The organism is Escherichia sp. HH26CH, assembly GCF_009820205.1.
In the GTDB taxonomy this organism is placed as follows: Bacteria; Pseudomonadota; Gammaproteobacteria; order Enterobacterales; family Enterobacteriaceae; genus Escherichia; species Escherichia coli_F.
This window is the reverse complement of sequence record NZ_VNXM01000049.1, coordinates 1-41267: the sequence shown is the minus strand read 5'-3', so window position 1 is coordinate 41267 and position 41267 is coordinate 1. Positions and strand designations below refer to the sequence as shown.

Genomic DNA, 41267 nt, shown 5'->3' with positions numbered 1-41267 from the left:
GAGATTCTCAGGAGAATCTCGCTGACCCGGCGGCGTGTTTGCCGTTGTTCCGTGTCAGTGGTGGCGCATTATAGGGATCCCAATTTTTTGCACAAGTACTTTTTTGATCTTTTTTTCTGTTTGTTGTTTTTTCACCCTTTTTGCTGCATTCGCACACAAAACGGTGCTTTTTTGCATACTAAAAGACTTGCACTAGGCCAATAATGCACCCAAAGTCATTAGGAAATCATTTATTGTTGAGGTGAGTATGTCTGATGTTTTACGCCCATACCGCGATCTTTTTCCACAAATCGGTCAGCGCGTAATGATCGACGATAGCAGCGTCGTGATTGGTGACGTTCGTCTGGCTGATGATGTGGGGATCTGGCCGCTCGTTGTGATTCGTGGAGATGTACATTATGTACAGATCGGAGCACGCACCAATATCCAGGATGGCAGTATGTTGCATGTCACTCATAAATCCTCGTACAACCCAGATGGCAACCCATTAACCATTGGCGAAGATGTCACTGTTGGTCACAAGGTGATGCTCCACGGCTGTACCATTGGCAATCGAGTGTTGGTTGGGATGGCATCAATTTTACTTGATGGTGCAATAGTAGAAGATGATGTGATGATTGGTGCGGGTAGCCTGGTCCCACAAAATAAACGGCTGGAGAGCGGATATCTGTATCTCGGTAGCCCCGTCAAACAGATCCGCCCGTTAAGTGATGAAGAGAAGGCCGGGTTACGCTATTCCGCGAATAACTACGTGAAATGGAAGGACGAGTATCTGGATCAGGGTAACCAAACCCAACCTTGATCATCTTCGCTTTGATCCTGAATCAAGCTTTCTGCTTCTTCTTCCAGGTCCCAGCGATGCTGGCGAAAACTCGCTAACCACTGTTCTGGCGTATCTCCTGCAAAGCGGTTCGCCAGACTCTCTCCAGTAATAGCGCAAGTGAGCTGCATACCATTTACAAGAGCGGGAAAACAAACGCATTTTTTACTCTCGTTCCACTCTTCCCTGTCCGGAAACTGGATGGCCTGATTCACGCGGACAACTCCTCCTGCAATTGCTTTATAACTGGTTCTATGTCAGGCAGAACACCGTGCCAGAGAAGAAAGGCATGAGCCGCCTGTGCCACCAGCATCCCCAATCCATCCGCATTACGCTTTGAACCTCGCAGCTCACACCATGCCAGAAAAGGTGTTTTTCCTTTCTGATAGAACATGTCATAGCAACAAATGCCTGAATGAATGAGCGATGCCGGGATCGCGGGAATATCACCACTGATGCCACTGGATGTTGCATTAATAATGAGATCGAACTCATGCCCCTCCAGTTCGTCCATACCCAACGCCTGAATACTGCCCGTGTGCGCAAACAATTTAGCCAACTCTTCCGCGCGGGGTAGCGTCCGATTAGTGATTGTCACCGCGCAGTCCAGAGAAAGGAGTGGAAGTAATACACCACGAGACGCCCCACCAGCGCCGATGAGTAGAATACGTAAACCAGGGCGGATAAAAGACAGACGTTCCAGATCGCTTAACAAGCCTACGCCATCGGTATTGTCACCCAGCAGGCGTCCATCTTCTAACCGCTTGAGGGTATTAACAGCACCAGCCAACGCTGCCCGTTCAGTAAGTTCATCAGCTCTGGCAAAGGCCTCTTCTTTAAAAGGCACCGTCACATTCGCTCCTTTACCACCAGCACTAAAGAAAGCGTTCAGTGTGTTAATGAAATCATTGATAGGTGCCAGCACGCGCCCATAGGGATGTTCAATATTCAATTGCTGAGCAAATTGCTGATGAATGAATGGCGATTTGCTGTGGGCTATTGGATTACCAAAAACAGCATAGTTTTCCATTATGTTACCCCTGTCGAAACAGTTCACCCGTCAGGGCATCGCGGATTTCTGAAGGATTTAAACGCCCTCCCGTTTCACCAGGCACAACCGGGAACGCTGCGCCAAATTGTGCGCGAACTTCGTCTACTGTTCGACAAGGCGGCAATCCACTCAAGTTGGCACTGGTAGAAACCAGCGGTTTACCATAAGCCTGGCACAAAGCAACCACCAACGGATGGTCGGTGACTCGTACAGCAAGCGAATCAAAGCGGCCTGTCAACCAGCGCGGTGTTGTCGCAGGCGCGGGAAAGACAAAGGTGACGGGACCTGGCCAGCGAGAAAAAATGGTTTCACGCTGCGCATCAGTCAGCATGCAGTCATCAATATAGGGTTTAAGCTGCTCGTAATTTGCCGCGATTAAAATCAGCCCCTTATCAACCGGACGCTGTTTTAGTTCCAACAGTCTCATCACTGCTGTTTCGCTATCAGGATCGCACCCGACACCGAAAACGGCTTCCGTGGGATAGGCGATGACACGTTCTTCATTGAGGACATCTATCGCAGCTGCGATAGCGTCTCCTTGCAGGTTATTATTCACGTTATTATTCCGCCGAAACCGGCTTTCCACATTGTTTACTGGCACAAAAGTGTTTTACACCCTGCGCGGTTTTCTTTTCGATGAGTAGCGGATAATGACACTCAGGGCATTCTCCGGCTATAGGTTTGAAGTTAATGGCAAATTGACACTCCGGGTAGCGATCACAGGAATGAAATGTTTTGCCATAACGGGAGCGGCGCTGGACCAGATGGCCCGTCCGACATTGGGGACAGGTAATTGCTGTTTCGTCCGGTTTATCGATAAGTTCGGTATGTTCGCATTCAGGATAGTTACTGCAACCAACAAACATACCAAAGCGCCCCTGGCGTAAGACCAGATTTGCGCCGCATGCAGGGCAAATCTGTCCCTCCAGAACTTTGACGATATGTCCATCCGCTGAAGATTTCAGAGGACGGACGTAGTCACACGCCGGATACTGTGAGCATCCAAGAAACGGACCGTGTTTCCCGGATCGAATAACCAGTTCAGCCCCGCACTTTGGGCAGGACTCATTATTACGCACCGTGAACAGTGCTGATTTCGCCATAACAACTTATGCTGAATTAAAGAAATGATTAATGCAGCATACCTTCATTCACTTCAAAGAGTAATTCTTCCATTTGCTGGTACGCATTTTCGCAGCCCGGAATATTGAACAACACCATCAGGATTACCCATTTCAGGTCTTCCAGGTCGAACTCAGCGGTATCCAGCGCGAGCACTCGCTCTATCACCATTTCACGGGTTTCAAGGTTAAGCACCTGAATTTGCTCAAGGAAAAGCAGAAAACCACGACAGCTGGCATCCAGTCTTTCACACTCTTCAGGGGTATAAATACGCATGGAGAGTGGATCAGAGGCCAGTTGCATCGGTTCTGCCAGTCCTTCCTGATAATCCGCAAGCTTTTCCAGCCAAAGCAGGGCATTGTAGATATCTTCTCGATCAAATCCTGCGTCGGTAAGATCCTGTTCAAGTTTGTCTTGATCCACACGCAACTCAGCTTCTGTGTGAATATAGGTTTCAAACAAATACATTAGTACGTCGAACATGGCATGCCCTCCTCAATCGGACATAGCCGCCGGGTACAGCTGCGATCCATCCTGCTAACTCCAGTTCGAGTAGTTGAGTAACTACCTCTGGCACAGGTTGGCCGGCACGTTCAGCGACGACGTCAACAGGTGTTACCTCATCTCCTACGTTAGCCAGGAGCTCAGGAAATGGCAATGCCACGTCTTCCTGATCTGGTGAATAAAATGAATTTTCAGGCGCGTCTGGCAACCAGTGCAATCCAAATTGCAAGTTTTCCAGAATTTCTTCCGGTTCCGTCACAAGAATCGCACCTTGTTTTATTAACCAGTGAGGCCCTTCGCTTCCCGGATTCCCTATTGGACCTGGCAAGGCAAAAACTTCTCGCCCCTGTTCAAGCGCACAACGCGCTGTCACCAGCGAACCACTGCGCAAAGCAGCTTCCACCACAAGTACACCTTTACTTAGACCACTGATAATGCGATTTCTTCGCGGGAAATTGTAAGCAAGAGGTGGAACATCGAGGGGAAATTCCGAGACGAGAGCTCCGCCATGTTCAAGCAGACTGGTAGCCAGCCGGGCATGGCGGCGGGGATGAATGGTATTAAGTCCATTCCCCAATACAGCAATGCTGACGCCATTCACCTGCAAGGCCGCTTTATGCGCCACACCATCGATTCCTCGCGCCAGTCCACTCGTAATTGTCACTCCACGCGTCGCCAGAGTTTCGCAAAATAATCGTCCCCAGCGTTCGCCATACCATGAATGCGCCCGACTCCCCACTACAGCAAGCTGAAATGAATGCAATGCGCGCAGTTCTCCAGCAACAAACAGCGCACCGGGGTAATCTGCTGTCGCCAGAAGTTGGGAAGGATAAAATTCACTATCCGCTGAGATTAAATGATGGTTTGGTTGATTCAACCAACAAAGTGAGCTCTCAATACTCTTTGGCGGAAATGAAAGAAAGCGTTGTGCCTGCCGCAATGTCAGCCCTGTTTGTTGCAATATAACCGCATCAATATGCGACTGTTTTGCCAGCCAGTGAGCTATACGGACCATATCATCGCCGTACAAGCTGCTGACGCTCATTAAACGCAGCCAAATTTCTGTATCGACCATCCTTATCTCCCTGCCATAAGCAGCCTTAGCAATCTTTGCGATTGGTCAGTGATGCTGTCAATCAGAGGGGGATTTGTCTAGAATAGAAGAAATAATCTTTCTAACTCCTGAACACATCTCTGGAGATTTATGTCAGTTTTGCAAGTGTTACATATTCCGGACGAGCGGCTTCGCAAAGTTGCTAAACCGGTAGAAGAAGTGAATGCAGAAATTCAGCGTATCGTCGATGATATGTTCGAGACGATGTACGCAGAAGAAGGTATTGGCCTGGCGGCAACCCAGGTTGATATCCATCAACGTATCATTGTTATTGATGTTTCGGAAAACCGTGACGAACGGCTGGTGTTAATCAATCCGGAGCTTTTAGAAAAAAGCGGCGAAACAGGCATTGAAGAAGGTTGCCTGTCGATCCCTGAACAACGTGCTTTAGTGCCACGCGCAGAGAAAGTTAAAATTCGCGCCCTGGACCGCGACGGTAAACCATTTGAACTGGAAGCAGACGGTCTGTTAGCCATCTGTATTCAGCATGAGATGGATCACCTGGTCGGCAAACTGTTTATGGATTATCTGTCACCGCTGAAACAACAACGTATTCGTCAGAAAGTTGAAAAACTGGATCGTCTGAAAGCCCGGGCTTAAGGATAAGAATTAACGTGTCAGAATCACTACGTATTATTTTTGCGGGTACACCTGACTTTGCAGCGCGTCATCTCGACGCGCTGTTGTCTTCTGGTCATAACGTCGTTGGCGTGTTCACCCAGCCAGACCGACCGGCAGGACGCGGTAAAAAACTGATGCCCAGCCCGGTTAAAGTTCTGGCTGAGGAAAAAGGTCTGCCCGTTTTTCAACCTGTTTCCCTGCGTCCTCAAGAAAACCAGCAACTGGTCGCCGACCTGCAGGCTGATGTTATGGTCGTCGTCGCCTATGGTTTAATTCTGCCGAAAGCTGTGCTGGAGATGCCGCGTCTTGGCTGTATCAACGTTCATGGTTCACTGCTGCCACGCTGGCGCGGTGCTGCACCAATCCAACGCTCACTATGGGCGGGTGATGCAGAAACTGGTGTGACCATTATGCAAATGGATGTTGGTTTAGACACCGGTGACATGCTCTATAAGCTCTCCTGCCCGATTACTGCAGAAGATACCAGTGGTACGCTGTACGACAAGCTGGCAGAGCTTGGCCCACAAGGGCTTATCACCACATTGAAACAACTGGCAGACGGCACGGCGAAACCAGAAGTTCAGGACGAAACTCTTGTCACTTACGCCGAAAAGTTGAGTAAAGAAGAAGCGTGTATTGACTGGTCACTCTCGGCAGCACAGCTTGAACGCTGCATTCGCGCTTTTAATCCGTGGCCGATGAGCTGGCTGGAAATTGAAGGACAGCCGGTTAAAGTCTGGAAAGCATCGGTCATTGATACGGCAACCAACGCTGCCCCAGGAACGATCCTTGAAGCCAACAAACAAGGCATTCAGGTTGCGACGGGTGATGGCATCCTGAACCTGCTCTCGTTACAACCTGCGGGTAAGAAAGCAATGAGCGCGCAAGACCTCCTGAATTCTCGTCGGGAATGGTTTGTTCCGGGCAACCGTCTGGCCTGATAGTCCACTCTTCTAAGCCCGGTCTTGCCGGGCATTTTTATTTTATATTTATGAAAAAACAACGTAATTTACGTAGTATGGCGGCACAGGCCGTTGAACAAGTCGTCGAGCAAGGGCAATCATTAAGCAACATTCTGCCACCGCTCCAGCAAAAAGTTTCCGATAAAGACAAAGCGCTTCTTCAGGAGTTGTGCTTTGGCGTACTGCGTACGCTCTCACAGTTAGACTGGCTGATTAATAAGTTAATGGCCCGTCCGATGACCGGCAAGCAGCGGACCGTGCATTACCTGATTATGGTTGGTTTGTATCAACTGCTTTATACCCGTATTCCACCTCATGCCACGCTGGCTGAAACGGTTGAAGGCGCTGTCGCAATTAAGCGCCCTCAACTTAAAGGGTTGATTAACGGTGTGTTACGCCAGTTCCAACGTCAGCAAGAAGAGTTATTAGCCGAGTTTAATGCCAGTGATGCACGTTATCTGCATCCTTCCTGGTTGCTGAAGCGTCTGCAAAAAGCGTATCCAGAGCAATGGCAATCCATCATTGAAGCCAATAACCAGCGTCCGCCAATGTGGCTGCGCGTTAATCGTACGCATCATTCCCGCGACAGCTGGCTTGCATTGCTGGATGAAGCAGGAATGAAAGGTTTCCCGCATGCGGATTACCCTGATGCTGTACGGCTGGAAACACCTGCACCTGTTCATGTGCTACCAGGTTTTGAAGAAGGATGGGTTACCGTTCAGGATGCATCTGCACAAGGTTGCATGGCCTGGCTTGCGCCACAAAACGGTGAACACATTCTGGATCTTTGCGCTGCCCCCGGCGGTAAAACAACGCATATCCTTGAGGTAGCACCAGAAGCGCAGGTTGTTGCGGTTGATATTGACGAACAGCGCCTCTCTCGCGTTTACGACAATTTAAAACGCCTTGGTATGAAGGCGACCGTGAAACAAGGTGATGGCCGCTACCCTTCCCAATGGTGTGGCGAGCAACAGTTTGATCGCATTTTATTAGATGCGCCTTGTTCAGCAACCGGTGTGATTCGTCGCCATCCGGATATTAAATGGTTACGTCGCGATCGCGATATCCCGGAACTCGCGCAATTGCAGTCTGAAATTCTCGACGCCATTTGGCCGCATTTAAAATCCGGTGGAACCCTGATCTATGCCACCTGTTCGGTGTTACCGGAAGAGAATAGCCTGCAGATTAAAGCCTTTTTGCAACGTACCGCTGATGCCGAACTTTGCGAAACAGGAACACCAGAGCAACCGGGTAAACAAAATCTGCCTGGTGCCGAAGAGGGCGACGGCTTCTTTTACGCTAAGCTAATCAAAAAGTGATGAGATAACGGGTCGCGACTGATGAAAATTATCATTCTGGGTGCCGGCCAGGTTGGCGGCACACTGGCGGAAAACCTGGTTGGCGAGAACAACGATATTACTGTTGTCGATACCAACGGTGAGCGTCTGCGGACCTTGCAGGATAAATTTGACCTGCGGGTCGTGCAGGGGCATGGCTCTCATCCACGCGTATTGCGGGAGGCAGGTGCCGACGACGCTGATATGCTGGTTGCTGTAACCAGTTCAGATGAAACCAATATGGTTGCCTGCCAGGTAGCCTACTCACTTTTCAACACCCCTAATCGCATCGCTCGTATCCGCTCACCAGACTACGTGCGCGATGCCGATAAGCTATTTCATTCAGATGCTGTGCCGATTGATCATCTGATCGCACCAGAGCAGTTGGTTATCGATAATATTTACCGACTGATTGAGTATCCCGGCGCATTGCAGGTGGTGAACTTCGCGGAGGGTAAAGTCAGCCTGGCTGTGGTTAAAGCCTATTATGGCGGCCCGCTGATTGGTAATGCACTTTCGACCATGCGCGAACATATGCCACATATCGATACTCGTGTGGCAGCAATTTTCCGCCACGATCGCCCCATTCGTCCGCAAGGTTCGACCATTGTTGAAGCGGGTGATGAAGTGTTCTTTATTGCCGCTTCACAGCATATCCGCGCGGTGATGAGTGAATTACAGCGACTGGAAAAACCGTATAAGCGGATCATGCTGGTTGGTGGTGGTAATATCGGTGCAGGGCTGGCGCGTCGTCTGGAAAAAGATTACAGCGTTAAACTCATCGAACGTAATCAGCAGCGCGCTGCCGAACTGGCGGAAAAGTTGCAGAATACGATCGTCTTTTTTGGTGATGCGTCGGATCAGGAACTGCTGGCCGAAGAACATATCGATCAAGTTGATCTGTTTATTGCCGTCACCAACGATGACGAAGCCAATATCATGTCCGCCATGCTCGCCAAACGCATGGGCGCGAAAAAGGTGATGGTATTGATCCAGCGTCGCGCTTATGTGGATCTGGTTCAGGGGAGCGTGATCGATATTGCGATTTCACCGCAACAAGCAACCATCTCTGCGTTGCTTAGTCACGTGCGAAAAGCCGATATTGTTGGTGTTTCCTCATTGCGCCGCGGTGTTGCAGAAGCTATTGAAGCCGTTGCTCACGGTGATGAAAGCACCTCACGCGTTGTCGGCAGAGTCATTGATGAAATCAAGCTACCGCCAGGAACGATTATTGGTGCTGTGGTGCGCGGCAATGATGTGATGATTGCTAATGACAATCTGCGCATTGAGCAAGGCGATCACGTAATTATGTTCCTCACAGATAAAAAGTTTATTACCGACGTCGAAAGACTCTTCCAGCCAAGTCCATTCTTTTTGTAATTAATAAGGCGTCTTATGACGCCTTATTATTTCCCTTTGATTCTCAAGGATTAATTAAATTCATTCCTGGCAGGAAAATGGCTTAACATTTGTTAGACTTATGGTTGTCGGCTTCATAGGGAGAATAACATGAGCATTATTAAAGAATTTCGCGAATTTGCGATGCGCGGAAACGTAGTGGATTTGGCGGTGGGTGTCATTATCGGAGCGGCATTCGGAAAGATTGTCTCTTCACTGGTTGCCGATATCATCATGCCACCGTTGGGCTTATTAATTGGCGGGATCGACTTTAAACAGTTTGCTGTCACGCTACGCGATGCGCAGGGGGATATCCCTGCTGTCGTTATGCATTACGGTGTCTTCATTCAAAACGTCTTTGATTTTCTGATTGTGGCCTTTGCCATCTTCATGGCAATTAAGCTAATCAACAAACTGAATCGTAAGAAAGAAGAACCGGCAGCCGCGCCAGCGCCAACTAAAGAAGAAGTATTACTGACAGAAATTCGTGATTTGCTGAAAGAGCAGAATAACCGCTCTTAAAAAGCCCCTGAAAGCAGAAGGCCAGTGGTAAAAAAGTGATTTACTTTCTTGCCACTGGCCTCCCAGTTTCCCCGATTGCCATGTTTTCCTTTCCGCATGTAACTACCTTTCCCCTTCTTATTTTTCTCTACACGCTGTCGGAATAAAGGATCATGTAGCAATGCTTCTATCGCATTATCTTTTATCTGTCCTTTAGTATGCTGATATCGGCTCATAAAAACTCCAGTTGGTTATTTAACGGCGCGAGTGTAATCCCGCCAGTGCAAAAAATCAACAACCACTCTTAACGCCACTCGCCCCTTGTTCAAGGGCTTCAAGAATCGAGCAATAAACACTGCTATGAGCGGTCCCACAACAGGCATCGTTAAGGCGTTGCAAGGAACGCTGCATACTCTGCAACTCGGCTATCCGTGCTTCGACTTCCTGCAATCTTTCCTGCACAATGCCTTTTGACTCCTGACAGGTATGGTGTTCAGGATCGATACGGATCGACAGCAACTCGCGGATCGACTCCAGACTGAAACCAAGTTGTCTGGCATGGCGGATAAATTTCAATCGCTGGAGATCGCTTTCAGTATACAGGCGAAACCCACCTTCGGTGCGTACTTCATGCTCCATCATCTGCTGCTTTTCGTAATAACGAATCGTGTCGGGTGTTACTTCCGCCATTTTTGCCAGCTCACCAATGCGATACATACATACTCCACTAGTTATCGTTGATTTTGTCCAACAACTTGTCAGCATAATCGCCGCGTAAAAAATCGGTACTCAATCCAGCTTGTCGCAGCTTCAATTCCAGTAATGACAATCGACGACTAACCTCTTGATATTGCGGATCATCATGACGGATACCTTTGAGGATATCTAGAAGCTGTATTGCTTCCCTCCGCTGCTCAAGTTCTGGCGGTAAGCAACCGGCATTCTTCAACAAGCGATACCCCGCACGTAATTCTGGTGGCACGTGGGAATCATCATCCAGGATTAATGGTTCGCCGCTATTAGGTAGGTTATCAAACTCACCTTTCGCTTGCGCTTCTGCTATATGGCGCTCTGCCCACTGGTCAAGTAACCACATAAATACTCCAGGGGATGAACAAAAAGAGTACAGCTATTGTAGATAAGTGGGGATACTACGGGTATAAAAAAACCCGCCGGGGCGGGTTTTTTTACGTTGCTTCAGATTACTCTGCAGCAGCTTCTGCTTTCTCTGAACGATCAACCAGCTCGATGTAAGCCATCGGCGCGTTGTCGCCTGCACGGAAGCCACACTTCAGAATACGAGTGTAACCACCGGCACGGCTCGCGAAACGCGGGCCCAGTTCGTTAAACAGTTTTGCCACGATCTCGTTATCACGAGTACGGGCGAATGCCAGACGACGATTAGCAACGCTATCAGTCTTGGCAAGAGTAATCAGCGGCTCAACTACGCGGCGCAGCTCTTTCGCTTTAGGCAGAGTCGTCTTGATGATTTCATGACGAACCAGTGAACCTGCCATATTGCGGAACATAGCCTGGCGATGGCTGCTGTTGCGGTTCAGTTGACGACCACTCTTACGATGGCGCATGACCTTATCCTTCTCAGTAAAACCTTAACCTGTGACCTGGTTACTCGTCAGCGATGCTTGCCGGTGGCCAGTTTTCCAGGCGCATGCCCAGAGACAGTCCACGGGAAGCCAGCACGTCTTTAATCTCAGTAAGAGATTTTTTACCAAGGTTAGGCGTTTTAAGGAGCTCAACCTCGGTACGCTGTACCAGATCACCGATATAGTGGATAGCTTCTGCTTTAAGGCAGTTAGCAGAGCGGACAGTCAATTCCAGATCGTCAACAGGGCGCAGCAGGATCGGATCGAACTCTGGTTTCTCTTCTTTCACTTCAGGCTGACGTACATCACGTAAGTCAACGAAAGCTTCCAGTTGTTCAGCCAGAATGGTTGCCGCACGACGAATCGCCTCTTCAGGATCGATTGTGCCGTTGGTTTCCATTTCGATGACCAGCTTGTCCAGGTCGGTACGCTGTTCTACACGCGCTGCTTCAACATTGTAGGCAATACGCTCCACAGGGCTGTAGCATGCGTCGACCAGCAGACGGCCGATTGGGCGCTCATCTTCTTCCGAATGAATTCGGGTAGAAGCCGGCACATAACCACGACCGCGCTGAACTTTGATACGCATGCTAATAGACGCGTTCTCATCGGTCAGGTGGCAGATCACGTGCTGCGGCTTGACGATTTCGACATCACCGTCGTGGGTGATATCGGCTGCAGTCACAGGGCCAATGCCAGATTTATTCAAGGTAAGAATAACTTCATCTTTGCCCTGAACTCTCACCGCCAGCCCTTTCAGGTTGAGCAGGATTTCCAGGATATCTTCCTGAACGCCTTCTTTGGTGCTGTACTCATGTAGTACACCATCAATCTCAACCTCGGTCACCGCGCAACCCGGCATCGATGAGAGCAGAATACGGCGCAGTGCGTTACCCAGAGTATGGCCAAAGCCACGCTCTAAAGGCTCAAGGGTCACCTTGGCGTGCGTCGAACTCACTTGCTCGATATCAACCAGGCGCGGTTTTAGAAACTCTGTCACAGAACCCTGCATTGTGTCCTCTCTTTGGTACTAAGCTTTACTTGGAGTAAAGCTCGACGATCAGGTGTTCGTTAATGTCCGCAGACAGATCAGAACGCTCCGGCTTACGCTTAAACGTACCTTCCATCTTGCCAGCATCAACTTCCAGCCAGGTTGGCTTTTCACGCTGCTCAGCCAGCTCCAGAGCGGCTTTCACGCGAGACTGCTTCTTCGCTTTCTCACGAATGCTTACAACGTCATTCGGACTAACCTGATAAGAAGCGATGTTAACAACACGACCGTTTACCATAATTGCTTTATGGCTAACCAGCTGACGTGCTTCTGCACGAGTGGCACCGAAGCCCATACGGTATACAACGTTGTCCAGACGACCTTCCAGCAGAGCCAACAGGTTTTCACCGGTGTTGCCTTTCAGACGTGCTGCTTCTTTGTAGTAGTTACGGAACTGACGCTCCAGCACACCATAGATACGGCGAACTTTTTGCTTTTCACGCAACTGCACACCATAGTCAGACAGACGCGGTTTACGCGCACCGTGCTGGCCAGGAGCTTGTTCAATTTTACACTTGGTATCGATCGCGCGAACGCCAGACTTAAGGAATAAGTCGGTGCCCTCACGACGGCTCAGCTTGAGCTTAGGACCCAAATATCTTGCCATTTTCTTTCTCCAACAAACCTGGAAAACGAGGCGTTATACGCGACGTTTTTTCGGCGGACGACAACCGTTATGAGGGATCGGAGTCACATCAGTAATATTAGTGATGCGGAAACCTGCGGCGTTCAGAGCACGAATAGTAGATTCGCGGCCTGGACCCGGACCTTTAACCATAACTTCCAGATTCTTGATGCCGTATTCTTTCACGGCGTCAGCGCAACGCTCTGCTGCAACCTGAGCTGCAAACGGAGTGGATTTGCGAGAACCACGGAAACCGGAACCACCGGCTGTTGCCCAACCCAACGCGTTACCCTGACGATCAGTGATAGTCACGATGGTGTTGTTGAAAGAAGCATGGATATGAGCCACGCCGTCAGAGACTTGTTTTCTTACACGTTTACGTGCACGAATTGGTGCCTTTGCCATTATTCAATCACCCCGATTATTTCTTGATCGGTTTGCGCGGACCCTTACGGGTACGTGCGTTGGTCTTGGTACGCTGACCGCGAACCGGGAGACCACGACGATGACGCAAACCGCGATAGCAACCAAGATCCATCAGGCGCTTGATGCTCATGCTGATTTCACGGCGCAGATCACCTTCAACGACAAATTTGGCAACTTCGTCACGCAGCGTGTCGATTTGTCCTTCAGACAGCTCACTGATCTTAACATCTTCAGCGATACCCGCTGCAGCCAGGATGGCTTTAGAACGGGTCTTGCCGACGCCATAAATCGAAGTTAATGCGATTACGGCATGCTTATGATCAGGAATGTTAATGCCTGCTATACGGGCCACTATGCACTCCTACTATTTAATATGTACGTTCCATGCTGAAAAGCCCGTTTTCAGGATACTCAAATGGAAACGCACAGACATACAAAAGATTGGCTGGCTAATCTAGCCAGCTCAACCCAACTTTGCAAGAAAAATATGCGAAAAAATCAGCCTTGGCGCTGTTTATGCTTCGGCTCGGCACTGCAAATCACACGGATGACACCATCACGCTTAACGATTTTGCAGTTACGGCATAATTTCTTGACGGAAGCACGAACTTTCATTTTTACTCTCCGTAACTTCTCGGGCGACCAATTATCGGCCGTAGCCTTTCAGGTTCGCCTTCTTCAATGCAGACTCATACTGACTGGACATCATCAGAGTTTGCACTTGAGCCATAAAGTCCATAATCACGACAACAACGATAAGCAGTGAGGTCCCACCGAAGTAGAACGGTACTTTCATTGCATCACGCATGAACTCCGGGATCAGGCAGATAAAGGTAATGTACAGCGCACCAACCAGGGTCAGGCGGGTCATTACTTTATCGATATACTTCGCCGTTTGCTCTCCCGGACGAATTCCTGGTACAAATGCACCGGACTTCTTCAGGTTATCTGCTGTTTCACGCGGGTTGAAAACCAACGCCGTGTAGAAGAAACAGAAGAAGATGATTGCAGACGCATAGAGTAACACATAAAGCGGTTGCCCAGGCTGCAAATACAGCGAAATTGTTGTCAGCCAGTTCCAACCAGTACCGCCCCCGAACCATGACGCGATGGTCGCCGGGAACAGAATAATACTGGAAGCGAAGATTGCCGGGATTACCCCCGCCATATTCACTTTCAGCGGTAAATGTGTGCTCTGTGCAGCATAGACACGACGACCTTGCTGACGTTTCGCGTAGTTTACCACAATGCGGCGTTGACCACGCTCAACAAATACAACAAAGAACGTCACTGCAAATACTAATACTGCAACCAACAGCAACACGAGGAAGTGCAGGTCGCCTTGACGCGCTTGCTCGATAGTATGGGCAATGGCTGGCGGGAGTCCCGCGACAATACCGGCGAAGATAATGATTGAAATACCGTTGCCGATACCTCGTTCAGTAATCTGTTCGCCCAACCACATCAGGAACATGGTTCCTGTGACCAGACTTACAACAGCGGTGAAGTAGAATGCAAAGCCCGGGTTAATGACCAGGCCTTGCATACCAGGCATATTCGGCAGACCGGTAGCAATACCGATCGACTGGAATATTGCCAGCACCAGAGTACCGTAGCGGGTGTACTGGCTGATCTTACGACGACCAGACTCCCCTTCTTTCTTAATTTCTGCCAACGTTGGGTGAACCACCGTCAGCAGCTGGATAATGATCGATGCCGAAATATACGGCATGATCCCCAGAGCAAAGATAGAAGCACGGCTGAGAGCACCACCAGAGAACATGTTAAACATTTCAATGATGGTGCCTCGCTGTTGCTCAAGCAGTTTGGCAAGTACAGCGGCATCAATACCAGGGATCGGAATAAAAGAGCCAATACGGAACACAATCAGCGCACCGATAACAAACAACAGTCTGCGTTTCAGCTCGCCTAAGCCACCTTTGGCACTTTGAAAATCTAATCCCGGTTGTTTAGCCATCTGCTACTTATTCCTCGATTTTACCGCCAGCAGCTTCGATAGCAGCACGAGCGCCTTTAGTAACACGCAGGCCACGAACAGTTACCGGAGTAGTTACTTCGCCAGCCAGGATCACTTTCGCGAACTCGATCTGGATACCGATAATGTTAGCCGCTTTCAGCGTGTTCAGGTCTACAACACCGCCTTCTACTTTAGCCAGGTCAGACAGACGAACTTCGGCTGTAATCGCTGCTTTACGAGAAGTGAAGCCGAATTTCGGCAGACGACGGTACAGAGGCATCTGACCACCCTCGAAACCGCGACGTACGCCACCGCCAGAACGAGACTTCTGACCTTTGTGACCACGACCACCGGTTTTACCGAGGCCAGAACCGATACCACGACCCAGGCGTTTACCCGCCTTTTTGGAGCCTTCGGCCGGAGACAGAGTATTTAAACGCATCTCTTACTCCTCAACTTTAACCATGAAGGAAACCGCGTTGATCATACCGCGAATAGCAGGAGTATCCTCGCGCTCTACGGTGTGACCAATACGACGCAGACCCAGGCCAAGCAGCGTTGCCTTGTGTTTCGGCAGACGACCGATTGCACTGCGGGTTTGAGTAATTTTAATAGTCTTTGCCATGGTTTATTTCCCCAGAATTTCTTCAACGGATTTACCACGCTTGGCAGCGACCATTTCTGGAGAATTCATATTTTCCAGGCCATCGATAGTTGCACGAACCACGTTAATCGGGTTGGTGGAACCATACGCTTTAGCCAGAACGTTATGAACCCCAGCGACTTCCAGAACGGCGCGCATTGCACCACCGGCGATGATACCGGTACCTTCGGAAGCCGGCTGCATGAATACGCGAGAACCCGTATGAACACCTTTAACAGGGTGTTGCAGAGTGCCGTTATTCAGCGCGACGTTAATCATATTGCGACGGGCTTTTTCCATCGCTTTCTGGATCGCTGCTGGAACTTCACGCGCTTTACCGTAACCAAAACCAACGCGACCGTTACCATCGCCAACTACAGTCAGAGCTGTGAAGGAGAAAATACGACCACCTTTAACGGTTTTAGATACGCGGTTTACCGCGATCAGCTTTTCCTGCAGTTCGCCAGCTTGTTTTTCGATGTGAGCCATCTTACACCTCTACCTTAGAACTGAAGGCCAGCTTCACGGGCAGCATCTGCCAGTGCCTGGACACGACCATGATATTGGAACCCGGAACGGTCAAAGGATACATCTTTGATGCCTTTTTCCAGAGCGCGTTCAGCGACAGCTTTACCCACAGCTGCAGCCGCGTCTTTGTTACCGGTGTACTTCAGTTGTTCAGCGATAGCTTTTTCTACAGTAGAAGCAGCTACCAGAACTTCAGAACCGTTCGGTGCAATTACCTGTGCGTAAATGTGACGCGGGGTACGATGTACCACCAGGCGAGTTGCGCCCAGCTCCTGGAGCTTGCGGCGTGCGCGGGTCGCACGACGGATACGAGCAGATTTCTTATCCATAGTGTTACCTTACTTCTTCTTAGCCTCTTTGGTACGCACGACTTCGTCGGCGTAACGAACACCCTTGCCTTTGTAAGGCTCAGGACGACGGTAGGCGCGCAGATCCGCTGCAACCTGGCCGATCACCTGCTTATCAGCGCCTTTCAGCACGATTTCAGTCTGAGTCGGACATTCAGCAGTGATACCCGCAGGCAGCTGATGGTCAACAGGATGAGAGAAACCCAGAGACAGGTTAATCACATTGCCTTTAACCGCTGCACGGTAACCTACACCAACCAGCTGCAGCTTCTTAGTGAAGCCTTCGGTAACACCGATAACCATTGAGTTCAGCAGGGCACGCGCGGTACCAGCCTGTGCCCAACCGTCTGCGTAACCATCACGCGGACCGAAGGTCAGGGTATTATCTGCATGTTTAACTTCAACAGCATCGTTGAGAGTACGAGTCAGCTCGCCGTTTTTACCTTTGATCGTAATAACCTGACCGTTGATTTTTACGTCAACGCCGGCAGGAACAACGACCGGTGCTTTAGCAACACGAGACATTTTTTCCTCCGATTAGGCTACGTAGCAGATAATTTCGCCACCAAGACCAGCCTGGCGCGCTGCACGATCAGTCATAACACCTTTAGAGGTAGAAACAACTGCGATACCCAGACCCGCCATAACTTTCGGCAGCTCATCTTTACGTTTATAGATGCGCAGACCTGGGCGGCTGACACGCTGAATGCTTTCTACAACAGCTTTGCCCTGGAAATACTTCAGAGTAAGTTCCAGTTCAGGCTTGGTGTCGCCTTCAACTTTAAAATCTTCAATAAAACCTTCTTCCTTCAGCACGTTGGCGATTGCCACTTTCAGCTTGGAGGAAGGCATGGTGACCGCAGCTTTGTTCGCGGCCTGACCGTTACGGATACGGGTCAGCATATCCGCGATCGGATCTTGCATGCTCATCTGTCTTTACTCCCGTGATTCAATTGGTGACAATTACCAGCTAGCCTTTTTCAGACCCGGGATTTCACCGCGCATAGCGGCTTCACGGACCTTAATACGGCTCAACCCGAACTTCCGCAGGAAACCATGCGGACGACCTGTTTGACGGCAGCGGTTACGCTGACGAGACGGGCTGGAATCACGCGGCAGAGTCTGCAGCTTGAGAACAGCGTTCCAACGATCTTCGTCGGAAGCGTTCACATCAGAGATGATCGCTTTCAGTTCAGCGCGTTTCGCGAAGTATTTATCAGCTAAAGCTACGCGTTTTACTTCGCGTGCTTTCATTGATTGCTTAGCCATTTAGTAACCCTACCTTACTTGCGGAACGGGAAGTCAAAGGCAGCCAGCAGAGCGCGGCCTTCTTCGTCAGATTTCGCAGTAGTGGTAATGGTAATATCCAAACCACGAACGCGGTCGACTTTATCGTAGTCGATTTCTGGGAAGATGATCTGCTCACGGACACCCATGCTGTAGTTACCACGACCGTCGAAAGACTTAGCGGACAGGCCACGGAAGTCACGGATACGAGGTACAGCAATAGTGATCAGGCGCTCAAAGAACTCCCACATGCGTTCGCCACGCAGAGTTACTTTACAGCCGATCGGATAGCCCTGACGGATTTTGAAGCCTGCAACAGATTTGCGTGCTTTGGTGATCAACGGTTTTTGACCGGAGATTGCTGCCAGGTCTGCTGCTGCGTTATCCAGCAGTTTTTTGTCAGCGATCGCTTCACCAACACCCATGTTCAGGGTGATCTTCTCGACCCGAGGGACTTGCATGACAGAATTGTAGTTAAACTCAGTCATGAGTTTTTTAACTACTTCGTCTTTGTAGTAATCATGCAGTTTCGCCATCGTACTACTCCAAATTACTTGATAGTTTCGCTGTTAGACTTGAAGAAACGGACTTTTTTACCGTCTTCGAATCTAAAGCCTACACGGTCAGCCTTGCCGGTTGCCGCATTGAAGATTGCTACGTTGGAAACCTGAATAGCGGCTTCTTTTTCAACGATGCCACCCGGTTGGTTCAGGGCCGGAACCGGCTTCTGATGTTTCTTAACCAGGTTGATACCTTCAACAATGACCTTGCCGGAAGACAGGACATTCTTAACTTTACCGCGTTTACCTTTATCTTTACCGGTTAACACGATAACTTCGTCATCACGACGGATTTTCGCTGCCATGATTCGCTCCTTAGAGTACTTCTGGTGCCAGAGAGATAATTTTCATGAACTTCTCACTACGAAGCTCACGAGTTACCGGCCCAAAAATACGCGTACCGATAGGCTGCTCGCTGTTGTTGTTCAGAAGAACACAAGCATTACCATCGAAGCGAATGACAGAACCGTCCGGGCGACGAACACCCTTCTTGGTGCGCACCACTACCGCCTTCAGCACATCACCTTTTTTGACCTTACCACGCGGAATTGCTTCTTTGATGGTGATCTTGATGATGTCGCCTACGCCTGCGTAGCGACGGTGCGAGCCACCCAGAACCTTGATACACATTACGCGACGTGCACCGGAGTTGTCGGCGACGTTCAGCATAGTCTGTTCTTGGATCATTTTAGTGCTCCGCTAATGTCAACTACTACTGAGACCCGAAAATCAGGTCGTTAAAAATCCCCATATCGAGGGCGCGGCATTATAACACCGCTTCAAGGATATGGGTAGAAAAAATAAACGGCTCATTTCTGAGCCGTTTATTCGTATCGAGAGAGTGTACTGTATTACAGAACCGCTTTCTCTACAACGCGAACCAGCGTCCAGGATTTAGTCTTGGACAGCGGACGGCATTCGCGGATTTCAACCACGTCACCGATACCGCATTCGTTGTTCTCGTCATGTACGTGCAGTTTGGTCGTACGCTTGATGAATTTACCGTAGATCGGGTGTTTCACAAAACGTTCGATAGCAACAACAATGGATTTCTCCATTTTGTCGCTAACAACGCGACCTTGCAGAGTACGGATTTTATCGGTCATTACGCACCCGCCTTCTCGTTCAGTAAAGTCTTAACGCGTGCGACATCGCGACGCACTTGCTTCAACAGGTGAGACTGTTGCAGCTGGCCACTTGCAGCCTGCATACGCAGGTTGAACTGCTCACGCAGCAGGTTCAGCAGCTCGGTGTTCAGCTCTTCAACGCTCTTCTCACGCAGCTCTTTTGCTTTCATTACATCACCGTCTTAGTTACAAAGGTGGTTTTAATCGGCAGTTTCGCTGCTGCCAGCTTGAATGCTTCACGGGCCAGCTCTTCCGGAACACCGTCCATTTCATACAGGACTTTACCCGGCTGAATCAAGGCAACCCAATACTCCACGTTACCTTTACCTTTACCCATACGCACTGCCAGCGGCTTTTCAGTGATCGGTTTGTCCGGGAACACACGGATCCAGATCTTACCTTGACGCTTAACTGCACGGGTCATAGCACGACGTGCTGCTTCGATCTGACGTGCAGTCAGACGACCACGGCCAACAGCTTTCAGACCGAAGCTGCCGAAGCTAACATCCGTACCCTGCGCCAGACCGCGGTTACGGCCTTTGTGCATTTTACGGAATTTTGTACGCTTTGGTTGTAACATCAGCGACGCTCCTTATTTACGGCCTTTACGCTGCTGCTTTTTAGGCTGAGCAGCCGGTTTTTCCGGTTGTTCAACAGCAGCCATACCACCCAGGATCTCGCCTTTGAAGATCCACACTTTAACGCCGATTACACCGTAAGTGGTGTGCGCTTCAGAGGTGTTGTAGTCGATGTCAGCACGCAGAGTGTGCAGCGGTACGCGACCTTCGCGGTACCATTCGGTACGTGCGATTTCCGCGCCGCCCAGACGGCCGCTAACTTCAACTTTAATACCTTTAGCGCCCAGACGCATTGCGTTCTGTACAGCACGCTTCATAGCACGACGGAACATAACGCGACGTTCCAGCTGAGAAGTGATGCTGTCAGCAACCAGTTTTGCGTCCAGTTCAGGCTTACGAACTTCGGCGATGTTGATCTGTGCAGGAACGCCAGCGATGTCCGCTACGACCTTACGCAGTTTTTCTACGTCTTCACCTTTTTTACCGATAACGATACCCGGGCGAGCAGTGTGAATGGTTACACGGATGCTCTTAGCCGGACGCTCGATAACGATACGAGATACGGACGCTTTAGCCAGTTCCTTAGTCAGGTACTGACGTACTTTAAAATCGCTGTCCAGGTTGTCAGCGAATTCTTTGGTGTTCGCAAACCAGGTAGAGTTCCATGGTTTTACAATACCCAGGCGAATACCATTAGGATGTACTTTCTGACCCATTGCTAGTCTCCAGAGTCTCAGCGATCGGACACAACCACAGTGATGTGGCTGGTGCGCTTCAGGATGCGATCTGCACGACCTTTTGCACGCGGCATAATGCGCTTCATGCTCGGGCCTTCGTCTACGAAAATTTTCGTAACTTTCAGATCGTCAATGTCAGCGCCATCGTTGTGTTCAGCGTTAGCAATGGCAGATTCCAGAACTTTCTTGACCAGTACAGCCGCTTTCTTGTTGGTGTAGGTCAAAATATCCAGAGCCTGCGACACTTTCTTACCGCGAATCAGGTCAGCAACAAGGCGAACCTTCTGAGCAGAAGAACGAGCATGGCGATGTTTAGCGATAGTTTCCATCTCTTCCTCCTACCTTATTTCTTCTTCGCTTTTTTATCAGCAGCGTGGCCGCGATAAGTACGAGTCGGTGCGAATTCACCCAGTTTGTGACCGACCATTTCGTCGGTTACAAATACCGGAACGTGCTGACGACCATTATGGACAGCGATGGTCAAACCGATCATGTTAGGAAAGATCGTTGAACGACGGGACCAAGTGCGCAGGGGCTTCTTGTCTCCGCTTTCCACCGCTTTCTCTACCTTCTTCAGCAAGTGCAGGTCAATAAAAGGACCTTTCTTGAGAGAACGTGGCATGGCTTATCCTCTAAAATTATTTGCTACGGCGACGTACGATGAATTTATCAGTACGCTTGTTGCTGCGGGTCTTCTTACCTTTGGTCTGAACGCCCCACGGAGTTACCGGGTGCTTACCAAAGTTACGACCTTCACCACCACCATGTGGGTGGTCTACCGGGTTCATCGCGGTACCGCGAACGGTCGGACGAACACCACGCCAGCGTGCAGCACCTGCTTTACCCAGAACGCGCAGCATATGCTCAGCATTGCCAACTTCGCCCAGAGTTGCACGGCAGTCTGCTTCTACTTTACGCATTTCACCAGAACGCAGACGCAGGGTGACATAAGCACCATCACGAGCAACGATCTGAACGTAAGTACCAGCGGAACGTGCCAGCTGACCGCCTTTACCTGGTTTCATTTCTACGTTATGAACAGTAGAACCAACCGGGATGTTGCGCATCGGCAGGGTGTTACCTGGTTTGATTGCAGCATCAACGCCAGACTGAATCTGGTCGCCAGCTTTCAGGCCTTTAGGGGCCAGGATGTAACGGCGTTCACCGTCTTTGTACAGAACCAGCGCGATGTTCGCGGAACGGTTCGGATCGTACTCAAGACGTTCAACAACTGCCGGGATACCGTCTTTGTTGCGTTTGAAGTCAACAATACGGTAAGCCTGCTTGTGGCCACCACCGATATGACGAGTGGTGATACGGCCATTGTTGTTACGACCACCGGATTTGCTGTTTTTTTCCAGCAACGGAGCAAAAGGTTTGCCCTTGTGCAGCTCAGGGTTAACCACTTTAACAACGTGGCGACGACCCGGAGATGTCGGTTTACATTTAACAACTGCCATTGTATTACTCCTCCGACTTACTCAGCGCCGCCAACGAAGTCCAGATTCTGGCCTTCTTTCAGGGTGACGTAAGCTTTTTTCCAGTCGCTACGACGACCGATACGCTGTCCGTGACGTTTAACTTTCCCTTTAACTACCAGGGTGTTAACGACTTCGACTTCGACTTCAAACAGTTTCTGCACAGCAGCTTTGATTTCTGCTTTGGTCGCGTCTTTAGCAACTTTGAGTACGATGGTGTTGGATTTTTCCATCGCAGTAGACGCTTTTTCAGAAACGTGCGGTGCACGCAGCACCTTCAGCAGACGTTCTTCACGAATCATGCCAGCATCTCCTCAACTTGCTTAACAGCATCAGCAGTCATTACGACTTTGTCGAAGGCGATCAGGCTAACCGGGTCGATACCAGTTGCATCGCGTACGTCAACCTTGTGCAGGTTGCGCGCAGCCAGGAACAGGTTTTCGTCCAGCTCACCGGTGATGATCAGCACATCTTCCAGAGCCATGTCTTTCAGTTTCTGTGCCAGCAGCTTAGTTTTCGGCGCTTCTACAGAGAACTTCTCGACAACGATCAGACGATCCTGACGTACCAGTTCGGACAGGATGCTTTTCAGCGCGCCGCGGTACATCTTCTTGTTAACTTTTTGACTGTGGTCCTGCGGACGAGCAGCAAAGGTCACGCCACCAGAACGCCAGATCGGGCTCTTGATAGAACCAGAACGCGCACGGCCGGTGCCTTTCTGGCGCCACGGTTTTTTACCGGAACCAGTTACTTCAGCACGAGTCTTCTGAGCACGAGTACCCTGACGAGCACCAGCTGCATAAGCAACAACAACCTGGTGAACCAGCGCTTCGTTGAAATCACGACCGAAGGTAGTTTCGGAAACAGTCAGCGCGCTCTGCGCGTCTTTCAATACTAATTCCATTGCTATCTCCTTACGCCTTCACAGCTGGTTTAACGATCAGGTCGCTACCGGTTGCACCCGGGACAGCACCTTTAACCAGCAGCAGGTTGCGCTCAGCGTCAACGCGTACTACGTCAAGGCTCTGAACGGTTACACGTTCGTTACCCATCTGACCTGCCATTTTCTTGCCTTTGAACACTTTGCCCGGAGTCTGGTTCTGACCGATAGAACCCGGAACGCGGTGAGACAAGGAGTTACCGTGAGTAGCGTCCTGGGTACGGAAGTTCCAGCGCTTAACGGTACCTGCGAAACCTTTACCTTTAGAGGTGCCAGTTACGTCAACTTTTTTAACGTCAGCAAACAGTTCAACGCTAATGCTCTGACCTACAGTGAACTCTTCGCCTTCAGCCAGGCGGAATTCCCACAGACCACGGCCAGCTTCTACGCCAGCTTTAGCGAAGTGGCCAGCTTCAGGCTTGGTCACACGGTTAGCTTTTTTAGCACCGGTGGTTACCTGAATAGCACGGTAGCCATCGTTAGCCAGGTCTTTAACCTGAGTAACGCGGTTTGCTTCAACTTCGATTACGGTTACTGGGATAGAAACGCCGTCTTCTGTGAAGATACGGGTCATACCCACTTTTTTACCGACTAAACCAATCATTGTTTCAACCTCTCAATCGCTCAATGACCTGATTAACCCAGGCTGATCTGCACGTCTACACCGGCAGCCAGATCCAGACGCATCAGAGCATCAACGGTTTTCTCGGTTGGCTCAACGATGTCAACCAGACGCAAGTGAGTACGGATTTCGTACTGATCGCGCGCGTCTTTGTTGACGTGCGGGGAGATCAGAACAGTGAAGCGCTCTTTGCGTGTCGGCAGCGGGATCGGACCACGGACCTGCGCACCAGTGCGCTTGGCAGTCTCGACGATTTCCGCGGTTGCTTGATCGATCAGACGATGATCAAACGCTTTCAGGCGGATACGGATTCTTTGGTTCTGCATGAGACCAGAGCTCCAATTATTTTATAAACGAAAATGATTACTCCTCAGACCCATTACGATTGATGGGAGAGTGTAACCGTTCTTACGTAGCTCCCCGATTGGGAGCATTGTTAGGTAGCCAAATTCGGCTAACTGAGGTTCAGATTGAACCTGCTGTCAACTACGACAAGCCCGCGCATTATACATACTTAACCACCGAACGCAAGCATATTGCTAGTAAAGTAAACAGCTTTGGGGTTATCTCTCAAGTTCGTTCAGCGCATTTTTGACACGCTCTCTTAAACCGGCTTTCTCGTCGCTTTCTTCTACAGTATTTTCTTCGTCTTCAGAAGAAGAGGTGGCATTCTCAACCGCGACGCCTGGGTCATCTTCCTCCTCGACGGATTCGACGACGGGGAGTGGCTGTTTTTTGAAGAAATAGTGTTGTGTTGATTGTTTAAAAGCAGGCGTTTCAGCATCTACTGTGACTTCTGCTTTTACTATCCAAAGCGCCCATAGCTGCCTGGCATACCCACCAACCAACACCATTCCTGCAAACCACAGGCAAATCAGCAATAAACAAATGACATATATTATGGTGCTGTGTTTTTGTCGGGAGAAGATACCAGGGTGACCTGTTTCTTTCTGCTCACGCGCGGCGATATAGAATTCAAACATGTCATTTCCCCTTCACTGTTGTTTCCGGGGAAATATTTGCTTCATCCCGATATAAGTAGGCACTCTCCCCTGCCACCTGCCAGAGATGTACTAACGTTGAAAAGCCAACAACACCGTCAGTTTTCAAGTGGTGGCTTTTTTGAAATTGCTTTATTTTTTCTACCAACAAGGGACGCCACTCTGCCGAAGGTTCTGTCGAAATATGCAATGCGCGGTTTAACATCGTTTCCAGCCAGAGAATCTCTTCCTCGCTGCTATCACGCGTAATGGTACTCTCCCCTTCCGGCGACATTTTCCATAACAGAAGATAATCACCCGTCCATACCGACTCAAACCATTGATGTGTCAGCGTCCAGGTTTGCTGCCCTACGAGGACATCAACGGTAGCATCACCGACGCGAACGACCACAACAGGCAATTTTTTGTCCCCGACTTTAAGCGATGCGATCCAAGGCAAATTCTGATCTACCAATGTTTGTAAAGAAGCATTCCCACTTTTACATGCCAGCCCCGCTCTTACTGCCTGATCGCACCAGGCCGAATCAGCTGGGACCTCGTACCCCCATACGCCGTATAACACGCTTAGCGCCTCACTATCGCGCATCACTACATGAGCAATATCCTTAGTCATATCTTGTTTAACTACTGGCGTTACGGGTACCAGCCACGCAGGAACGGGGAACGGAGCTGTGAAAGAGGACAGCAGTAGCCAACCACAGGTAATAGCGATAATTGTTCCACTCATTACCACGGCAAGCTGCATTTTCCGGGGGCGGTTATCACCCAATACGCGGTAAATCATTCGCCATTGTTTTGCAGTGAAAACGCTGGTCTGCTCGGCTTGCTGTAATAAGCGAATTGTTTCGCCGGCAAGCACCAGCTTTCTGCGATCGCCCCGACATAATAAAGCTATCCGTTTCAGAACTCTGGCGGTTAAAAGGAGATCGGGTTGGTCAATATTCTGACCTTCAAGGATACTAGCCTTAAGTTCGTGCTCCGTCAGAGGTCCTGTCGAGACAAGTTCAATGCGCTGTTTTTTAAAATCTCGTTCGACTTTTCGATCGGGTCTGCCGAGCAGCAAAAATTGACCGTCAGGAATAAGAGATATCGCGCGTTGGAGATCATCAAGTATGCGGCGGTGATTCAGGTGAGCATTTTCAATAATAATAAGAGGGCAGCGACTATCAGTTCGATGAAGCGCATGCAGTAATTGCCCCGTCATCTCATCTCGTGTCCAGGCGCTGTCACGGCAGCCCTGTTCAGCCGCGTTATCGTCGGTAACGATCCATGCGGCCTTACCTTGCCAGGAAACAACGAGGCTTAAAGTAATCACACGGCGATGTTTATCTTTTTGTAGTTGCTGCGCCAGCCAGGTTTTTCCACTTCCAGCCTCACCCAACAAATAGCACAGACGCCAGGTCTGACGTTTCTCACGCAACCAGGAAAGAATAACTTCTCTTCTCGTAGACATAGAACTTCCTGTTTTAATTATTGATTATCCTTAATCATAAAAATAATGTATGTATTTATTAATTAAATACATATTACTAATATAAATAAATTTTGCTTGATTCATGCAAGCGGCATTAATACTATTTATACTAACGTCAATATACAACCCACCCAATCTATTTTATTAGAACATACATCGTGCCCACACTACGCTTCCCCTTCCATCTGGCGAATCATAATAAAGATGCTGCCATCAATATATTGATTATATTTATAAGTATGGGGCTGATTATTTTTAATGTGAATTATTTACATACAACTATAGTTAAAAATGGACAGATCATTAATCAACCAACAAATGCATTTCAGTCTGAGTTCAGCCTTGCCGCTTTATGGCGCAACGAAAATCATGATGGGGTAAAAGATGCTAATCCCGTGGCAGTTAATCTGGAAACACCCAAGCTCTCTATAGCGCTTAATGGAATTGTACTCACATCGAATGATGAGACTTCTTTTGTCTTAATTAATGAGGGGAGCGAACAAAAGCGATACTCCCTCAACGAAGCTCTTGAGTCAGCGCCGAGAACATTTATTAGAAAAATAAATAAAACCAGCGTTGTGTTTGAAACTCACGGGCATTACGAAAAAGTAACTCTCCATCCAGGGCTACCTGACATCATCAAGCAGCCTGATTCGGAAAGTCAAAATGTACTCGCTAATTATATTATCGCCACACCTATACGTGATGGAGAACAGATATACGGTCTTCGATTGAATCCTCGTAAGGGCCTCAATGCATTTACCACCAGCTTGCTGCAACCAGGGGATATCGCCCTCAGGATCAATAATCTTTCGCTGACCCACCCTGATGAGGTTTCACAGGCATTAAGTTTACTGCTAACTCAACAAAGTGCTCAGTTTACAATTCGTCGCAATGGCGTACCCCGCTTGATAAATGTTTCCGTCGGGGAACTTACAGGAATGAATGGACAGAGTGATGAAGGGACTGAATAAAATTACCTGCTGCCTGTTGGCAGCACTACTAATGCCTTGTGCAGGGCATGCCGAGAACGAACAATACGGCGCCAATTTCAATAACGCCGATATCCGCCAGTTTGTAGAAATAGTTAGCCAGCATCTCGGCAAAACGATTCTGATCGATCCCTCGGTACAGGGGACGATATCTGTCCGCAGCAATGATACGTTTAGCCAGCAAGAGTACTATCAATTCTTTTTGAGCATTCTCGATCTTTACGGTTATTCCGTCATCACGCTGGACAATGGTTTCCTGAAAGTGGTGCGCTCTGCCAATGTAAAAACGTCACCAGGAATGATTGCTGACAGTTCTCGTCCTGGCGCTGGTGATGAGTTAGTCACTCGTATCGTACCGCTTGAGAACGTTCCTGCTCGTGATCTTGCCCCTCTGCTTCGCCAAATGATGGATGGCGGCAGCGTCGGCAATGTTGTGCATTATGAACCCTCCAACGTTCTTATTCTGACCGGTCGAGCCTCCACCATTAATAAGCTTATTGAAGTCATCAAGCGTGTTGATGTCATCGGCACAGAGAAGCAGCAAATTATTCATCTGGAGTATGCGTCAGCGGAAGATCTCGCCGAAATTTTGAATCAATTAATCAGCGAAAGCCACGGTAAAAGCCAGATGCCAGCTCTCCTTTCCGCGAAGATTGTGGCAGATAAGCGTACGAACTCACTTATTATCAGCGGGCCGGAAAAGGCACGTCAGCGCATCACCTCATTACTGAAAACACTTGATGTAGAAGAGAGCGAGGAAGGAAATACCCGGGTCTATTATCTGAAATATGCCAAGGCCACGAATCTGGTGGAAGTGTTAACCGGTGTTTCCGAAAAGCTGAAAGATGAAAAAGGGAATGAGCGTAAGCCCTCCTCTTCTGGCGCGATGGATAACGTCGCCATTACCGCCGATGAACAGACCAACTCGTTGGTCATTACCGCTGACCAGTCCGTCCAGGAAAAACTCGCCACGGTAATTGCGCGTCTGGACATTCGCCGTGCACAGGTGCTGGTTGAGGCAATCATCGTTGAAGTTCAGGATGGAAATGGACTTAACCTCGGCGTGCAATGGGCGAATAAAAACGTTGGCGCACAGCAATTTACCAATACCGGATTACCGATTTTTAACGCTGCGCAAGGTGTGGCTGATTATAAAAAGAATGGTGGGATCACCAGCGCGAATCCTGCCTGGGATATGTTTAGCGCCTACAATGGCATGGCCGCAGGCTTCTTCAATGGCGACTGGGGCGTACTGCTTACCGCTCTGGCCAGTAACAATAAAAATGACATCCTCGCCACCCCAAGCATCGTAACGCTGGATAATAAACTCGCGTCCTTCAACGTTGGCCAGGATGTGCCGGTGCTATCCGGGTCACAGACCACTTCAGGCGACAACGTCTTTAATACAGTCGAACGCAAAACGGTGGGGACAAAACTCAAAGTCACTCCGCAGGTCAATGAAGGCGACGCGGTGTTGCTCGAAATAGAGCAGGAAGTCTCCAGCGTTGACTCTTCGTCTAACTCGACGCTCGGCCCGACGTTTAATACCCGTACTATTCAAAACGCCGTGCTGGTTAAAACAGGTGAAACGGTGGTCCTGGGCGGATTGCTGGACGATTTCTCTAAAGAGCAAGTGTCAAAGGTTCCTCTGCTTGGCGATATTCCTTTAGTGGGGCAACTTTTCCGCTATACCTCGACCGAGCGCGCTAAACGCAACCTGATGGTGTTTATCCGCCCGACGATTATTCGTGACGATGATGTTTATCGCTCGCTATCGAAAGAGAAATACACCCGTTACCGCCAGGAGCAACAACAGCGGATCGACGGTAAATCAAAAGCGCTGGTTGGCTCTGAAGATTTGCCTGTGCTGGATGAAAACACGTTCGACAGTCACGCCCCTGCGCCATCGTCACGGTGAGGTATTCTTATGAGAATTCATTCACCATACCCCGCCAGTTGGGCGCTGGCACAACGAATTGGTTATCTGTATTCAGAGGGCGAGATTATTTATCTCGCCGATACGCCATTCGAGCGGTTACTTGATATTCAGCGCCAGGTTGGTCAGTGCCAGACCATGACCAGCTTGTCACAAGCGGATTTTGAAGCCCGGCTGGAAGCGGTATTCCATCAGAATACCGGTGAGTCACAACAGATTGCGCAGGATATTGATCAATCCGTCGATCTTCTCTCGCTTTCGGAAGAGATGCCCGCAAATGAAGATCTCCTGAATGAAGATTCAGCGGCACCGGTTATCCGTTTAATCAACGCCATTTTGAGTGAGGCTATTAAAGAAATGGCCTCCGACATCCACATTGAAACCTATGAAAAAACAATGTCGATCCGTTTTCGCATCGATGGCGTATTGCGAACAATTTTACAGCCAAATAAAAAACTGGCAACGTTGCTTATTTCACGAATTAAGGTCATGGCTCGTCTTGATATCGCCGAAAAACGTATTCCACAGGATGGAAGAATCAGTTTGCGTATCGGGCGACGTAACATAGATGTCCGCGTATCCACACTGCCGTCCATCTATGGTGAACGCGCCGTGCTCCGCCTGCTGGATAAAAACAGCCTCCAGCTTTCATTGAACAACCTGGGGATGACGGCAGCGGATAAGCAGGATTTAGAAAATCTCATTCAGCTTCCGCACGGTATTATCCTGGTGACAGGGCCGACAGGCTCCGGTAAAAGCACCACGTTATACGCCATCCTTTCGGCGCTGAATACTCCCGGCCGCAATATTCTGACGGTAGAAGATCCCGTGGAATATGAGCTGGAAGGCATTGGGCAAACGCAGGTGAATACCCGCGTGGATATGTCTTTCGCTCGCGGCCTGCGCGCCATACTTCGCCAGGACCCGGATGTCGTCATGGTGGGGGAAATTCGTGATACAGAAACCGCGCAGATTGCGGTTCAGGCCTCGCTCACCGGTCATCTGGTGCTCTCAACACTCCACACCAACAGTGCATCAGGCGCGGTAACCCGACTCCGCGACATGGGCGTCGAATCATTCCTGCTTTCGTCTTCAATGGCAGGGATTATCGCGCAACGTCTGGTTCGTCGCCTGTGTCCGCAATGCCGACAATTCACGCCCGTATCACCCCAACAAGCGCAGATGTTTAAATATCATCAGCTCGCGGTGACAGCAATTGGCACTCCCGTAGGCTGCCCTCATTGCCATCAATCCGGCTATCAGGGGCGCATGGCAATCCACGAAATGATGGTGGTGACGCCGGAATTGCGGGCCGCTATTCATGAAAATGTGGATGAACAAACACTGGAGCGACTAGTCCGGCAACAACACAACGCCTTAATCAAAAATGGCCTGCAAAAAGTGATAAGCGGTGACACCTCCTGGGATGAGGTTATGCGCGTCGCCAGTGTCACGCTGGAGAGCGAAGCATGAATTATCGCTATCGCGCCATGACCCAGGATGGTCAAAAATTGCAGGGAGTCATTGATGCTAACGATGAGCGTCAGGCACGGCTGCGGCTGCGCGAAGAAGGGCTTTTCCTGCTGGATATTCGCCCCCAAAAAAGTTCGGGAGTAAAAATACGTCGCCCGAGGATCAGCCATAGTGAACTGACGCTTTTCACCCGGCAGTTGGCAACCTTAAGCGCAGCGGCATTACCCCTGGAAGAGAGCCTTGCCGTGATCGGTCAACAAAGCAGTAATAAACGACTGGCTGACGTGTTAAATCAGGTGCGCAGCGCCATCCTTGAAGGGCATCCCCTTTCAGATGCATTGCAGCATTTTCCCACGCTTTTCGATTCGCTCTATCGTACCCTGGTTAAAGCGGGTGAAAAAAGCGGGCTGCTGGCCCCGGTGTTGGAAAAACTGGCTGATTACAATGAAAATCGGCAGAAAATCCGCAGCAAACTCATTCAGTCACTGATCTATCCCTGCATGCTGACTGCGGTGGCGATTGTGGTCGTGATTATTCTCCTCACTGCTGTCGTGCCTAAAATTACCGAGCAGTTTGTGCATATGAAGCAGCAACTGCCGCTGAGTACACGCATTCTTTTAGGTCTGAGCGACACGTTGCAACGTACCGGCCCGACATTATTAGCCGCAATGTTTATTGTCGCTGTAGGTTTCTGGCTCTGGTTAAAACGCGGCAATAACCGCCACCGTTTTCATGCCATGTTGCTGCGCGTTGCGCTCATCGGCCCGCTGATTTGCGCCATTAACAGCGCACGCTATCTCCGCACTTTAAGTATTTTGCAATCCAGCGGCGTCCCTCTGCTGGATGGGATGAATTTGTCCACCGAAAGCCTCAGCAACCTCGAAATTCGCCAGCGTCTGGCAAATGCGGCAGAAAACGTTCGCCAGGGTAACAGCATTCATCTTTCGCTGGAACAAACCGCAATTTTCCCGCCGATGATGCTCTACATGGTGGCCTCTGGCGAAAAAAGCGGGCAGCTCGGCACGTTAATGGTCAGAGCCGCAGATAACCAGGAGACACTCCAACAAAATCGGATCGCCTTAACGCTCTCCATCTTCGAGCCAGCACTCATTATTACGATGGCACTGATCGTCCTGTTTATTGTTGTCTCGGTACTCCAACCTCTTCTTCAACTTAACTCAATGATTAATTAAGGAAAGTATATGCGCGCAACGGATAAGCAACGCGGTTTTACATTACTGGAAATTATGGTGGTTATTGTCATCATTGGCGTACTTGCCAGCCTGGTGGTTCCCAACCTGATGGGCAATAAAGAAAAGGCAGATAAACAAAAAGCCGTCAGCGATATTGTGGCGCTTGAAAACGCCCTGGATATGTACAAGCTCGACAATCATCGCTATCCAACCACGAATCAGGGGCTTGAATCCTTAGTCGAAGCGCCGACACTGCCACCGCTGGCTGCAAACTATAACAAGGAAGGTTATATCAAACGTCTGCCAGCCGATCCCTGGGGCAATGATTATGTCCTTGTTAATCCTGGTGAACACGGCGCATACGATCTGCTTTCAGCAGGGCCGGACGGTGAAATGGGAACCGAGGACGACATCACCAACTGGGGTCTGAGCAAGAAGAAAAAGTAAGTCAGCGATGAATCAGCAACGCGGGTTTACCCTACTGGAGATGATGCTGGTGCTGGCGCTGGTCGCTATCACGGCAAGTGTGGTGCTCTTCACATATGGTCGGGAGGATGCCGCCAGCACTCGTGCGCGCGAAACAGCGGCGCGGTTTACCGCTGCACTTGAATTAGCCATCGACCGCGCCACGCTCAGTGGTCAGCCTGTCGGTATCCATTTCTCTGATTCAGCCTGGCGCATTATGGTGCCGGGCAAAACACCCTCAGCCTGGCGCTGGGTTCCATTACAAGAAGATGCCGCAGACGAGAGCCAAAATGACTGGGATGAAGAACTCTCAATTCATCTTCAGCCATTTAAACCTGATGACAGCAACCAACCGCAGGTGGTGATTCTGGCCGACGGACAAATCACGCCCTTCTCTTTGTTGATGGCTAACGCCGGGACCGGTGAGCCGCTCCTGACGTTAGTCAGTTCAGGCACATGGCCCCTGGATCAAACGCTCGCCAGAGATACCCGCCCATGAACAAACAATCAGGGATGACACTGCTTGAAGTCTTACTGGCGATGAGTATTTTCACCGCTGTTGCGCTGACTTTAATGAGCAGTATGCAAGGGCAACGAAATGCCATCGAGCGGATGCGTAACGAGACGCTGGCATTGTGGATAGCGGATAACCAGCTTCAGTCACAAGATTCATTCAACGATGAAAACACGTCCAGTTCTGGCAAAGAGTTAATAAATGGCGAAGAGTGGAACTGGCGCAGCGATATCCACTCAAGTAAAGACGGTACGCTTCTGGAACGCACCATAACGGTGACATTACCCAGCGGTCAGACAACCTCGCTTACGCGTTATCAAAGCATCGATAATAAATCCGGGCAGGCACAAGATGATTAATCGCCAGCAGGGTTTCACATTGCTGGAAGTCATGGCGGCGCTGGCGATTTTCTCAATGCTTAGTGTGCTGGCGTTTATGATTTTTTCGCAAGCTTCCGAGTTGCATCAACGCTCACAGAAAGAAATCCAGCAGTTCAATCAGCTACAGCGCACCATCACCATTCTTGATAACGATCTCCTGCAATTGGTCGCCAGGAGGAATCGGAGTACGGACAAGATCATGGTGTTGGGTGAAGAAGCTATTTTTACCACGCAAAGTCGCGATCCGCTGGCTCCTCTCAGTGAAGCACAAACCTTACTCACTGTTCACTGGTATCTGCGAAATCATACGCTCTACCGTGCTGTTCGTACTTCTGTGGATGGCAGGAAGGATCAACCCGCCCAGGCGATGTTGGAGCACGTCGGGAGCTTTCTTCTGGAAAGTAACAGCGGGGAAAGCAAGGAACTTCCTCTCTCAGTCACACTACATCTGCAGACTCAGCAATATGGGGCATTACAGCGTCGTTTTGCATTACCTGAGCAGTTAGCGAGAGAAGAGTCGCCAGCTCAGACGCAGGCCGGGAATAATAACCATGAATAATGAACAACGCGGCGTCGCGCTGCTCATTGTATTGATGCTACTGGCGCTCATGGCTGCTCTGGCAGCAGACATGACGCTCAGTTTTCACAGCCAGCTTCAGCGAACCCGCCAGGTAAACCATCATCTGCAACGGCAATATGATATTGAACTGGCGGAGAAACTTGCGCTTGCCAGCCTCACCCAGGACGTTAAAGATAACGACAGACAGACCACGTTGCAGCAGTACTGGGCACAGCCGCAACAGTTGCAGCTGGAAGATGGCAATACAGTGAAGTGGCAGTTACGCGATGCCCAGCACTGTTTTAATCTCAATGCGTTAGCAAAAATCTCTGACGACCCGCTGGCTTCCCCTGATTTCCCCGCCCAGGTATTCAGTACGCTGCTGATTAACGCCGGTATCGATCGCGGAAACACCGATGAGATCGTGCAATCAATCGCTGACTATATTGATGTCGATGACTCACCACGCTTTCACGGCGCAGAAGATAACTTTTACCAAAGCCAGACGCCGCCCCGGCATAGTGCCAATCAGATGCTTTTTCTGACCGGCGAATTGCGTCAGATAAAAGGCATAACCGAAAACATCTATCAGCGGCTTATCCCGTATGTCTGCGTTCTCCCGACCACGGAACTTAGCATCAATCTTAATATGCTAACGGAGAACGATATTCCGCTCTTTAGAGCGTTATTCCTCAATAACATCACGGATGCTGACGCTCGGGTCTTATTGCAAAAAAGGCCGAGGGAAGGCTGGCTAACCACGGATGCATTTCTTTACTGGGCGCAGCAGGATTTCTCCGGCGTGAAGCCTCTGGTAGCTCAGGTGAAAGGGCATCTCTTTCCCTATAGCCGCTATTTTACGCTGAGTACGGAAAGTATCAGCGACGAACAATCCCAGGGATGGCAAAGCCATATTTTTTTCAACCGTAAACAGCAGAGCGCCCAAATCTATCGGCGTACGCTGCAACTCTACTAATCATAAGGATCGTGATGCCTGAATCGTTGATGGTCATACGTTCTTCCTCGACGCTGCGTAAGCATTGGGAATGGATGACGTTCTCCGCAGATAGCGTATCTTCGGTACATACGCTCACAGACGATCTTCCGCTGGAATCGCTGGCGGATCAGCCCGGTGCCGGAAATGTTCATCTTTTGATCCCACCAGAGGGCCTTTTATATCGTTCCCTCACGCTGCCCAACGCCAAATACAAACTCACCGCACAAACATTGCAATGGCTGGCAGAGGAGACGTTACCCGACAACACCCAGGACTGGCACTGGACGGTTGTCGATAAACAAAACGAAAGTGTCGAGGTGATAGGCATTCAGTTGGAGAAACTCAGTCGTTATCTTGAGCGTTTACATACTGCCGGACTCAACGTAACGCGGGTTTTGCCTGATGGCTGCTATCTTCCCCGGGAAGTAGATAGCTGGACTCTGGTTAACCAGCAAACAAGCTGGCTCATTCGCAGTGCCGCACATGCCTTCAACGAACTGGATGAACACTGGTTACAGCATCTTGCTGCCCAGTTTCCGCCTGAGAATATGCTTTGTTATGGTGTAGCACCTCACGGCATTGCAGCGGCCAATCCACTTATCCAGCATCCTGAAATACCATCACTGAGTTTGTATTCTGCCGATATTGCATTCCAGCGCTATGACATGCTGCATGGTGTTTTTCGTAAACAGAAAACTGTAAGCAAATCGGGAAAATGGCTCACCCGCCTGGCAGTAAGCTGTCTCGTTCTCGCCATTCTTTCTTTTGTTGGCAGCCGGGGCATCGCGCTCTGGCATACGCTTAAGATTGAAGATCAACTTCAGCAACAACAGCAAGAAACCTGGCAACGTTATTTCCCGCAGCTCAAACGCACCCACAACTTTCGTTTTTACTTTAAGCAGCAACTCGCTCAGCAATATCCTGAAGCTGTGCCGTTGCTCTATCATTTACAAACACTTCTGCTGGAACACCCTGAACTGCAGTTAATGGAGGCGAACTATAGCCAGAAGCAAAAGTCGCTGACCTTAAAAATGAGTGCTAAGAGTGAAGCCAATATCGATCGTTTCTGTGAATTAACACAGTCCTGGCTTCCGATGGAAAAAACAGAAAAAGATCCGGTCAGTAGTGTATGGACAGTAAGGAGCTCAGGGAAATGATTAAATCATGGTGGGCAGAAAAATCCACATCGGAAAAACAGCTCGTTGCGGCACTGGCGGTTCTCTCGCTCGGCGTTTTTTGTTGGCTTGGGGTGATAAAACCGATAGATACCTGCATTGCAGAGCATCAATCCCACACGCAAAAAATTAAGAAGGACATCAAATGGATGCAGGATCAAGCGAGCACCCATGGTTTACTCGGTCATCCTGCGCTTACGCAGCCCATCAAAAATATCCTTCTCGAAGAAGCAAAACGTGAGAATTTGGCTATCACGCTGGAAAACGGTCCGGACAATACCCTGACAATTCATCCTGTCACAGCTCCCCTCGAAAACGTCTCCCGCTGGCTCACTACGGCACAGATAACATACGGTATTGTTATTGAAGATCTTCAGTTTACTCTTGCCGGAAACGAAGAGATCACCCTCAAGCATTTGTCCTTCAGGGAGCAACAATAATGACAATGCTACTGCCGCTCTTCATTCTGCTTGGTTTTATGGCAGGTTATTTTGTTAATGCTATGGCCTATCACCTCTCGCCTTTGGAGGATAAAACGGCGTTAACGTTTCGCCAGGTATTGATTCATTTCAGGCAAAAAAAATATGCCTGGCATGATACAGTGCCCCTGATACTTTGCGTTGCTGCTGCTATCGCCTGCGCCCTGGCACCTTTCACGCCCATCGTGACTGGCGCACTCTTTCTCTATTTCTGTTTCGCACTCACGCTCAGTGTTATTGATTTTCGCACTCAACTCCTGCCCGACAAACTCACCTTACCGCTGCTCTGGCTTGGCTTGGTATTTAATGCGCAGTCTGGATTGATTGATTTACATGATGCGGTTTACGGCGCCGTAGCTGGCTATGGGGTGCTGTGGTGTGTTTACTGGGGCGTCTGGTTAGTTTGTCACAAAGAGGGATTGGGCTACGGTGATTTCAAGCTACTGGCCGCTGCAGGCGCGTGGTGTGGTTGGCAAACGTTGCCAATGATACTGCTGATTGCCTCACTGGGTGGCATTGGTTACGCCATCGTTTCACAACTTCTGCAACGCCGGACTATAACCACTATCGCATTCGGCCCGTGGCTTGCGCTCGGCAGCATGATAAACCTGGGGTATCTGGCCTGGATTTCGTATTAACCGGGAGGGTTCTCCCTCCCGACACGGCTCAACTTTCTTCGCGGATCTGTGCTTGCAGATAATTTTGTAGGCCCATCTTCTGAATCAGATCAAGTTCCGTTTCCAGCCAGTCGATATGGCCTTCTTCATCACGCAAAATTTCTATCATCATATCGCGGCTGACGTAATCATGAACGCTATCGGCATAACCAATTGCCTCACGCAAATTCTTCGCGCCATCCAGCTCAAGTGCCAGATCAGAACGTAGCATTTCCTCAACATCTTCACCAATGTTCAGTTTGCCCAGGTCCTGTAAGTTTGGAAGACCTTCCAGAAAAAGAATGCGCTCAATATAACGATCGGCGTGTTTCATCTCATCAATGGATTCATGATACTCCACATCATTGAGACGTTTAAGACCCCAGTTTTTAAACATCCGGGCATGAAGAAAGTACTGATTGATTGCGACAAGCTCATTTCCCAACAGTTTGTTGAGATAATTTATAACTTTAGTATCACCTTTCATTTTTTGACTCCTTCGCTTCCACTCTTTGAAGCGTAGAACGGCTTACGAGTAAGTCAAAAAACACACTCCGTTTATGCGGACTCCTTAAACTCCGGCAACTGCATTAATTCATCCTCCATCACTTCACGCGCGGCCCGGACACATTTACCGCACTGATTACCGACCGGAATAAATTTTTTTAATTGCTGGAACGAGTGGGGGGAAAACTGGCGCACAGCCTGACGAATTTTTTTATCGCTGATACCATTACAAAGACAAACGTACATAGAGACTCCCGTATACTTTCTTCAAAAATAAATGAAAATAGTTCTTATTTCAATTACGGAAAGACTCTTTTTTAAGCAAAGAATAGAAATATGAATAAAAATAATGGGCTACCCAAAGTAGCCCATTGACAAAAAATGCGGCGATACCGGAAGGTATCACCAACACATTTATTGCTTAGTAAACGGCGCGAAGATTTCGCTAAATGCGTACTTCGGTGCCTGTTCTTTAGTCAGACCGTGGAATTCCGGAGACAGGTTAGTGCCGCCCGGCAGGTCGCGCGCGATTGACCAGATACCAACCATACCGAGATTACGCTTCTGCGCATCCTGCATGACCAGACGAGCATCAGAGAGATAGAACACCTCGCCCTGAACGTCGTTCACGCCAACCATCGGCGTGGTACCCATCATAGCGTCAATTTCTGCATCGCTCTTGTTGGGATGGAGGCCTTTCAATTGTGAATGCAGGTTGGCAATCGCAGACGTTGCACACTTACCGTGAATGTTCTGGCCTTCGGTATTTGCAGACTGACAAATCGCGTTACCGTAGTCCATTGTCATCACGTTCACACCCGCCAGCTCAACACCTTTCGCTTTGGCATCGCTCAGGACATTCATCCCTTCCGGCGTCAGGCCAGTCGGTAGAATTGGCAAGGTGTACCAGATAGCAATATCTTTGCCTTCTGACTTCCATTTATCCTGCACTTTCTTCACAGCAAGGTTACGACGTTCAATAGATGCCTGATCCGCAACCCAGGTGCCTTCGATATCGAAGTCCAGGACTCTGAGGTTCAGGTTATCAACGATGTCATAATAATGCTGCATCAGATCGTCTACGTTCTTACAGGAAGCAGCCAGCGGAGCGTTGTTAGCACCACCGATAGACAGCATCACATCGCCGCCAGCCTCACGCAGAGCTTTGATTTTGCTGTACTGAGCGTAATTCTGCATACCATAAGCGGTACCCCATGTCGGCAGACAGGTGTTCGCATCTTTACTCACCACAAACGCCAGCGTGAAGTGGTTGACGTTATGATTCTTAGCCAGCGCAGCCAGATCCGGGATCGTATTCAGCGTAAAGTCAACATACGGTGCATAAACGTGTTTCGGCCACGCTTTCTTCGGCGTACCTACACGTTCTTTGGTTCCGGTCCAGTCAACAAAAACACGCCACGGGTTGTTGTCAGAAGGAGAAACTTTCTGCACTTTACTCTGAGAAATGTAGTTCACACCGTTAAAGCGAATCAGCGTATCGCTGGCATAAAGCGTTTCTGGATTAAACTGCGGCGCATTATTCAGCTCTTCGTTGCTATAGCTCTGAGCCTTACCTAACGGCTTCCACGGGCGGCTATTGCTACCGGTGGCGTTTTGGTTCGCCACCAGAGCAGGGTTGTCACTTTGCGTCCAGAACAGCGCTTCATAAGCCTGCCCATCAACAACAACGCGATCACCTTTCACGTACACAGTGGATGCGGACCATGCTTTCGCCGGTTCATATTTCTTCCACGGGTTATCGCCGCCCGGGACAAAGCCCCATGCGTCTTGATCGACAGAGGTTTTATAATGTGCATCGTTATAATCTACGATGCTGTTCGCGCTGTACGCTTTGCTGGCCTGGAAACCATCCGCAACAATGACGCCGCCATTATCAATTTCACAGGTAGTCGGGTTACCGTACTGACTCAATTCCGCAGCGGTAGCTGTACGCACGAGACGCCATGGGTTATTGGAGTTTTCAGCGCTGGTACCCCGTGGGCAATCTTTAGACCCAACCCACCAGGCATTCTGATAGATATTACCATTGAAGATAACATGGTAAATTTCGCTACCTTCCTGGCCGCTCCACGCTTGCAATGAGTAATCGTTACCGCTATCCGCTGGTGTTGATGGCTCGTTGTTATCCGGGGTTGGGGTCACCGGTGTTTCCGGAGTTGGATCAACCGGAGTCACAGCACCGCCATTATTATCCGGCTTAACGGAACAGGAGCCAGGGTTACCATACTGGCTGACTTCTGTTGCCGTTGCCGCGCGAACATAACGCCATGGGTTGCTGGCATCGTTTTCTTTCGCATCGCCCGGGCAATTTGCCGCGCCTACCCACCAGGCGTTCTTATAAATGCCGCCGTTGTAGATAACGTACCATGTAGAAGAACCTTCCTGACCTTTCCAGGCTACGACAGCATAGTTGTCGTTTGACTTGTCAGCTGGGGCTGGCTGAACATCAGGAGCCGGTTTAACGTCCGGTGCCGGTTTCACATCCGGTGCAGGCTGTGGCGCTGAAGTACAGGACTGTGGATTACTGGTTTCTGAGATTTCCGTTGCCGTAGCGGCACGAACATAACGCCATGGGTTGCTGGCATCATTGCCTTTCGCATCACCCGGGCAGTTAGAAGAGGCTACCCACCAGGCATTTTTATATACCGCACCATTAAAGACGACATACCAGGTCTGACCGCCCTGCTGTTTATTCCAGGCAACTACAGAAGAATTAGACGGAACAGTGCCCTGTGCTGGTGTAGCCGAACCGCCATTAGCCGGCGTATTGGATGCAGGCGTATTTGAATTTGAAGAAGATGAGCTGCCGCTCTTTTCGCAGGAAAGTGTATTTCCAAACTGACTAATTTCTGCAGCTGTTGCGGTACGCTTTAAACGCCACGGGTTAGTTGCATCATTTGCTTTCGCTTTTCCCGGGCAATTTGTAGAAGAAACCCACCAGGCATTTTCATAAATTTTGCCATCGAAAATAACCTGATATTTATTACCACCTTGTTGGTTATTCCATGCTTCCATTGCCAATGCTGGCAGAGCGGAACACACCAGCCCCATACCAATCATAGATTTAGTAAATATATTTAATTTCATTATAATCCTTTGTGACGTAAAAACTGCAAAAAAAGTCCTACACAGGAATTATTTACGTTTTACGAGAACCCTTCAATATGAATTAAATTACGGCATTAAAAATAAGAAAAAAGCCTGACAAAAGAAGCATTTTAAAAACAGAAACATTCATATTTAAGATATTAAATTTAATTTATATTTTAAATATGAATAATTTATTTGTTCTGACAGTACGAATAAGATATGCAGTCAACAAATGCAAAAAGGGCGCCGAAGCGCCCTTTTTAATTCGAAACTAATTAACGTGTAATTAGCCCAGAACTTTAGCAACAACGCCCGCACCAACGGTACGGCCGCCTTCACGGATTGCGAAACGCAGACCGTCGTCCATCGCGATCGGGTGGATCAGGGTAACAAC

General features: G+C 49.4%; 61 protein-coding genes. 18 read left to right on the top strand and 43 right to left on the bottom strand.

Features of this window, described 5'->3' with window-relative positions; translation table 11 throughout:
* The first annotated feature begins 247 nt into the window (after nt 1-247).
* Nucleotides 248-802 carry a gamma carbonic anhydrase family protein gene (locus FQ015_RS16730; RefSeq protein WP_001286209.1) on the top strand — a complete coding sequence of 185 codons (555 nt, stop codon included), beginning with the start codon at nt 248-250 and terminating at the stop codon, nt 800-802.
* Here the strand turns inward: FQ015_RS16730 and FQ015_RS16725 are convergent.
* From FQ015_RS16725 to dprA, 6 genes are read right to left on the bottom strand one after another with little or no spacing between them, the layout of a single operon-like run.
* Nucleotides 778-1035, bottom strand: a complete 258-nt coding sequence (locus FQ015_RS16725) for a DUF1488 domain-containing protein (RefSeq protein ID WP_001070585.1) — start codon at nt 1033-1035, stop codon at nt 778-780. The genes FQ015_RS16730 and FQ015_RS16725 overlap by 25 nt on opposite strands.
* The gene (gene aroE, locus FQ015_RS16720) at nt 1032-1850 is read right to left on the bottom strand and encodes a shikimate dehydrogenase (protein ID WP_039021473.1); all 819 of its coding nucleotides are present in this window, start codon (nt 1848-1850) and stop codon (nt 1032-1034) included. Before aroE ends, FQ015_RS16725 begins: the two co-directional genes overlap by 4 nt.
* A 4-nt stretch (nt 1851-1854) precedes the next feature.
* A complete protein-coding gene (tsaC, locus tag FQ015_RS16715) occupies nt 1855-2427 on the bottom strand; it encodes an L-threonylcarbamoyladenylate synthase type 1 TsaC (RefSeq protein WP_001353637.1) in 573 nt (190 codons plus the stop codon).
* Between the two features lie 4 nt (nt 2428-2431).
* Nucleotides 2432-2974, bottom strand: a complete 543-nt coding sequence (locus tag FQ015_RS16710; RefSeq protein WP_001129718.1) for a DNA topoisomerase family protein — start codon at nt 2972-2974, stop codon at nt 2432-2434.
* A gap of 28 nt (nt 2975-3002) precedes the next feature.
* Nucleotides 3003-3476, bottom strand: coding sequence for a DUF494 family protein Smg (smg, locus tag FQ015_RS16705; RefSeq protein WP_000460672.1), 474 nt, complete (start codon nt 3474-3476; stop codon nt 3003-3005).
* Complete coding sequence (gene dprA, locus FQ015_RS16700; RefSeq protein ID WP_039021472.1) at nt 3448-4572, bottom strand: DNA-protecting protein DprA; 1125 nt, start codon at nt 4570-4572, stop codon at nt 3448-3450. The genes smg and dprA overlap by 29 nt, the downstream gene beginning before the upstream one ends.
* Before the next feature lie 129 nt (nt 4573-4701).
* Between dprA and def the strand changes: the two genes are divergently transcribed.
* From def to mscL, 5 genes are all read left to right on the top strand, one after another.
* A complete protein-coding gene (def, locus tag FQ015_RS16695) occupies nt 4702-5211 on the top strand; it encodes a peptide deformylase (protein WP_000114984.1) in 510 nt (169 codons plus the stop codon).
* 14 nt (nt 5212-5225) lie between these two features.
* A complete protein-coding gene (fmt, locus tag FQ015_RS16690; protein ID WP_000004452.1) occupies nt 5226-6173 on the top strand; it encodes a methionyl-tRNA formyltransferase in 948 nt (315 codons plus the stop codon).
* Between the two features lie 50 nt (nt 6174-6223).
* Nucleotides 6224-7513 (top strand): 16S rRNA (cytosine(967)-C(5))-methyltransferase RsmB, encoded by a 1290-nt coding sequence (gene rsmB / locus FQ015_RS16685; RefSeq protein WP_160524289.1) that lies wholly within the window; start codon nt 6224-6226, stop codon nt 7511-7513.
* A 21-nt stretch (nt 7514-7534) separates the two neighbouring features.
* Nucleotides 7535-8911, top strand: coding sequence for a Trk system potassium transporter TrkA (gene trkA / locus FQ015_RS16680; RefSeq protein ID WP_000691382.1), 1377 nt, complete (start codon nt 7535-7537; stop codon nt 8909-8911).
* A 129-nt stretch (nt 8912-9040) separates the two neighbouring features.
* Nucleotides 9041-9451 (top strand): large-conductance mechanosensitive channel protein MscL, encoded by a 411-nt coding sequence (gene mscL, locus FQ015_RS16675; protein ID WP_000022442.1) that lies wholly within the window; start codon nt 9041-9043, stop codon nt 9449-9451.
* Here mscL and arfA read toward each other — a convergent pair.
* The 33 genes from arfA to gspA all read right to left on the bottom strand — a co-directional run bounded on the left by arfA (nt 9448) and on the right by gspA (nt 26415).
* Nucleotides 9448-9666 carry an alternative ribosome-rescue factor ArfA gene (arfA, locus tag FQ015_RS16670; protein ID WP_000092697.1) on the bottom strand — a complete coding sequence of 73 codons (219 nt, stop codon included), beginning with the start codon at nt 9664-9666 and terminating at the stop codon, nt 9448-9450. The genes mscL and arfA overlap by 4 nt on opposite strands.
* 55 nt (nt 9667-9721) lie before the next feature.
* Nucleotides 9722-10147, bottom strand: coding sequence for a Zn(2+)-responsive transcriptional regulator (zntR, locus tag FQ015_RS16665; RefSeq protein ID WP_000285607.1), 426 nt, complete (start codon nt 10145-10147; stop codon nt 9722-9724).
* 10 nt (nt 10148-10157) lie between these two features.
* Nucleotides 10158-10526, bottom strand: coding sequence for a DUF1992 domain-containing protein (locus FQ015_RS16660; protein ID WP_039021470.1), 369 nt, complete (start codon nt 10524-10526; stop codon nt 10158-10160).
* Between the two features lie 106 nt (nt 10527-10632).
* Complete coding sequence (gene rplQ, locus FQ015_RS16655) at nt 10633-11016, bottom strand: 50S ribosomal protein L17 (protein ID WP_001216368.1); 384 nt, start codon at nt 11014-11016, stop codon at nt 10633-10635.
* Between the two features lie 40 nt (nt 11017-11056).
* Nucleotides 11057-12046 carry a DNA-directed RNA polymerase subunit alpha gene (locus FQ015_RS16650; protein WP_001162094.1) on the bottom strand — a complete coding sequence of 330 codons (990 nt, stop codon included), beginning with the start codon at nt 12044-12046 and terminating at the stop codon, nt 11057-11059.
* A gap of 25 nt (nt 12047-12071) precedes the next feature.
* Nucleotides 12072-12692, bottom strand: a complete 621-nt coding sequence (gene rpsD, locus FQ015_RS16645) for a 30S ribosomal protein S4 (protein WP_000135224.1) — start codon at nt 12690-12692, stop codon at nt 12072-12074.
* A gap of 33 nt (nt 12693-12725) precedes the next feature.
* Nucleotides 12726-13115, bottom strand: coding sequence for a 30S ribosomal protein S11 (rpsK, locus tag FQ015_RS16640; RefSeq protein WP_001029684.1), 390 nt, complete (start codon nt 13113-13115; stop codon nt 12726-12728).
* Between the two features lie 16 nt (nt 13116-13131).
* Complete coding sequence (gene rpsM / locus FQ015_RS16635) at nt 13132-13488, bottom strand: 30S ribosomal protein S13 (RefSeq protein ID WP_000090775.1); 357 nt, start codon at nt 13486-13488, stop codon at nt 13132-13134.
* 146 nt (nt 13489-13634) lie between these two features.
* Nucleotides 13635-13751: a 50S ribosomal protein L36 gene (rpmJ, locus tag FQ015_RS16630; protein WP_000868187.1), complete on the bottom strand. Its 117-nt coding sequence runs from the start codon at nt 13749-13751 to the stop codon at nt 13635-13637.
* Between the two features lie 31 nt (nt 13752-13782).
* On the bottom strand, nt 13783-15114 hold the full coding sequence (gene secY / locus FQ015_RS16625) for a preprotein translocase subunit SecY (RefSeq protein ID WP_001118861.1): 1332 nt from the start codon (nt 15112-15114) through the stop codon (nt 13783-13785).
* Nucleotides 15115-15121: 7 nt separating this feature from the next.
* Entirely contained in the window at nt 15122-15556 is a 435-nt protein-coding gene (gene rplO, locus FQ015_RS16620; protein ID WP_001238917.1) for a 50S ribosomal protein L15, read from the bottom strand.
* A gap of 3 nt (nt 15557-15559) precedes the next feature.
* A complete protein-coding gene (rpmD, locus tag FQ015_RS16615; protein ID WP_001140433.1) occupies nt 15560-15739 on the bottom strand; it encodes a 50S ribosomal protein L30 in 180 nt (59 codons plus the stop codon).
* Between the two features lie 3 nt (nt 15740-15742).
* Nucleotides 15743-16246 carry a 30S ribosomal protein S5 gene (gene rpsE, locus FQ015_RS16610; RefSeq protein WP_000940121.1) on the bottom strand — a complete coding sequence of 168 codons (504 nt, stop codon included), beginning with the start codon at nt 16244-16246 and terminating at the stop codon, nt 15743-15745.
* A gap of 14 nt (nt 16247-16260) precedes the next feature.
* Entirely contained in the window at nt 16261-16614 is a 354-nt protein-coding gene (rplR, locus tag FQ015_RS16605) for a 50S ribosomal protein L18 (protein ID WP_000358960.1), read from the bottom strand.
* Nucleotides 16615-16623: 9 nt separating this feature from the next.
* The gene (rplF, locus tag FQ015_RS16600) at nt 16624-17157 is read right to left on the bottom strand and encodes a 50S ribosomal protein L6 (protein ID WP_000091945.1); all 534 of its coding nucleotides are present in this window, start codon (nt 17155-17157) and stop codon (nt 16624-16626) included.
* Nucleotides 17158-17169: 12 nt separating this feature from the next.
* The gene (gene rpsH, locus FQ015_RS16595; RefSeq protein WP_000062611.1) at nt 17170-17562 is read right to left on the bottom strand and encodes a 30S ribosomal protein S8; all 393 of its coding nucleotides are present in this window, start codon (nt 17560-17562) and stop codon (nt 17170-17172) included.
* Nucleotides 17563-17595: 33 nt separating this feature from the next.
* Nucleotides 17596-17901, bottom strand: a complete 306-nt coding sequence (rpsN, locus tag FQ015_RS16590) for a 30S ribosomal protein S14 (RefSeq protein WP_001118930.1) — start codon at nt 17899-17901, stop codon at nt 17596-17598.
* A gap of 14 nt (nt 17902-17915) precedes the next feature.
* The gene (rplE, locus tag FQ015_RS16585; RefSeq protein WP_001096200.1) at nt 17916-18455 is read right to left on the bottom strand and encodes a 50S ribosomal protein L5; all 540 of its coding nucleotides are present in this window, start codon (nt 18453-18455) and stop codon (nt 17916-17918) included.
* Nucleotides 18456-18469: 14 nt separating this feature from the next.
* The gene (rplX, locus tag FQ015_RS16580) at nt 18470-18784 is read right to left on the bottom strand and encodes a 50S ribosomal protein L24 (protein WP_000729185.1); all 315 of its coding nucleotides are present in this window, start codon (nt 18782-18784) and stop codon (nt 18470-18472) included.
* A gap of 10 nt (nt 18785-18794) precedes the next feature.
* Nucleotides 18795-19166 (bottom strand): 50S ribosomal protein L14, encoded by a 372-nt coding sequence (gene rplN, locus FQ015_RS16575; RefSeq protein ID WP_000613955.1) that lies wholly within the window; start codon nt 19164-19166, stop codon nt 18795-18797.
* Nucleotides 19167-19330: 164 nt separating this feature from the next.
* On the bottom strand, nt 19331-19585 hold the full coding sequence (gene rpsQ / locus FQ015_RS16570) for a 30S ribosomal protein S17 (protein ID WP_000130100.1): 255 nt from the start codon (nt 19583-19585) through the stop codon (nt 19331-19333).
* A complete protein-coding gene (rpmC, locus tag FQ015_RS16565) occupies nt 19585-19776 on the bottom strand; it encodes a 50S ribosomal protein L29 (RefSeq protein WP_000644741.1) in 192 nt (63 codons plus the stop codon). The genes rpsQ and rpmC overlap by 1 nt, the downstream gene beginning before the upstream one ends.
* Nucleotides 19776-20186 (bottom strand): 50S ribosomal protein L16, encoded by a 411-nt coding sequence (rplP, locus tag FQ015_RS16560; RefSeq protein ID WP_000941212.1) that lies wholly within the window; start codon nt 20184-20186, stop codon nt 19776-19778. Before rplP ends, rpmC begins: the two co-directional genes overlap by 1 nt.
* A gap of 12 nt (nt 20187-20198) precedes the next feature.
* Nucleotides 20199-20900 (bottom strand): 30S ribosomal protein S3, encoded by a 702-nt coding sequence (gene rpsC, locus FQ015_RS16555; RefSeq protein ID WP_000529945.1) that lies wholly within the window; start codon nt 20898-20900, stop codon nt 20199-20201.
* Between the two features lie 17 nt (nt 20901-20917).
* Nucleotides 20918-21250: a 50S ribosomal protein L22 gene (gene rplV, locus FQ015_RS16550; protein ID WP_000447529.1), complete on the bottom strand. Its 333-nt coding sequence runs from the start codon at nt 21248-21250 to the stop codon at nt 20918-20920.
* Between the two features lie 14 nt (nt 21251-21264).
* Nucleotides 21265-21543 carry a 30S ribosomal protein S19 gene (gene rpsS, locus FQ015_RS16545; protein ID WP_001138117.1) on the bottom strand — a complete coding sequence of 93 codons (279 nt, stop codon included), beginning with the start codon at nt 21541-21543 and terminating at the stop codon, nt 21265-21267.
* 16 nt (nt 21544-21559) lie between these two features.
* Complete coding sequence (rplB, locus tag FQ015_RS16540; protein WP_000301864.1) at nt 21560-22381, bottom strand: 50S ribosomal protein L2; 822 nt, start codon at nt 22379-22381, stop codon at nt 21560-21562.
* Nucleotides 22382-22398: 17 nt separating this feature from the next.
* Nucleotides 22399-22701, bottom strand: a complete 303-nt coding sequence (gene rplW, locus FQ015_RS16535) for a 50S ribosomal protein L23 (protein ID WP_000617544.1) — start codon at nt 22699-22701, stop codon at nt 22399-22401.
* Entirely contained in the window at nt 22698-23303 is a 606-nt protein-coding gene (gene rplD, locus FQ015_RS16530; protein ID WP_000424395.1) for a 50S ribosomal protein L4, read from the bottom strand. Before rplD ends, rplW begins: the two co-directional genes overlap by 4 nt.
* 10 nt (nt 23304-23313) lie before the next feature.
* Nucleotides 23314-23943 carry a 50S ribosomal protein L3 gene (rplC, locus tag FQ015_RS16525; protein WP_000579833.1) on the bottom strand — a complete coding sequence of 210 codons (630 nt, stop codon included), beginning with the start codon at nt 23941-23943 and terminating at the stop codon, nt 23314-23316.
* Nucleotides 23944-23975: 32 nt separating this feature from the next.
* Entirely contained in the window at nt 23976-24287 is a 312-nt protein-coding gene (gene rpsJ / locus FQ015_RS16520) for a 30S ribosomal protein S10 (protein WP_001181004.1), read from the bottom strand.
* 237 nt (nt 24288-24524) lie between these two features.
* Nucleotides 24525-24944, bottom strand: coding sequence for a putative general secretion pathway protein GspB (gspB, locus tag FQ015_RS16515; RefSeq protein ID WP_000461441.1), 420 nt, complete (start codon nt 24942-24944; stop codon nt 24525-24527).
* A gap of 1 nt (nt 24945) precedes the next feature.
* Nucleotides 24946-26415, bottom strand: a complete 1470-nt coding sequence (gene gspA, locus FQ015_RS16510) for a type II secretion system protein GspA (RefSeq protein WP_039021469.1) — start codon at nt 26413-26415, stop codon at nt 24946-24948.
* A gap of 179 nt (nt 26416-26594) precedes the next feature.
* Here gspA and gspC point away from each other — a divergent pair, with 179 nt between their 5' ends.
* Genes gspC through gspO form a run of 12 tightly spaced genes read left to right on the top strand, consistent with a single transcriptional unit; the run spans nt 26595 to nt 37237 of the window.
* Nucleotides 26595-27410, top strand: a complete 816-nt coding sequence (gene gspC / locus FQ015_RS16505; protein WP_039021468.1) for a type II secretion system protein GspC — start codon at nt 26595-26597, stop codon at nt 27408-27410.
* Nucleotides 27394-29346, top strand: coding sequence for a type II secretion system secretin GspD (gene gspD / locus FQ015_RS16500; protein ID WP_039021467.1), 1953 nt, complete (start codon nt 27394-27396; stop codon nt 29344-29346). Before gspC ends, gspD begins: the two co-directional genes overlap by 17 nt.
* A 9-nt stretch (nt 29347-29355) precedes the next feature.
* On the top strand, nt 29356-30837 hold the full coding sequence (gspE, locus tag FQ015_RS16495) for a type II secretion system ATPase GspE (protein WP_160524288.1): 1482 nt from the start codon (nt 29356-29358) through the stop codon (nt 30835-30837).
* On the top strand, nt 30834-32030 hold the full coding sequence (gene gspF / locus FQ015_RS16490) for a type II secretion system inner membrane protein GspF (RefSeq protein ID WP_160524287.1): 1197 nt from the start codon (nt 30834-30836) through the stop codon (nt 32028-32030). The genes gspE and gspF overlap by 4 nt, the downstream gene beginning before the upstream one ends.
* Before the next feature lie 9 nt (nt 32031-32039).
* Nucleotides 32040-32477, top strand: coding sequence for a type II secretion system major pseudopilin GspG (gspG, locus tag FQ015_RS16485; protein ID WP_001202877.1), 438 nt, complete (start codon nt 32040-32042; stop codon nt 32475-32477).
* Between the two features lie 7 nt (nt 32478-32484).
* Nucleotides 32485-32994 (top strand): type II secretion system minor pseudopilin GspH, encoded by a 510-nt coding sequence (gspH, locus tag FQ015_RS16480; protein ID WP_115739465.1) that lies wholly within the window; start codon nt 32485-32487, stop codon nt 32992-32994.
* Complete coding sequence (gene gspI / locus FQ015_RS16475) at nt 32991-33368, top strand: type II secretion system minor pseudopilin GspI (protein ID WP_039021463.1); 378 nt, start codon at nt 32991-32993, stop codon at nt 33366-33368. Before gspH ends, gspI begins: the two co-directional genes overlap by 4 nt.
* A complete protein-coding gene (gene gspJ / locus FQ015_RS16470) occupies nt 33361-33948 on the top strand; it encodes a type II secretion system minor pseudopilin GspJ (RefSeq protein ID WP_160524286.1) in 588 nt (195 codons plus the stop codon). The genes gspI and gspJ overlap by 8 nt, the downstream gene beginning before the upstream one ends.
* A complete protein-coding gene (gspK, locus tag FQ015_RS16465; RefSeq protein ID WP_160524285.1) occupies nt 33941-34924 on the top strand; it encodes a type II secretion system minor pseudopilin GspK in 984 nt (327 codons plus the stop codon). Before gspJ ends, gspK begins: the two co-directional genes overlap by 8 nt.
* Before the next feature lie 14 nt (nt 34925-34938).
* Nucleotides 34939-36102: a type II secretion system protein GspL gene (gspL, locus tag FQ015_RS16460; RefSeq protein WP_160524284.1), complete on the top strand. Its 1164-nt coding sequence runs from the start codon at nt 34939-34941 to the stop codon at nt 36100-36102.
* Nucleotides 36099-36560 carry a type II secretion system protein GspM gene (gspM, locus tag FQ015_RS16455; RefSeq protein ID WP_160524283.1) on the top strand — a complete coding sequence of 154 codons (462 nt, stop codon included), beginning with the start codon at nt 36099-36101 and terminating at the stop codon, nt 36558-36560. Before gspL ends, gspM begins: the two co-directional genes overlap by 4 nt.
* Nucleotides 36560-37237, top strand: coding sequence for a prepilin peptidase GspO (gspO, locus tag FQ015_RS16450; protein ID WP_160524282.1), 678 nt, complete (start codon nt 36560-36562; stop codon nt 37235-37237). Before gspM ends, gspO begins: the two co-directional genes overlap by 1 nt.
* Before the next feature lie 28 nt (nt 37238-37265).
* On the opposite strand, the gene bfr is transcribed toward gspO, so the two are convergent.
* From bfr to FQ015_RS16430, 4 genes are all read right to left on the bottom strand, one after another.
* Complete coding sequence (bfr, locus tag FQ015_RS16445; protein WP_000675505.1) at nt 37266-37742, bottom strand: bacterioferritin; 477 nt, start codon at nt 37740-37742, stop codon at nt 37266-37268.
* A 71-nt stretch (nt 37743-37813) separates the two neighbouring features.
* The gene (bfd, locus tag FQ015_RS16440; protein ID WP_000289085.1) at nt 37814-38008 is read right to left on the bottom strand and encodes a bacterioferritin-associated ferredoxin; all 195 of its coding nucleotides are present in this window, start codon (nt 38006-38008) and stop codon (nt 37814-37816) included.
* A gap of 168 nt (nt 38009-38176) precedes the next feature.
* Entirely contained in the window at nt 38177-40870 is a 2694-nt protein-coding gene (gene chiA / locus FQ015_RS16435; protein WP_115739460.1) for a bifunctional chitinase/lysozyme, read from the bottom strand.
* Between the two features lie 289 nt (nt 40871-41159).
* Nucleotides 41160-41267 (bottom strand): elongation factor Tu (locus FQ015_RS16430; protein ID WP_023228615.1); only part of this gene is annotated, 108 nt, incomplete at its 5' end.

Bases quoted from the DNA above. Each gene is read 5' to 3' on its own strand.
- rplR (WP_000358960.1), bottom strand. From the start codon at position 16,614: ATGGATAAGAAATCTGCTCGTATCCGTCGTGCGACCCGCGCACGCCGC.
- rplW (WP_000617544.1), bottom strand. From the start codon at position 22,701: ATGATTCGTGAAGAACGTCTGCTGAAGGTGCTGCGTGCACCGCACGTT.
- smg (WP_000460672.1), bottom strand. From the start codon at position 3,476: ATGTTCGACGTACTAATGTATTTGTTTGAAACCTATATTCACACAGAA.
- gspF (WP_160524287.1), top strand. From the start codon at position 30,834: ATGAATTATCGCTATCGCGCCATGACCCAGGATGGTCAAAAATTGCAG.
- rpsQ (WP_000130100.1), bottom strand. From the start codon at position 19,585: ATGACCGATAAAATCCGTACTCTGCAAGGTCGCGTTGTTAGCGACAAA.
- rplV (WP_000447529.1), bottom strand. From the start codon at position 21,250: ATGGAAACTATCGCTAAACATCGCCATGCTCGTTCTTCTGCTCAGAAG.
- gspD (WP_039021467.1), top strand. From the start codon at position 27,394: ATGAAGGGACTGAATAAAATTACCTGCTGCCTGTTGGCAGCACTACTA.
- rpsK (WP_001029684.1), bottom strand. From the start codon at position 13,115: ATGGCAAAGGCACCAATTCGTGCACGTAAACGTGTAAGAAAACAAGTC.
- rpmD (WP_001140433.1), bottom strand. From the start codon at position 15,739: ATGGCAAAGACTATTAAAATTACTCAAACCCGCAGTGCAATCGGTCGT.
- aroE (WP_039021473.1), bottom strand. From the start codon at position 1,850: ATGGAAAACTATGCTGTTTTTGGTAATCCAATAGCCCACAGCAAATCG.
- rplD (WP_000424395.1), bottom strand. From the start codon at position 23,303: ATGGAATTAGTATTGAAAGACGCGCAGAGCGCGCTGACTGTTTCCGAA.
- rplB (WP_000301864.1), bottom strand. From the start codon at position 22,381: ATGGCAGTTGTTAAATGTAAACCGACATCTCCGGGTCGTCGCCACGTT.
- rplC (WP_000579833.1), bottom strand. From the start codon at position 23,943: ATGATTGGTTTAGTCGGTAAAAAAGTGGGTATGACCCGTATCTTCACA.
- FQ015_RS16710 (WP_001129718.1), bottom strand. From the start codon at position 2,974: ATGGCGAAATCAGCACTGTTCACGGTGCGTAATAATGAGTCCTGCCCA.
- rpsD (WP_000135224.1), bottom strand. From the start codon at position 12,692: ATGGCAAGATATTTGGGTCCTAAGCTCAAGCTGAGCCGTCGTGAGGGC.
- dprA (WP_039021472.1), bottom strand. From the start codon at position 4,572: ATGGTCGATACAGAAATTTGGCTGCGTTTAATGAGCGTCAGCAGCTTG.
- trkA (WP_000691382.1), top strand. From the start codon at position 7,535: ATGAAAATTATCATTCTGGGTGCCGGCCAGGTTGGCGGCACACTGGCG.
- rpmJ (WP_000868187.1), bottom strand. From the start codon at position 13,751: ATGAAAGTTCGTGCTTCCGTCAAGAAATTATGCCGTAACTGCAAAATC.
- gspK (WP_160524285.1), top strand. From the start codon at position 33,941: ATGAATAATGAACAACGCGGCGTCGCGCTGCTCATTGTATTGATGCTA.
- chiA (WP_115739460.1), bottom strand. From the start codon at position 40,870: ATGAAATTAAATATATTTACTAAATCTATGATTGGTATGGGGCTGGTG.
- rpmC (WP_000644741.1), bottom strand. From the start codon at position 19,776: ATGAAAGCAAAAGAGCTGCGTGAGAAGAGCGTTGAAGAGCTGAACACC.
- rplE (WP_001096200.1), bottom strand. From the start codon at position 18,455: ATGGCGAAACTGCATGATTACTACAAAGACGAAGTAGTTAAAAAACTC.
- gspI (WP_039021463.1), top strand. From the start codon at position 32,991: ATGAACAAACAATCAGGGATGACACTGCTTGAAGTCTTACTGGCGATG.
- mscL (WP_000022442.1), top strand. From the start codon at position 9,041: ATGAGCATTATTAAAGAATTTCGCGAATTTGCGATGCGCGGAAACGTA.
- rplF (WP_000091945.1), bottom strand. From the start codon at position 17,157: ATGTCTCGTGTTGCTAAAGCACCGGTCGTTGTTCCTGCCGGCGTTGAC.
- FQ015_RS16730 (WP_001286209.1), top strand. From the start codon at position 248: ATGTCTGATGTTTTACGCCCATACCGCGATCTTTTTCCACAAATCGGT.
- FQ015_RS16660 (WP_039021470.1), bottom strand. From the start codon at position 10,526: ATGTGGTTACTTGACCAGTGGGCAGAGCGCCATATAGCAGAAGCGCAA.
- gspJ (WP_160524286.1), top strand. From the start codon at position 33,361: ATGATTAATCGCCAGCAGGGTTTCACATTGCTGGAAGTCATGGCGGCG.
- gspH (WP_115739465.1), top strand. From the start codon at position 32,485: ATGAATCAGCAACGCGGGTTTACCCTACTGGAGATGATGCTGGTGCTG.
- arfA (WP_000092697.1), bottom strand. From the start codon at position 9,666: ATGAGCCGATATCAGCATACTAAAGGACAGATAAAAGATAATGCGATA.
- zntR (WP_000285607.1), bottom strand. From the start codon at position 10,147: ATGTATCGCATTGGTGAGCTGGCAAAAATGGCGGAAGTAACACCCGAC.
- gspA (WP_039021469.1), bottom strand. From the start codon at position 26,415: ATGTCTACGAGAAGAGAAGTTATTCTTTCCTGGTTGCGTGAGAAACGT.
- rplP (WP_000941212.1), bottom strand. From the start codon at position 20,186: ATGTTACAACCAAAGCGTACAAAATTCCGTAAAATGCACAAAGGCCGT.
- gspE (WP_160524288.1), top strand. From the start codon at position 29,356: ATGAGAATTCATTCACCATACCCCGCCAGTTGGGCGCTGGCACAACGA.
- rplO (WP_001238917.1), bottom strand. From the start codon at position 15,556: ATGCGTTTAAATACTCTGTCTCCGGCCGAAGGCTCCAAAAAGGCGGGT.
- rplN (WP_000613955.1), bottom strand. From the start codon at position 19,166: ATGATCCAAGAACAGACTATGCTGAACGTCGCCGACAACTCCGGTGCA.
- gspM (WP_160524283.1), top strand. From the start codon at position 36,099: ATGATTAAATCATGGTGGGCAGAAAAATCCACATCGGAAAAACAGCTC.
- rpsS (WP_001138117.1), bottom strand. From the start codon at position 21,543: ATGCCACGTTCTCTCAAGAAAGGTCCTTTTATTGACCTGCACTTGCTG.
- gspO (WP_160524282.1), top strand. From the start codon at position 36,560: ATGACAATGCTACTGCCGCTCTTCATTCTGCTTGGTTTTATGGCAGGT.
- rpsC (WP_000529945.1), bottom strand. From the start codon at position 20,900: ATGGGTCAGAAAGTACATCCTAATGGTATTCGCCTGGGTATTGTAAAA.
- rpsN (WP_001118930.1), bottom strand. From the start codon at position 17,901: ATGGCTAAGCAATCAATGAAAGCACGCGAAGTAAAACGCGTAGCTTTA.
- rsmB (WP_160524289.1), top strand. From the start codon at position 6,224: ATGAAAAAACAACGTAATTTACGTAGTATGGCGGCACAGGCCGTTGAA.
- gspB (WP_000461441.1), bottom strand. From the start codon at position 24,944: ATGTTTGAATTCTATATCGCCGCGCGTGAGCAGAAAGAAACAGGTCAC.
- rpsE (WP_000940121.1), bottom strand. From the start codon at position 16,246: ATGGCTCACATCGAAAAACAAGCTGGCGAACTGCAGGAAAAGCTGATC.
- bfd (WP_000289085.1), bottom strand. From the start codon at position 38,008: ATGTACGTTTGTCTTTGTAATGGTATCAGCGATAAAAAAATTCGTCAG.
- rpsJ (WP_001181004.1), bottom strand. From the start codon at position 24,287: ATGCAGAACCAAAGAATCCGTATCCGCCTGAAAGCGTTTGATCATCGT.
- bfr (WP_000675505.1), bottom strand. From the start codon at position 37,742: ATGAAAGGTGATACTAAAGTTATAAATTATCTCAACAAACTGTTGGGA.
- gspG (WP_001202877.1), top strand. From the start codon at position 32,040: ATGCGCGCAACGGATAAGCAACGCGGTTTTACATTACTGGAAATTATG.
- rplX (WP_000729185.1), bottom strand. From the start codon at position 18,784: ATGGCAGCGAAAATCCGTCGTGATGACGAAGTTATCGTGTTAACCGGT.
- secY (WP_001118861.1), bottom strand. From the start codon at position 15,114: ATGGCTAAACAACCGGGATTAGATTTTCAAAGTGCCAAAGGTGGCTTA.
- def (WP_000114984.1), top strand. From the start codon at position 4,702: ATGTCAGTTTTGCAAGTGTTACATATTCCGGACGAGCGGCTTCGCAAA.
- rpsH (WP_000062611.1), bottom strand. From the start codon at position 17,562: ATGAGCATGCAAGATCCGATCGCGGATATGCTGACCCGTATCCGTAAC.
- rplQ (WP_001216368.1), bottom strand. From the start codon at position 11,016: ATGCGCCATCGTAAGAGTGGTCGTCAACTGAACCGCAACAGCAGCCAT.
- gspL (WP_160524284.1), top strand. From the start codon at position 34,939: ATGCCTGAATCGTTGATGGTCATACGTTCTTCCTCGACGCTGCGTAAG.
- FQ015_RS16650 (WP_001162094.1), bottom strand. From the start codon at position 12,046: ATGCAGGGTTCTGTGACAGAGTTTCTAAAACCGCGCCTGGTTGATATC.